Raw genomic sequence first — 55739 nt, forward strand, 5'->3', positions numbered from 1 at the left:
GCCCGGATCAGCTCGATGAGCCAGCGGGCACGGCCGACACCCGGAACAGGCAGGGGTGTCGAGGGCAGCACTGACACCCGCCAGCGGGTCATCGCTGCGGTAGGCTGGCCGAAGTCATAGGCGTCCTGCTGGCGCCGCCAGCGGCGAAGTGCAATGCCCGTGGTGCCTGATCCCTTGGCCGCAAGGTGCAGCCGCCGCGAGGCCGTCATCGAGAGCCGCGCGACATCGGCCACCACCGCACCGAGCCCGCCATGGCGCAGCCCTTCCTCCATGCAGGCCAGCACCGAGACGTCGTCACCCGCCTCGACATAGATCACCCGATCCGGGCCAAGGCCCGCCTGCTCAAGGCCGGGAGCGAAGAGGTCCGCCTGCGTCACGCACCAGAGCACTTGTCCTGGCAGGCGGGCCGCGATCCCGGCCACAAAGCAGGAGGCCGCCGCACCGTCCACTGCGCCATTGCCTCCTCCTGCGACTTCGTGCAGGCAGCCCAACGCCAACCCACCCCCGGGCAGGCGGCGGTCCAGCTCATCGACACCGAAGGGCAGCGCACCACGCGACGGCCCGCCATCACCCTCCATCTGCGCGATCTGCTCGCGCAGGGCGGCAATGGCGGGGTTGAAGGACCGGGCAGGCATGACGAGAATGGCTCCAGGGCAGCGCGGAAGAAACAGCATTGTTCCTGTTTTGTTCCATTCTGCCCGAAACTGTCAATCCGGGGTAGGCCTTTGATCTGGAGATATCTTGGTTGCTGCGTTGTCTTAAACTGACAACACGTGCGGAGCAGCGCGACATTCCATATCTCTGGACCGCTCTCCCTGTGCTAACGTTTCCCAGCGGCATTCGCCCAACATTGACGTGTTGATGACCGAGCTTTGAAACGAGGCTTTCATGAAGACCGCATATGTCGGCACAGCCGTCTGGCTCCTGTGCAGCACAATCGTCCACGCAGGCGGGGTTGAGCGGAGCAACCAGTTTCTCGGTCCGCTTTTTGAGCCAGGCAACTATCTCGAACTGAGCTATGGCCATGTCTCGCCCAGCATCACAGGAGCAGATCTTCCGCTGGGCCCCTACCCCGGCGGTGAACGCACGGGCGATATTGCGTCCTCCTACAACAGCTTCGGCTTTGCCTATAAGCACCAGTTCAATGATGCCTGGTCAGCAGCCATCATCCTGGACCAGCCATTCGGAGCCGATCTCGCTTATCCTACCAGCGGCTCCATCAATCTTGGTGGAACCGGAGTGGTCATCAACAACACCGACCTGACCGGCATCATTCGCTTTGCGGTTCCAGAGAGCGGCTTCGGTGTTCACGCGGGTCTCCGCGGTGCACGCACCGACGGAAGCGTGACGTTGGGCGGCGCGTCTTTCGGTCCCGTAAACGGGTACCGTGTCGATGTGGACAGGGATACCGCTTACGGGTGGCTCGCCGGGGTGTCTTGGGAAAGACCTGACATCGCCGCGCGTGTGTCCTTGACCTATAATGCGGTGATCGAGCATGACTTCGACATCACCGAGAGCGGTCCCCTTGTGGATCCCGATGGACCAGGCCCCGCACCAGCCTTGCCGCTTCTGGACCTGCTCCGGTTTCGTTCCGGTCTTCTGAGAGCAATGGTCGCCAAGAAGGAGACTGGATATGGCAGCGACACACAGCGACGAGTTCAAGCGAGATGCGGTTCGCATCGCGCTCACCAGCGGTCTGACACGGCGCCAAGTTGCGTCGGATCTTGGAGTGGGACTTTCGACGATCGGAAAATGGATCCGGGCGATTTCCGAAGAGGCCCGAGTTCCCGAACGGGATGCTGATCTTCTTCGCGAGAATGAACGGCTGCGCACAGAAAACCGGATACTTCGGGAGGAGAGGGAGGTGCTAAAAAAGGCAGCTCAATTCTTCGCGGCTCAAAAGCCGTGAGGTTCCAGTTCATTGCCAGCTATCGCGGCAGCCTTTCGCGCAGTCGGCTGTGCCGCTTGATGGGCGTAACGGATCGTGGGCTGCGAGCCTGGCGGCACCGGCCGCCATCGCAGCGACAGCGGCGCGACATGGTGATCCTGGCCCATATCCGCGACCAGCACCGCCTAAGCCTGGGCAGCTATGGCAGGCCCCGCATGACCGTGGAACTGAACGAGCTGGGCTTGCGGGTCGGCCAGCGTCGCGTCGGCCGTTTGATGCGTCAGAACGGTATCCGGGTCGTCCGCAGCCGCAAGTTCAAGCGCACCACGGACAGCGATCACGTCTTCAACATCGCACCGAACCTCCTGCAGCAGGACTTTTCGGCGAGCGGGCCGAACCAGAAGTGGGCCGGCGACATCACCTATGTCTGGACGAGGGAAGGCTGGGTCTATCTGGCGGTCATCATCGACCTGTTCTCAAGGCGCGTCATTGGCTGGGCCATCAGCAATCGCCTGAAACAGGAGCTGGCGATCAGGGCGCTGAACATGGCGATCGCGTTGCGCCGTCCGCCACCGAGCTGCATTCACCACACAGACCGCGGCTCGCAATACTGCGCTCACGACTACCAGAAGATCCTGCACAGTCATGGGTTCAAAGTATCGATGAGTGGCAAGGGCAACTGCTACGATAATTCGGCCGTTGAGAGCTTCTTCAAATCGCTGAAGGCCGAACTGGTATGGCGCCGCGACTGGGTCACTCGACGAGAGGTCGAGATCGCCCTCTTCGAATACATCAACGGCTTCTACAACCCGCGCCGCAAACACTCAGCCTTGGGCTGGAAATCACCCGTAGCCTTCGAACAGAGGGCCGCCTAACATGAGCACCTGACCGGAACAGAACTGGTGCAGGTCCATTCTGGATGGGCGCTCGACGCTGACGGTCAAGACGCCGAAATCCTGGAACCTCGAGTTTCAGACCGGCATCGATCCAAATACCCTTGTCTTTGGTTCGATCCGCTGGGTGGATTGGTCAGGCTTTCGGGTGGACCCAGAAAAGCTCCTTCAGGTGACCGGGAGCGGCCTGGTGGACCTCAACGACACCACCACGTTCACCATCGGCGTTGGCCGCAAGTTCACCGACAATTGGTCTGGCGCGGCAAGCTTTACCTATGAGAAATCCGGCAATGACCTTGTCTCACCGCTGGCACCGGTCAACGGTCAAAAGGGCGTCAGCCTCGCGGCAATCTACACCCGAGACAGGATCAAGATCACCACAGGGGTCAGTTACATCAAGCTGGGGAATGCTCGGCCCGAGACCGGCACGCCCGACACAGCCCGCGCCGAGATAAAAGGCAGCCACGCCTGGGGCGTCGGAATAAGGGTTGGCTACAGCTTCTGAGAGCAAGGTGCTGGCTTTGGGCGCCCCGTTCGGCCACCGAAGCGGTCAGCCTCGCCTCTGGGCCAGCTCGGCCCGATCTGCACCAGGAACTTGTCGGGTGATGCCTTCCGGAAGGGGATGTACCGAGCGCCAAGAAAGTTGGAGCCCCGGCGTCTTACAGAACCGCTGTCGCTCAAGCTGCAGACCTTGAGGACGTAGTTCGGCCTCCTCGGTCAACGAGGCGCTCTTAGTTAAGCCCCACCTTGGCTTTCAGCGCATCGATGCGCTTCGAGGCCTCTGCCTTGCTGATGGTTTCGTCAAAGGCGTCGGGATCGTCGGCCTGCTCGCTCAGCGTCTTGAGATAGGACGCCTGCGCACCGGTCATGGGATCTTCGCCGCTGACCCAGGTATCGGGATCTTTCTCGGCATTGTCGGTGGGATGGGATTTCGGGTTTTCATCGGCCATAGGGAATTGCCTTCTACAGGATGCCGCAATGTAACACGCATCAGATGTTCCGGTTCCGTTCGCATTCATCCAGAAGCCGGGGAGAGAAGAGCAGCAAGGCTATCCCACTGTGTGGGCTCGCAGTGAAGCTGTCCTAAGGGGTAGCCGGACAAGACCGATCCCTTGCTGAGGATAAGACCATCCCGCTCAGCGGACTACCGGCGTCTCGACCGCTTCGGAGGCGATGCTCCATTTCCATTGTTCGACATGAAAAAGCGGCGACGCCCAGGGAGGAGGAGGGGCGCCGCCGCGGAACGCTGGCCCCGGGAGGAGGGAGGGGCCGCGTATGGGTGCGGCAAGGCCTAGGAGGAGGAGAGGCCATTGCCGCCAACGAACGGACCATGGGAGGAGGAGGGGTCCGTCGCATTGGGTGCCGCGGAACAGAGCGGCTATATGGCGGCGGCATCCTCTGGCAGAAGAATGCCACCAGTCCCGGCCCCATGGGGAGGAGGAGGGGCGGGAAAACGTGTTCTTACTTTGCGCCCCAGGCCGCTTCATGGGCCAGGCGGGTGATCATCGAACGGCTGATGCCCAGATCAGCCAGATCGCGGTTGGTTAGTGCATTCAGTTCGCGCACCGTCTGGCGATAGATCACACGGCGGGCGCGGTTTTCCTGCATGCGCTGGATCGCAGCCATCAAACGGCCTGCGAAGCCATCGGTGGCAGCGGCGTTATGGGCGTGGGCGACAGCAGCCATGGTGTATTCCTTATCAGTATCTTTGTTCTTGCGTTTGCGCCCTGCCCGGATTGGCCTTGCGCTCTCTCGATGGACCAAAGATGGCGCTAACAATGCGACTGCACAACGGATCCTTTGGGATTGCTGCTATGCAGCATATGCAAGCTTAATGCGCCAACCGCGTGCGTTTCCCGCGCAAGCGATGGCGGGAGGCCTGCCGAATACATTCCCTGGCAGTCTTCCAGCGCTTCATGAGCAGGCACTACTTGCCCAGTCCCTTGGCGGGATGACGACGATTGCAGCACTCCAGCCGCGGGCAGCTTCAATGGTATGGCCTGTGGCCGTTCAACAGGAACACGCCTGACAACGTTGTCAGTCGGGAAGCTACCCTATGGGAAACGTCTGAGCTCCAAATCTGGACCGGATTTTGGAGGGGTGATCGTGGTTGTGATGCCTCCCTTCAGTGCTGGCAGGATGGTCAAGGTTGGTGTGCAGATCGCGGAAGCCTGATCATCGCTGCGGTTTCGCCAGGACCTTTATGCAGCCTCGGCCGGGCGCGGCATAGGATAGGCGGGCATTGAGCGCAGCTGGAGGTCAGGAGCTCCCGGTCGAGCGCGTGGTGTTCACCCTCGCCGAGCCGCGTCGATTGCCGCCACATCGATCTTGCGCATGGTCATCATGGCCGCAAAGGCGCGCCGCGCCTCGTCCCCGCCGGCCATCATCGCCTCCGTCAGCGTGCGGGGCGTGATCTGCCAGGACAGGCCCCAGCGGTCCTTGCACCAGCCGCATGCGCTTTCGCTGCCGCCGTTGCCGACGATGGCGTTCCAGTAGCGGTCGGTCTCTTCCTGATCATCAGTGGCGATCTGAAACGAGAAAGCCTCGTCCGGCTTGAAGACTGGCCCGCCGTTCAGGCCGATGCACGGGATCCCCGCCACCGTGAACTGGACAGTCAGCACATCTCCCTTCTTGCCAGACGGATAGTCGTCGGGCGCGCGGTTGATTGCCTCCACGCGGCTGTCTGGAAAGACGGAGGCGTAGAAGTTCGCGGCCTCCTCGGCCTCCTTGTCGTACCACAGGCAGACGGTGTTCTTGGCGATGGTCATAACGGTTTCCTCCCTGATCATCCCTTGGAGTATGAGGCAGCATTCCAGGCAGCGGGGCTACCCTGCCGCAGGTGGTGATTTAAGCACAGGTGACGCCCGAAGGGTGGCACTTTGCTTTCTCGGCCGTTCGACAGCTACACTTCAGAACTTGGTTCATGATCTGGCTGGCATATATCTGCTTGCACATGGCCGACGCCGCTGGAGAGTTTCGAATGAGCGGGGCTACCCTGCCGCAGGTGGTGATTTAAGCACAGGTGACGCCCGAAGGGTGGCACTTTGCTTTCTCGGCCGTTCGACAGCTACACTTCAGAACTTGGTTCATGATCTGGCTGGCATATATCTGCTTGCACATGGCCGACGCCGCTGGAGAGTTTCGAATGGACCGCGCCAGCACTTCTGCGACAAAGCCAACACGATGCGGGTGGCACTATGCTCGGGAAGGGTAACGTCGCACTGTTGTTTGGCAAGGAGTGTGGTTGGTGCCTGTGATGCCTCAAGAGACTAAGAGTCCAACAGAGGTGCTGGCAGGCCTGGTCGAACGAGTGACGTTCCACAGCCCTGAGAGCGGCTTTTGCGTCTGTCCGTCGTCGAATGATTTGGAACAGGCGGCCTGATGTTGGTCTGGAGGGCTTTGGCTCTGTGGGTTGAGGTTATGCTGCGTGGCGCTGATGGTTCAAGCGCCGGTTCTGGATGGTCAGTTGGGCCAATGCGCCATGGCACGCGCCAGCTCTATGGTAAGCGCGCGCGCCATGGCGCAGGCCACCGCCACCTGGCCTGGTTTTACGCCGCCGCGTGGCCGGGTTTTGCACCGACGTTGACACCCAGGCCCGGCTGAACCGCCTCAGGACCAGGGCAAAGGCGTCTGAGACCCGCCGCAAGATCATTGTCGGTTCTGTGCTCACGACGGAAGCCTTGAAGGATCCGAAGATCGCCCGCTGGATGGCCGCCACCCTGCGCAAGACCGTCATCCGCGAGGTTGATCAGAAGGAACTCGTGGGATTGCTGGCCGAACTCGATGCCAAGGCGCAAAGCGCTGGGGCGGGTGAGCCGTGAGCGTCAAGGACCCTTTCGAGATCCTGGCCGACGAGATCACCCTGATCCGCCGCCAGATCGACCAGCTGCAGCGCACCAGCCTAGACCGCAAGGAGGCGGAAAAGCTCAATGCCGTGGTGGCCCAGGGCCTCGACCGCATGGCCAAGGTCGGCCCCGCCGTCCAGAGCCGCATCGAACAGAGCTTGGCCACCGCTGCCCTCGATCTGCGCCAGCATACCGTCTATGCGGCCTCGGAAGGCGCCAAGGAGGCCATCCGCGAGGCGCATCTCGAAAGCGTCAAGGCGGCAGGAGACCTTCGTAAGGCCGCCGGAGAAGCCCGCAGAGAGGCCTGGAGGTGGTTTGGCGGGTTCTGGGTGTGGTTGACCTCTGCGGTCCTCACAGGCTTTGCTCTGGGCCTCCTAGCCATGTTCCTGCTGCAAGGCCGCGCCGATGCCCGCAAGTTCGGTCAAAGCCCAAGCACTTTCTGCAAATGGGCAGGCGGGGAAACCATGTTCCACAACACCGGAGACAAGGCCTGCGTGTTCTGGCTGGAGCGGTCAGCTGCAGAGTAAAAGAACCCTCTCCGCATATCCTTGTGCCTCAGACTGCCCCGCTTGCTAGCGGGGCATACTGGAGAAACTGTCACTCGGGACCATGAAACCAATAAACAGGGACTTTGTAACAGGCCTACAACCAATTTTCATACATGAAGTTCCATGTAAGTAACTGAATTTCTTAAAGTTGTTATATGTAAAAGTGAAACAACCGAAGGGTGATAAGAGTCTTTTTGTGGCTGCTTTCCCCGGAAGTCACCACTTGGGGTGTGCCGACTTTCTCAGCCAGCTCGGCTTGCGTCAGCTTCGCCTCCATTAGGGCAAACTCTGCATCGACCTTGGCACCGGCCACAAGCCGACAGCTTTGACGCATCTGATCTGATCGGAACTTGGGCGCGCTAGGGTCTGTTTGGCATCCAACCCTGGAGAAACCCCCATATGCAAAGCTCGTCACCTCCCATCACCCTGCCCGATGATGTTCGCCGTGGTTTGGACATCGCAGCCGGGGAGGCAGGAAAGACCCCATCCGAGATTGTCATGGAAGCACTGGAACAGTTCGGGATTGAACGCCTCAGCGAGGACCAGTTTCAAAAACGCATGACAGGCTCGCAGTAGAGGTTAAGCTTTACAGGCAACTCAACTCATGGTTGTACATTTGGACAAGTTGTTGGATGCGTCAGCTTCCGGCATAACCACCCCATCAGCCGAGCGGCCTTTGTGTTGTGGTTTACGAGTTCTCGTCGCTCGGCTGGAAAATCCCCCCTGAACGAACCCGATCTGGAGCTGATGCCCTTGTGGGGATCATGCCGACCTTCTGGGCAAGCGCTGTCATGTTCCGGGCACGGGCAAACTGTTCTGCCGTCATAGCTAGACGAACCCAACCTGGAGTTGGTGACCTGTGGCTTCGGCATAGCGCCGCAAGGTGGAAATCGACGGGGAGACTCGACCGCCCTCCAGTCTGTCTATGGCCGATTGGGTTGTACCGATTTTCTCAGCCAGTTCGGCTTGCGTCAATTTTGCCTCCCGCCGTGCAGTAATCATCGCTTCGATTAGGGCAAACTCTGCATCGACCTTGGCATATTCTTTGCGGACTTCTGGATTATCCATCAGCCGCTGTTTCAGCTCAGCAAGCTTTGTCATGGCGTGACCTCCTTCATCCTTCCCCTCCTTGCCTGATCCACCCCATCCGGTGCAGCTTGGTGTAACACCCTTGCGTGTCCGATCGACCGCTCGTCCTCCTTCCAGGGGGCCTCCCGGCCGATGCCAAAAACTCCACAGCCCGTCCTTTCGGCGGGGGCTCGCCAGCTTCCTGGCGGGCGCTCCCCCCCGGCGCGCAAGCGCGCCCGGACTGTGGATTTTTTCGCCTTCCTAAGATCATAAGAAGGCGAAAAAATAAGTATCTGAAAAATAATTGTTTTTTATGGGGGGGTGCGCCATAGCTCATGTCGTAGGGGTGCGTCATAGCTCATGTCGTAGGGGTGCGTCATTTATGGCAATCTTCTTGCCATCCTTGTCCAATTTTTTGACTTGATAGGGTCTCATTGAATTGTCATCTTTGTCAAAAAATTGGACAAGGATGGCGCACCCCTGCGCCATAATTAGCGATTTTGGACATGAGATGATGACTGAGCTTCCAAAGAAGAAGGCTCCTGGTAATTGGGTTCAGACAGAACGGGCCGCGCATGAGGCTTGGGCAGGGTTAATTCAAAAAGCCCCTAAAGCAGCTCAGCTTATGCATATCTTAACCGCTCGCGTTGGTGAGCATAACGCAGTTGTAGTCAGCCAGAAGACTTTGTCAGACTTAATGAAATGCAGCCGACGCACCGTTCAGCGCGCAGTAGATGTTCTAGTTGCAGATCGGTGGATCGAGATCCGGCAGATTGGCGAGAATGGCACTGTCAATGCTCACATCATCAATGACCGTGTCGCCTGGAGCGGAAAGCGGGACGGTATCCGCTATAGTCTCTTCAGTGCAGCAGTTGTCATTTCGGATGCTGAACAACCAGATGCGGCTGAACTGGGAAATCAGGAGCCTCTGCGTCGTCTACCCAGCTTGTTCCATGATGAGGGACAGCTGCCTTCTGGTGACGGCCTTCCTCCACCATCGCAGCCATTCTTGAGTGGCATGGAGCCTGATCTGCCAGCCACAAACCAAGAAGAGGACTTGGATTAAACCCCTTACAGCGCAACACTTGCAGCAAGAGGCAAAGCAAAGGGACGCAAGGGGTAATGCAATACACTGCTGGAGAGGCTGCAAAGGCCACAGGCAAGAACATTGCCACCATCACGAGGGCAATAAAATCAGGAAAAATCTCTGCCTCAAAGGATGCTTCAGGGGCTTGGAGGATTGAGCCCTCCGAACTGCACCGCGTTTTTCCTGCCTTTGCGCAAGTGTTGCAAAGTTCCGAAATGCAACAAGACGCAATACCTGTGGAAGAGCAAGAATCCGGTACTACTAAGGCCTTGCAGGAAGAACTTGCAGTCTTGCGTGAGCGGGTCCGGAGCCAAGACCAGCTTTTAGCTGATCGTGCCGATCAGATCGTTGACTTACGGACCAGGTTAGACCGGGAAGGAGAGGAGAGGCGCAAACTAGCAGCTATCCTGACTGATCAGCGCTCTCGCCCTATAGAAGCTAATCCTGCAGACCCCGTGCCACCTTCTCCTCCCCGTTCCTGGTGGCCTTGGCGCCGATGACCTGAATATCCTGGCTAGGCCTGACAACCGGACCGCGATCCTCTGCCCTGGCCTGTGACTGGTCAGCGATCGAGGCCGGCGGCCTTGCGCAGCGTCTCGTCGATGCGGATTTGCCAGCCAGGGCCACCGGTGTCCGGGGTCTGTCACATATCGTGACAGATATTTCCGCACCCTCGGACATTGGACGCCCGCCGTTACGTGGGACATTTACCCAGACTGACCGTGCTACGCATGAGGCATGGGCGAAATTTTCAATCAAGCGCCCTGCCGCATCTGCTGTTTTGCACTATCTGACCGCGAATGTAGGATACCACAACGCGGTGGTTATCCCGCAGAAGACTATTGCAAAAGCGCTTGGGGTGTCAGACCGAACCGTTCGTCGGGCGGTTGAAGACCTTTCAGAAGGAAATTGGGTTCAGGTAGTTAAGATAGGCGCGGGTCGGGAGTGTGCCTATGTCCTGAATGATCGGGTTGCATGGGCAGACAAGCGAGACAACCTGCGCTTATCCAGATTTTCTGCCGAGATTATCGCAGATGCTGATGACCAATCAGAGCATACGCTCTCTGGTCCCGAACTACATCGCTTGCCCGATCAATTCCCTAGTGAAGTGCAGCTCCCATCTGGTGACGGCCTGCCGCCTGTGTCGCAGCCTTTCTTTGACGGATGGAGCCGGATCTCCCCGCCACTCGCCGCGAAGACTAATGACCCAGAAAACGTGACCAGAAGCCTCGCTTTTCAGGCTCTCCCAACTGCTCTGTGGGACGCGGCAGAGCCTTCATCATTTCGTCGATAATTCGCCCTCGTTCATCTCGGACGGCTTCTGCACGCACCCTCCCCTCCCGTTCCTGATCTAGATCCTCCTTCATCTGGGCCAAAGCCGCTTTCAGGGTTTCCACCTCTTTGACAAGCTCCCCTGGCAAGTCGCCAGAATGGCTTTGTTTTTCCACGTCAAGCCACTGTCCGAGCCCGTCAATTCCGTTGCTAGGTTTTCCATCCCTAAGCTGGTAAAGGCGGGCAAGCTCTGCAGTGTCAATTTGCCAGCTTTCCGACCCTCCTGCCTTTACTTTTTGCCCAGATATTGTGCCATCTTTAAGAGCTTTTTGCAGAGTGGGACGTGATACATCATAAAGCTTGGCAGCCTTGGAAACGCTTATCATCGGCATGGCACCACCCCCTGTAAAGCCATTGTCCGATCGCTTGCCATGGGTGGCAAGTCATTTCCACTCTCCGCTTTGTGAATTCCCCTAAGAGTGCGCTCGATGAGCTGAAGACCCTGACCAAGGTTGCTGTTTATCAGGAAGAGCGCCGCCTAGGCCGTCTCCCCCTGCCAAGGGCAAGCTCAGCACCCATCCGACTTGGTGAGACAGAAGAGGCCTGCACAATGCAGGCCTTTTATATAGTAAAAGCCAGCCGGACACTTCCACTGCGGCAAGGCTCCAAACCTGTTCAACGTGTTGGCAGCGCTGCTGGAGAACTGATCTGGCAGTCAGCGATGCGATGCCTTGGCCTGAGCTTGACGCTGTTCCAGCATCTCACGTCGCAGGATGGCATTTAACCGGCTCTGGTAGCCCTTGCCCTGCGACTTCAGCCAGGCCAGCACGTCCGCGTCTACCCGGGCAGTGATCTGCTTCTTGACCGGGCGGTAGTGCGCGGCGGGCTGCATCTCGGCCAACTGCGCCTCGGTCAGTTCGGGCAGGTCGCTGAGATTGATGGTGTCGTCCGGCTGGGAGGTCAAGGCCTCCAAGTGCCGGCGCTGTTTTTCGGTCAGAGGCGGCAGCGTGTCAAAGGTGTGGCTAACGGGTTTCCTGCTCATAGCGCTTCCTTTCCCTCGGCGTGGCGCGCCGGGCCGAGATGATGCGGATGACCTCGACAGCGTCGCCCTCGACGTCATCCTCGGTGATGGTATGGGCGACCAGAAGCACGGTGACGCCATGCACCACGCCAAGGGTCTGCCAGCGTTCTTCGCCGTTCTCAATCCGGTCTTGCCGGGTGAGGCGGAAGGGGTCGCGGAACACCTGCACGGCCATCTCGAAGGCAATCCCGTCATGCTTTCGCTGGTTGGAGCGGTTCTTGATCTCGTCCCAGGCAAAGCGCAGTGTCATGGTATAAATGTAGTTGCAATTTTGCCAATTCTCAAGGCTCTGTCTGACCCGTCTGCGCCCCTTGTCTCCCACAACCCGGCTGCCCCTCCTCCCCGCCGCCGTGTCATAAAACCTGATCAGCCGATCAGCAGCCGGAGGTTGAGTTTATCCGATGCATCAGCCAGGCTCTAATCTGGGGCTTGGATGCCCCAGAGAGGATAAATGTGTCCACTTTCTTGAGGCAGGTGGCCATGTCCCTCACACGTCGCGGCCGCTCTCCTGGCTCGGTGAGCCAGAGCCATCCAATCTCGCCATTAGGATAAAGGTCCGCTGTCAGTATCGGCTGTTTGCCCAACACCATATTTCGCATCCTGAATATTCAGGTTTATTAAGGTGGAAAAGATAGACCTTATCAATCCGGTTTTCCGGCCGGACCTGCGCACCTTCCCTGCCCCCCTCGGTTGGCCTGCTCAGTGGGTCGATCCTTTGGGCTGACGATGCCTCTTTCTTCTTATCAGCTGCTTAGCAGCCGGAGGTTGAACGGCAGGGGGTGAAGAGGACAGACCTTGCTGCCGCTCTACCGTCAGGCGCGGCTCCGAACCGGTTGGGGGTTATGGGCCGAGATGAGGAGGAAGGGGGTTCATCTAGAGGTTGTTGAATAGCAGAGTGAACTGAGATGTTATAAGTGCATGCATTTCAGAAAAGCCCTTGTCAAATCTCATTTGATTCTCTGAAATTTACCTTGGGATTATTGCACTTAATGCAATTAAGTATTTTTGCAGGATATCCTATATCTATTTACTATCGCTCAGATTGCAAAATGCGGGTGATTGTTCAAAAAAGCCCTTGTCAAATCTCATTTGATTCTCTGAAATTTACCTTGGGATTATTGCACTTAATGCAATTAAGTATTTTTGCAGGATATCCTATATCTATTTACTATCGCTCAGATTGCAAAATGCGGGTGATTGTTCAATATGCTTTGCCGCACTGCGGCAGCGGGTACATAAGGAAGAAGCGCGTCTACTAATTAGGAGGCTTCTGTGCCTAGTATCAAAACTGCTCTTGCAGCTTCAGTTGTATCGGCCTTCGCGTTGTTCAGCGCACCCGAAACCCAAGCTGCCACTGTCACCCTTGACTTCAACAGTCCAGTTTCCGCGCCGTTGACGCTGGATCCGGACAGCCCAGGGATCGTCAATGGCCGGTGCGCCGGCAGCATGTCAGGCGCTCCCTGCCTTGGAGTGAACTCCCAAGGTCCTGCGACCCTAGCGATCGAAGCCGGGGAGACTTTCTCGGTATCATCGTTCTGGTTCCAGCTCCTGGGCAACATGGACGATCTGATCGTAACCACCAGCAACGGTACGTTGACCCTTCTGGAGTCGGTCTATGGTTTCAACGATGGCGGCCAGGTCATCGATGTTTCTGGAAATGCGCTCTTCCAGAACATCACCTCGCTGTCCTTCCTGACCAACACCGGAAACGCCCGGGTTGACGATATCGTTGTTGACGTTCCGGATGTCGCCCCCGTCCCGCTCCCTGCTTCGGCAGCCCTGCTGCTGGCAGGCATGGGTGGCTTGGCCGCTCTTCGCCGCCGGAAAAAACTGGCCTGAACAACTGACCATCCAGAACCGGCGCTTGAACCATCAGCGCCACGCAGCATAACCTCAACCCACAGAGCCAAAGCCCTCCAGACCAACATCAGGCCGCCTGTTCCAAATCATTCGACGACGGACACTCCGGGAAAATGCAATATGAGTTGTTATGGAATATTATGCCTGTAGGACGCTTGCTCAGCGCCGGTGGCGCGAACCAAGCCCGAGCAGACCCATTGCTGCAACCAGAAAGCCGAAAGACGCTGGAACAGGAACTGGAGCAATGGAAATCCGGTCTTCCACAATGTCCGCAATCTGCCGATGCGCCGCCGTTGTTGGATGCACGAGATCGAAGAACAGTTTGCTGGCTGCCTCATCGGCCGAACAGACAGTTCCCAGCGGCAGTCCGGGGATGTAGCAAGGGTTGGTCGCATCGCTCAGGCCGAAGAGGCCTGGGTTGGCGACGGCCTGCGTGAATATGCTGTCCATGTCCAGCAGCGACACGTTCAGATCATCGTCCAGGCCGTCAAGGATCGCCTTCAGTGACGCGTTGAACGTGTCTGCCCCAAGTTCAGCAAGAGGTGCCGCGGCGGGAATGCCGACAGGGCTTGGAAGCGCGAAGCGCGGCGTCAGTTCGAGCGGCGGAAGGTTGAAGACCAGGAAATCCCTGACGCCTGCTTCTGCGATGTCCCGGATCCCCTCTCCCACAGCAATGGCCGCATTGACGGCTGTGCCGATCACGGCTGCCGGGTTCGGAGCGCCGCTGAGCAGTTGCTCTTCGATCGAGGCAAAGAGATCGTTGGCGCCAAACCAGAGGGCCGCGAGAGGGCGGTCGCCCAGCTGTCCATCTGACTGCGCCTCAAACATGTCGATCTGCTGCGGAAGATCCGGCACCTGCCAGGGAAACGGATCAACGTTGGGAATGGCCCGAGCAAATCCATAGGCAAAGTTCCCGACCGGCAGGTTGGCGTCCTGGAAGTCGTCAGCGACATACTCCGCCCAGACCGGGCCATCCGAAAAGCGCTGAGCATAAGGGGGTGCAGGTACGACACCGCTGCTCAGGCCGTAAAGATTTCCCGGATCGGTAAGGCTGTCGCCAAGGACCCAGAAGCTGGTATATCCGGTTGTGGCGGCGTGCGCTGGAAAGCCGATGCAAGATCCCGCCATGATCGTGGCCGCGACCACAAGAGATCGAACTGACACTTTCACCTCCGAAAACGCTTCAGTGCATATTGATCACGGTCAGCGATAAAGGGTCTTGGCGCAACTGTTTTGGATGGTCTGAAAGCCGTTCGCTGTGGCCAAATGAACTTGCAGCGTCATTGCTTGAGCATTCGAGATGCGGCGCAGCATGGGGCAAGCCAGAACGCTCTATTGGCCTTTGCTTCTTGCGGTTCTCCTGCAGATCACTGAAAATCCCGCCCCTTCACTCGGATTGCATCGAGGTGCAGATCTTTGATATAGATCTCCCGCGCTGGCGGCCCAGCAGGCCCCGCTTCCCGCGCATCACCGCCTGCAACCCCATGCCGCGCTTCATCCCCGCGCCCCTGCTGCAGCGGAAACGTCGCTCCTCGCGCCCCTACACTCGCCAGCTCCCGCGACAGATCCTCGATCCGATGCGCCACGAAATGCACCACCTCGCCCTCTCGCTGGATGCGGCCATGGACGCCGACCATGCCCGCCCCGAGCACGATCCGCGGGTGCGTCTCGAAGACCTTGGGCCAGACCACCAGGTTGGCGACGCCGGTTTCGTCCTCGAGCGTGATGAACATGACGCCCTTGGCGGATCCGGGCCGCTGCCGGACCAGCACCAGGCCCGCGGTCGCGCACCAGCGGCGGTCGCGGCTGGCCATGGCTTCTGCGCAGGTGATAACCTTCCGCTCCGTCAGCGTCTCGCGCAGGAACGAGACCGGGTGCCGGCGTAGGCTGAGGCCGGTATGGCCGTAGTCCTCGACGACCTCTCGGCCGAGGGTCATCGACCGGAGTGTAACCGCGGGTTCCTCGCTGGCCATGGCTTCTGCGCAGGTGATAACCTTCCGCTCCGTCAGCGTCTCGCGCAGGAACGAGACCGGGTGCCGGCGTAGGCTGAGGCCGGTATGGCCGTAGTCCTCGACGACCTCTCGGCCGAGGGTCATCGACCGGAGTGTAACCGCGGGTTCCTCCGCTTTCCCTTCCGCATCGTCATTCAACTGCCCTAAGGCTTCCTCTTCCAGGTTCGCATCTGCCTCAGCCTCCTCCTGCCTCAATTGCTCCGCCGCCTCCCGTGCCGCAGCAAAGAGGGGCAGCTCCTCTGGCCCGAGCCCCTTGATGGCCCAGAGCGCCTCCCTGCGGGCGAGCCCAAGCGATGGCCTGAACCCGTCCGCCTCGGCAATGCGGGTGAGGCTGGCGATCGGCACGCGCACCCGGCGCCAGAGATCCTCCACTGAGGCAAAGGGCTGATCGGCCCGGGCCGCGACAACCGCCGCAGCATGGGCGTTGGCCAGCCTCTTGATCATCCTCAGCCCGAGCCGGACAGCAAAGCGCTTGCCCTCGTCGCCGGGTCGTCCCGTCGGCTCCAGCATGCAATCCCAGCGGGAGGCGTTGACGCAGATGGGCCTGACCTCGACGCCGTGGTCCTGCGCGTCCCTCACGATCTGCGCGGTGGCATAGAAACCCATCGGCTGGCTGTTCAGGAGTGCGGCACAAAAGGCATCGGGGTGCCAGCACTTCAGCCAGGCCGAGGCATAGGCCACGAGCGCGAACGAAGCGGCATGGCTTTCGGGAAAGCCGTAGGAGCCAAAGCCCTCGAGCTGGCGGAAGGTGCGCTCGGCAAAGTCGAGGTCATAGTCGCGTGCCACCATGCCGGAGACAAGCTTGTCCTTGAACGCACTCACCCCGCCGGTGAACTTGAAGGTCGCCATGGACTTCCGCAACATGTCGGCCTCCCCGGGGGTGAAGCCTGCGCATTCGATGGCCACCCGCATGGCCTGCTCCTGGAAGAGGGGCACGCCCAGCGTCTTTCCGAGCACCTTCTCGAGTTCGGGGGTGGGATACTCCACCGGCTCCAGACCCTCGCGGCGGCGCAGATAGGGATGAACCATGTCGCCCTGGATGGGACCAGGCCGCACGATCGCCACCTGCACCACGAGATCATAGTAGGTGCGCGGCTTCATACGGGGCAGCATGGCCATCTGCGCGCGTGACTCGATCTGGAAGGTGCCGAGTGTGTCGGCCTTCCTGATCATCGCATAGGTGCGCGGGTCCTCGGGCGGGATCGTGGCGAGATCGTAACGGATGTCCTTGTGCTCGGCGATCAGTGCCAGCCCCTTGGCCATGCAAGTGAGCATGCCCAAGGCCAGCACATCGACTTTCATGAAGCGCAGCGCGTCGATATCGTCCTTGTCCCATTCGATGATCTGCCGGTCCTCCATGGCGGCAGGCTCGATGGGCACAAGATCGTCCAGCCTGTCTTGGGTCAGCACAAACCCGCCTGGATGCTGCGACAGGTGGCGTGGAAAGCCCATGAGCTGCCGGGCCAGCTCCAGCGTCAGCCGCAGGCGGCGATCAGACGGGTCGAGGTTCAGCTCCCTGATCTGTGCGTCGCTCACCCCTTCTTCGGACCAAGCCCAGATCTGGCTGGAGATGGTCTGGATCAGGTCCTCGGGCAGGCCCATGGCCTTGCCGACGTCCCGAAGCGCGCCCTTGGCGCGGTAGCGGATCACCGTAGCGCAAAGCGCGGCCCGGTCGCGGCCGTAGGTCTGATAGACCCACTGGATCACCTCCTCGCGGCGCTCGTGCTCGAAGTCGACGTCGATGTCGGGCGGCTCATGGCGTTCTTCGGACACAAACCGCTCGAAGAGCAGGTCATTGCGGCCCGGATCGATGGCGGTGATGCCCAGCACATAGCAGACGGCGGAGTTCGCGGCCGAGCCCCGGCCCTGGCACAAGATGCTGCGCGAACGGGCAAAGCGGACGATGGAATGAACCGTCAGGAAGTAGGGGGCGTAATTCAACTTGCTAACGAGGCGCAGCTCATGGGCCAGTGACGCCTTCACCTCCTCCGGCACGCCTTCGGGATAGCAGGAGGCCGCACCCTCCCAGGTTAGTCGTTCCAGGGTCTCTTGCGGGGTGAGGTTCGGATTGTCCCGCTCCTCGGGATACTGGTAGCGCAGCTCATCCAGAGAGAAGCGGCACCGCTCCACGATCTCCCGCGTCCGGGCCAGGGCCTCCGGGTAGCGCGAGAACAGCCGCTGCATCTCGGCGGGCGGCTTCAGATACCGGTCAGCATGGCGCTCACGGCGAAAGCCCAGGGCTTCGACAGTCACATTGTGCCGGATAGCGGTGACCACGTCCTGCAGGATGCGCCGGGACGGCTCGTGATAGAGCACGTCATTCGTGACGACAGTCGGCACCCGCAGCTGCGCAGCCATCGTGGACAGCTCATGCAGCCGCAACTGATCATTGGGGCGGCGGCGCAGGGTCAGGGCCAAGTAGGCGCGGTCACCGAAGACATCGCGCAGCCGGCGCAGACGCAGAGCGCAGGTATCATCGGCGAGATCCGGCACCAGCACCGCGATGAGGCCCTCGGCATGGTCGACCACATCCATCCAGTCGAGGTGGCACCTGCCCTTGCCGGCGCGGGACTTGCCCAAGGTGAGCAAGCGGCAGAGGCGGCCATAGCCTGCCCGGTCCAGGGGATAGACCAGCAGCGCCATGCCGCAGGCGAGATCTAACCGGCAGCCCACCACCAGCCGCACCCCGGTGACCTTGGCGGCCTCCCAGGCCCGGACGATGCCCGAGAGCGTGTTGCGGTCGGTGACCGCCAAAGCTTCGATGCCCATGAGGGTGGCGGTGGCGAAGAATTCTTTTGCCAAGGAGGCACCACGCAGGAAGGAGAAGGGCGAGGTCACCTGCAACTCGGCATAGCGCGGCCCGGTCATCCGATGACACCGTTCATCCGAACACCCCGTGCAGGAACCATCGATGGCTGCCGGTCTCGCTGTTCTCGCCGTCACCGGCCCGAAACACCCAGTAGCGCTCGCCGGCCTCGTCCTCGATGCGGAAGTAGTCCCGCACGGCGATCATCTCGGCATCGCGCTTCCACCATTCGCCGAAGACCCGCTCCGGCCCATCGGCGCGGGCCACCTTGCGGCGGATGCCGCGCCAGGTGATGGAGACCGGGGGATGATCGGGCAGGAGTGCCAGGGTCTCGATCGGCTCAGGCCGGGGAAAGAGGCGCGTAGGCCGCGGCCAGTGATCGGGCCAGCCCGCGCCAATCGGCTCGCAGAGGGCCGCGATGCGGGTGGCTGAGCGCTCCGGCACATCGCTGGCAACCGGCGCCATACGGTACACGCCCCAAGCGCCGACGCGATTGGCCAGCACATCGACGAGAAGGGACAAGTCCGGGGCTGGGGCTTCCAGGAGCGAGCTGGCCATCTGCCGCGCTTCCAGCGGCTCCACCATCACGGCCGTGAGCGACAGGATCTCGATGCCATAGCCCGGTGCAATGGTCCCGATCTTCTCGCAAAGGAGGCGGGTCAGCCGCTGCGGATCGCGCTGCGGTTTGGCGAGACCCACACGCACGGTCTGGACATGGGCATCGACCCGCCAGCAGAGGAGATCAAGCCGCCGGGCACCGAGGCCGCGCTCCTCCAGCACCACGCACAACGCCCGCACCAGCTTGCCGATATAGCGGGCAATGGTCTCTGCGGCGGCGATGGGCTCGGCGAAGCTGCGGCGCACCTCGACGAGGTCGGACGGGCGCAGCGGCTCGATCGGCTCGGCCGCGTGCCCCAAGGCCTGGTCGAGCCTGCGGCACAGGTCGGGGCCAAAGCGCCGGATCAACGGTGCGCGGGGCTGATGCAGGAGATCGCCGATACAGGCAAAGCCCAGGCTGCGCAGGCTAGCGAGCATGGCTGACGGCAACCGCAAGGCTGCGAGCGGCAAGGGAGCGAGCAGTATCTCTGCCGTGCCCGGCTCGGACACATGCATCGGGTCAGGCCCATGCCGGGCTAAGGCATGGGCGGCGCCCCACGTGTCGGCAATCGCCGCGCGGGCCGTCACGCCCGACATGACAAGTCGGCCAATCAGGGTGTCCAGCATCTCGGCCTCACCCCCATGCAGGTGATCGGCTCCGGTCGAGTCGATGACAATGCCGTCCGGCGGATCGACCGCCACGATCGGCGAGACCCGCTGCAAGACCCAGAGCGCCAGCCGCTCCAGGGAGGCCGCGTCTTCATTCGGATCAGAGGGCATCACCTGCAGCCCAGGGACCAGGGCCTGCGCCTTGCTCACCGGCATGCCGACAGAAAGGCCCAGCTCCTGCGCTATCGCACAGGCCGCTGTCACCAGCCGCCGGTTGCCGACCCGACCCGCCAGGAGCAGCGGCGCCTCAGGCGAAGGCGCTGCCTCGCCCCCCTGCCGCCTGCGCCGGTCGATCGACCACAGCGGCAGGAAGACCGAGATGACCCGTGCCATCGCACCCCTCCAATTCCAGATCGAAGCTTTTTCCCGCCCGCGCCCGGATCAGCTCGACGAGCCAGCGGTAACGACCCACACCCGGCACCGGCAGCGGGCCCGAGGGCAGCACCGACACCCGCCAGCGGGTCATCGCCGCCGTGGGTTGGCCGAAGTCATAAGCGTCCTGCTGTCGGCGCCAGCGTCTGAGCGCGATGCCGGTGGTTCCGGTCTCCTTCGCCGCCAGGTGCAGCCGGCGCGAGGCGGTCATCGACAGGCACGCCACATCGGCCACCACTGCCCCGAGCCCGCCGTGGCGCAATCCTTCCTCCATGCAGGCCAGCACCGACAGATCATCCCCCGCCTCGACATAGATCACCCGGTCCGGGCCAAGGCCCGCCTGCTCGAGGCCAGGCGCAAACAAGTCCGCCTGCGTCACGCACCAAAGCACCTGTCCCGGCATCCGCGCGGCAATGCCGGCGGCAAAGCAAGAGGCGGCTGCCCCGTCCACCGCACCGTTGCCGCCGCCCGCCACCTCGTGCAGGCAGCCGAGCGCCAGACCGCCGCCGGGCAGGCGACGATCAAGATCAGGGATACCGAAGGGCAGCACGCCGCGTGCCGGTCCGCCGTCTCCTTCCATCCGCGCGATCTGCTCGCGTAAGGCGGCAATGGCAGGGTTGAAGGACCGGGCAGGCATGACGAGAATGGCTCCAAGGCAGTTGAGACGAAACAGAGTCGTTCTTGTTTTGTTCCATTCTACTTGAAACTGTCAATCCGGGGTAGACCATTGATCTGGGGATATCTTGGTTGCTGCGTTGTAGGGCCTGAACAATCTCCAGCCTATTCCGTCGGGCAGCTTCTGCCTCGCGTATTCTGGCACGAGATGCATCTTCAGGTAGAAAAGACATAACAACCTCCACCAATTTGTCACGAAGCACCACTTTTTGAAGTTCAGTTTAGTTTAATGAAATTTGACAGCTTTTTTTTTGGCTCCGCAGCGACAAAATGCCGGAGATTTTAGTATCCCTGAGGTTGTAAATGATTAGGTTTTGGGATTCCAATATAGTCTTTAGAAAAATTTGGCCTTAGCATAATTACAGGATAATGCTTTGAAAGAGGCTGTAGATCACCATTTTCAAAAATCCAAAAAATAAGGTTTCTTCTCTCTAAAGTTGAAATGAACGCATTTGCACGGAGGGAACTTTCATGCGAATGAAGTTCTTTGACTTAAAGGCAAGCCTTGGCAGCCCAAGTCCCCTGCGCCTAACGGCACAGGGAATTGCCTATAATTTGTGCAAGCGGAGACTTGCCGACGTCATGTGAATGTATGCCCACCATTGCTGGTAAATTTTGTACATTCATTCCTGCGAATCACCTGACAGATGCCTTCTTTTGTGCAGATGATTCGGCGCAGAAGGTTCAATGTGCGCCTGCAGTTGCTGGCTTGCTCTGCTAGCACCACCGCTGGAAGACGATGAATCATCAGAAATTCAAGAATTGTTGAAAATACGCTACTGTCTGCAGTTCGAATCAGTTCGTGCGTTTAGGTAACGGGAAAGCGAGAAAAGACCGGTCTATAGGCAAAAGTCCGCTCGGACCCATTGAATTTCTCAGTCCTAATGCTTTCAACACGCTTGGCGTGTTTTTACTGCGACGCGGCGAGAGACGAAACGGCGTTCCAATGCGACTTTGCTATTCTGCTATGGTGGCCTCGACCCTTGCCGTATGTCATACAAAGCAAACAGCGGCATCCATGCATAGGTCGGATTTTGAGCTAGCAAAGCAGTTGGCTTTGCCATGACAGGCAGTAACCATCACAAGCCGTGTCTTATCTGGAAAATTTAAGATGGTGGCGAAGGCGCGACAGGACTGGATTGTTTGGGTCGCCGCAACTGCGATGGTCGTGTCGCTGGGTCTTCATACCTGGCGGGTGGTTCCGCTTCTGCATGATCAGGATACAGCGCCCGTGGTCCTGCACGACAAGGCAGCAGAGGTGGAACCGCAGATCGACATGGACAGCGTTCTAGGCTTTATGCCCTTCGGACAGCCCATCGAGACTCCGCCATCGACGACTGCGCAGGTCTCGAACCCTCGTCTCACCCTGCTGGGCGTGGTGCGCGCCGATCCGGTATCCCGATCCAGTGCGATCCTGTCCGTCGAAAATGAGCCATCGCGAAGCTATTTCATCGGGGACGAGGTCGCGAACGGCCGGCGATTGATCGAGATCCATGGTGATCATGTCATACTGGAAGTTGGTGACGTGGAGGAGAGAGTGTCGCTTACCGACACTTCTCCGCCTGTAGTGTCACGATCGGACAGCGTGTCACGCGCTGCCGGCGCAACGGGCGATTTGGATGCCTTGCGTCAACTCATTTTCGATCAGGTCAATGAACAGAGCAATACCGCCCCAGTCCCATTTTCTCATGACGACGTTGTGAATTGATGCATCGTATTGTGCACGATCAATGGTCAGCGTAACGTCGTCCGGCATCGTGCATGGGTCGGGGCTGTGGTTGGCTGAATCATCGTCCAGACACTGCCCAAAGGCTGAAGAACGCCAAAGCCAGCCAGGGACCGAATGCCAGCGAACGATCGGCTGTATGGCTTGATCGGAAACGTCCGGCAACCGTCATTTGGGCCAGCCCGCCAAGCGCCGCGATCACGACTACGGAGGGCAGCATCTGCCATCCCAACCATGCGCCGGCCGCTGCCAAAAGTTTGGCATCCCCCAGTCCCAGCCCTTCTTTGCGGCGCATTCGAAAGAAGGCCGCGCCGATTGCGGCAAAAACCAGGTAGCCTGCGGTGGCTCCGATGATGCTGTCGGTCAGAAGAACCGCTGGTGCCCCTTGCTGCACCGCCAGGCCAGCCTGCACCAGCCCGGCGCAGATAAGCGGAATCGACAGGATATCGGGAATTCTCCGGGTTCGAATATCCACCACGGCAATCACGACCAATGTCGCCAAAAGGGCAATGCCCGTAATCAACAACCTCTTCCACCCCAACTCTGGGAAAGACCGTAATCTAAGGCCTTGCCAACGCTGTCTTAACGTAACGACATACTGCCAGTTGGCTATAAGGTACCACCTCTCACTGACCTCGCACATTTCCGGGGAAGGGCGTCTCGCGGGCAACGACCGCCACACGTCTTTTCCCGTCTGCACCTGAACTGCGCTGGATCAGCGAACTGACCTGCTGGGCCGTCGTGCCGACGCGCACCGTCGTGATGGCGCGGAACCAGGACGAGGTGAAGCCGATCCCCGGCGGCGGAAGCATCTGGGCCCTTTCGACATCCTGCGGGGCAAGGCTGCCATTGCGGTTACGGATAGCGATCAAAGAGGCCGCCTGCGTCAGATTGCCCGTAAGGACGCGGATGACTTCCTCGGATGCGGTATTCAGGTTCACGTCGGTGGACTTTGGCAGGACCGTCAGGAACGGCCGCAGCACCGCCACTTCATCGGGGGCAAGCCCGGCCTCGGAAACCAGGTCGCCCAGCCTGCCCAGCGGTTTCCGCTGCGCCAGGCGTGCCCTGATGCGATCCGTCACCTCGGCGGGCAGGTCAAGCGCCTCGCCGATCCGGCGCAGCGTCTGGGCGCCTTGCGCGCCCCGCATCGCTTCGCCGTTCAGGTTGATGCGCGACTGGGCATCCTCGATCACTAGGGCAAAGCTGCCTCCTGCGACGCGGACCGGTTGCTGCGCAATCTGCGCCCATTCCTCGGTCAGATCGTCCGAGTCAGGCCCCTCGGTCATGTCGCGGGACAAGGCGCTGATCAGGCTGGCTTCGGCGGCCACGATCAGCGCCTGCGCCTGCGCCGCCTCGCTGTATCGTTGGCTGCGCTTGATCGACAGGTCCGACAGGCTGATCATCGCGTAAAGCACCGTCGAGGCCAGCGCCAGCGTGACAAGCACGTTGATCAGCACGACGCCCGATTGTCTGTCGCGGCATTGCATCAGCGCGGTTCGGACGGAAGTGGGGCTACGCGGCGCAATTGCTGTACATCCTCCAGCAAGATGACGGCCGCCACCGCCACCGGATTGAAAAGGCGTTCCGCCTGAGCCGAGCCTTGGCTGGCAGGCGGCCATTGATCCACCCAGCCCAGATCCGCGTCATAGAACTGCCATGCGATATTGGTTACGCCATCCAGCAGCGGCTGGCGGGCTACCTGCCTGCCGGCGGCGTCGCTTACGTCACGCAGCAGGACGCTGTCCCGAAGCCGATAGGTCAGGGCGATCCACCCGGCGCCTGTCTCGGCGGCGCTGCGCTCCAGCGACAGGACCGGACCCTGTTCGCCTGCCTCGTAGAGCAGGGTGGACGGGCGGGCCTGGGAAAAATCCGTGGCCAGCAGATACATCCCGCGCTGGATCCGGGCCAGCCGTTCCAGCCGTCCCTCGGTCCCCGACTGCGTGCGCAGGATCTGGTCCAGAACCCCGAACCCTGCGCCGCCGATCAAGGCGAACAGGACCAAAGCCACCAGCATCTCGACCAGCGTGACGCCCGCCATGGCCGAGCGTCCCCGGCCTGATCGGCGGCTGGGCTCAGGCCCCGGCAATCTCGGCCAGGGACTCAATGCCGCCTCCCCGGATGCCCAGCACCGTCAGGTCGCGCTGGCAACGGCCGTCCTCGAGGAAGCGGAAATTGCCCAGCACCCCTGTGAAGCCCGCTTTTCGCAACAGGCCCTTGCGGTTCAGTTCGCCTGCATTCCCCATGCCGACAGCGATCAGGGCCGCATCGTGGCCAAGTGCCGCGATGATCCCGGGCGCCTCTCCGAAGGATGCCTGGAACTGGTCCGAAAAAGGTTGGAACAGGTCGGGAGGGGCTGCCGCGAACCATGCACCGGAAAGGTTGGGATCGGCTGCGGCATCGGCCACGCCCCATTGCACCGACCCAAGCACCTGCAACCCGCTGCCCTGCAGGCTTTGCGCGAATGCAGTCAGCGTACCACCGCCATCGGGCAGGTACACCGCCTGCGGCAGGGTGCCGCCGCTGGCGCTGCGAATGGCGCCCAGCAGGCCTTCGGCCGCAGGGTCGCGCAGCAGCGTTGCCGTCAGGGAGATCCCGCCCGCTTGCGCGATGCCTCGCGCCGCGGCAATCGAGGCTGCGCCCAGCGGGGACTCGCGCGCGACGACTGCGATCCGGGTCAGCCCTTGCGCACGGGCATAGCTGAACATCGTGGCCACAGACTGGGCAGGGGTCACCCCCATCACGAAGGCGCCTTGGGCGACAAGCTTGTCGTCGTTCGAGAAGGTGACCACCGGCACCCTCCCTGCGACGGCCAGAACGGCGGGCGTCTGGTCGCCGCGCAGCGGACCCATCAGCATCTGCGCGCCGCCTGCAATCGCTTCGCGCGCGGCGGCAGCGGCCCCTTCGGCGGTGTCGCCAGTATCGAGGACCGCCGGGGCGGCTGCGGGATCAAGACCCCGCGTGACAAGCGTGGCCGCGCGGGCCATATTCTGGCCTACGGCCGACTGCGACCCCGATAGCGGCAACAGCAGCGCCGCATTGCGCCCGCCTACGCCAGAGCCAGGACGCGACATCAGCGCCCCCCCTCCGCAGGCCGCCAGCGGCACCACCAAGGGAAGCGACCACGATGCCAGAAGCGATCGACACAATGTCCTCCGGCTCATCGCGCCTGCGAACCCTTGCGCTGTCGTCATTGGTGGTCCTCCTCGGAGTGGCCGCGCTGGCTATTGGTCTTCTTTGGTATATGCCAGCGCGGGTCTTGATGCATCAGGCAAATCCATCCTCCCAGGCGGCGATGGTGTCGGGCCGCGTCGTCCATGGCGCAGCGCAGGTGCCGCAGGGCTATCGAGTCGAATGGCGGTTCAATGGCTGGCGCAGTCTGCTGGCCCTGTCTCCGACCTTTGATGTGACCGCCACGGGACCGGGGGCGGACCTGACCGGCCGGCTTTCGGCGTTGCCAGACCGGTATGCCCTGCGCGACGCGGGGGGAACGCTCTCCTGGGCTGTCGTGCCGCTGCTGGCGCCTGACCTGGGGATCACCTGCGACCTGACGGCCAGCGTCGATGGCCTGTCAATCAGCCAGAACGGCCGGACACGACGCGCCTTGGGCGGATTGCGCACCAGTCCCGGGACGTGCGCGCGCGACAAGGGCGAGATCGCTGGCATACCCGTGCCTGCCCTAGTTGCCCGGCTGACGACGACCAGGAATGGGATCGAGGCTGTTCTGGCGGCACAAAACACCCCCGACATTGCGCTGGCGACGGCGACCCTGACCAATCGGGACCGGCTGATCCTGCGGCTTCATGCCGCAGGCGCAAGGCTGGTGCCGGGAATGCCCGCCAGTTCCGAATACAAGATCGAGTTGCCCTTGTCCGCGCTGAGGCGGTGACTGACCGTCACATCCCGGCCAGATTGTTCATGGAAACGATCGGCAACAGGATCGCCAGCACCATGATCATCACGCCCCCCCCCATGACCAGCAGGATCCCAGGCTCGACCAGGGCCACAAGCGCGCGCACCCAAGCGTCAAGGTCGCGCTGCTGATCCGTCGCGGCCCGGTCCAGCGCATCGCCCAGGTTGCCGCTTGCCTCTCCGCTGGCCACCATGGCGATCAGCATGGCGGGAAACACCCCCGCCTCGTCCATCGCGCGCTTGAGGCTGATCCCCCGGCGCACCTTTTCGGTCGCATTAACGACGCGTGCGCGGATGAACAGGTTTGGCGTGACTTCGGACGCGGCCTGCAAGGCGTCGATCAATGGCACGCCGCTTTGAACCAGGGTAGCCAGCGTTCCGGCAAACTGGGACGAGTTCATGCGCTGCACCAGCCGCGCGGTCGGCCGCGACGTCGCAAGCATCCGATGCCATCGCTGGCGGTTCTGTCCGGTGGTCAGCCAGCGGCGGAACCCCAGGATGGCTAGCATCGTCAAAACAATGGCAATCGCCCCAAAGTCCCGGATCAGACCCGAGATGGCAATAAGCGCCCGCGTCAGGAAAGGAAGGTCGGCGCCGCGCGCGCTGAACACCCGCATGATGTCGGGGATCACAAAGACCATCAACAGGACGATGATCGCCAGGCTGACAAGCGCCAGCAGCACCGGATAGAGCAACGCCAACTGGACAGTCTGGCGATTGCGGGCGCGGTTTTCGACGAAACCGGCGAGATGTGACATGACCTGGTCCAACCGCCCCGACTGTTCGCCCGCCCGGACCGAAGCCCGATAGAACTCGGAAAAGATCTGCGGGTAATCTGCCAATGCCGTTCCGAAGGACCGGCCCTCCAGAACCGAGCCGCGCACGGTCAGCAAGATGCCCGCAACCTTTGGCGGCTGGCCCACGGCAATGGCCGACAGCGCGTCCTCGACCCGCAGTCCCGCACCCAGCAGCGTGGCCATCTGCCGGGTGATCAGCGTCAGCGCCGCAAGAGGGATGCGCCCACTTCTGCTGCGAGGCAGAGCGCCGGCGGCCCGGGCCATTGGCCTGTGCAGAATTTTTTCGGGCGCCGCATCCGCCACCTCCAACGGCAGCAAACCCTGACTGCGCAGGGTCTGGCGGGCTGCGACAGAACTGGCGGCTTCCAGCGTACCACTCGTGACCTTGCCGCCCGCATTGATGGCCTTGAAATGGAACGCCCGCACGGTTCAGGTTTCCTGGAAGACGCGTGCGACGTCTTCGGTTGTTGTGTTTCCGTCTCGGATGTTGCGCAGCCCGTCGGCCATGAGGCCTGGGCCGTGGCGGCGGGCCGTGCGGGCCCTCCTTGAGGGCAAGCGACTCCGCGCGCAGGTCCTTGACCTCACCGCTGGTCGCCTGTCGGGCAGTGTCGCCGGCCAGCCGCTTCTTGCCAGCCTCGAGGAATTCCTTCGACCAGCTGTAATATAAGCTCTGGGCGATCCCTTCACGACGGCACAGCTCCGCAATGCTGTCCTCGCCCCGAAGACCGGTCAAGACAATCCTGATCTTCTCTTCGGCGTTGTGGATCTTGCGCGTCGTCCGACGGATGTCTTTGACCGCCTTCTCCGCCTCGGCTTTCGTCGTCACGGGTTTCGCTGACGCGGTCCTGCAGTTCTTGCTCATCTTCGCTCCATAAGGGCTACGATGAGCCAAAAACCCTCCGTCACGCAATCTGCCTAACTTGTCCCATGGGCGCTGACGTCAGACAGTAGTCCTCTTGAGCGTCAAGCGCGATGCTCGCACTAAGGACGTTACAAGCGGAACGCTCAGGAAACCAACGGCCACCGCGTTGTCCGCCGCCGCCGAAACGGGGCTTTGCACCGCCAGCCCCACCATCTGGCTGAGTGTGGTTTCGCCTTCGTAGTGTTGCCAATGGGTGTTGGTCATGAAGCGGACGGCCGTATTAAGCGCCTGCCGTCCATGGTGCCGAATCCAGGAAGGTTGAGCGGCAGGGAGCCCTGCAGGCGCAGGATCAGATAGATCAGGACGAACCTTGCTGCGTTGAAGACCAGGACTGAGACCGCCTGGGCCTTCCAACCTCTTCCTGCAGGCAAAATCCCTGCAAAGCGGTAAAGAGCCCGCTCGAGCGAATGAAGAAGCCAGTCACGACTGGGGAAGAAAGGCCCATCCAGGCTCCAAGCACTATCCCCATCAAGAACAGCGCGGAGAATATCAGATCGTCGGTTATGTCAGTACCGCTCCGGCGTTACCCAGCATGGACATGGACAAGCAGCGCGCCCGCAAGGCTGCCGACAAGGACATTGTCAATGGTCATCCTGGCCTCAGACCTGTTCGGCGCCATGCGGGCCAAGCTTGATCAGCAGGAAATCCGCCAGTTCGCGCCGAATAAAGATGATGTCGGACAGCACCGCATGCTCCCTTGCCTAAGATGACCCGAACATGGAGGCGTCAGGCGTAAAGCGTCGATATAAAATCCGGCGTGCGGCGTAACGCGGGCGTAAAATTCAGACCTAGTTATCCGCACACTCAAGACCGCAACTCATCAAGGTAATGAATGCAATCCACAGGGTGAAAGCGTCCGGCGTATCGATGTGTCAGCGTGGCCAGATGTAGGCCCATGCGGAGGTTAACCCATGCGCTAAAGGGGGCGATCCTTTCATCCTTGCCCTGGTTCTCCAGCACGACGAACAGGCCGTGCTGACGGCGGTGGAATTGGCCCTGGCCGAGGGCGTGGCGACCAAGACCCATGTGCTGAACCTCCTGCACCGGGCTGGTCGATGGAAAGGTCATCGGCGGGCCGCCCCTCGATACCCCGCAGGCCCTGGCCCTGTGTCGCGAGCCAAAGGCCAATGTCGAACGCTACGACGGCCTGCGGGCTCACATCACCGGAGGCCATCATGCGTCATGATCCTGCCAGCGGCGCCATCGTCATCATGCTTCGCAGCCTGAAGATGCACGGCATGGCGCAGGCTATGACGGACCTGATCGAACAGGCTGCGCCGGCTTTCGAAGCAGCCGTGCCGATCCTGTCCCAACTTCTGAAGGCCGAGATGGCCGAGCGCGAGGTGCGCTCCATCGCCTATCACATGAAGGCCGCACGCTTTCCGGCCTGCAAGGACCTCTCGGGCTTCGACTTCTCGGCCAGCGAGATCAACGAAGCCACAGTCCGGCAACTCCACCGCTGCGAGTTCATGGACGTGGCCCAGAACATCGTCCTGATCGGCGGCCCAGGCACCGGCAAGACCCATGTCGCGACCGCCCTCGGCGTCCAGGCTATCGAGCATCACCGACGCAAGGTCCGCTTCTTCTCCACCATCGAACTGGTCAACGCCCTGGAGCAGGAGAAGGCCAAGGGCAGGCCGGGCAGATTGCCGAAAGCCTGACCCGCCTCGATCTCGTGATCCTCGATGAGCTGGGATATCTGCCGTTCAGCGCATCAGGTGGTGCGCTGCTCTTCCATCTGCTGAGCAAGCTCTATGAGCGCACCAGCGTCGTGATCACCACCTATCTCAGCTTCAGCGAATGGGCGACGGTCTTCGGCGATGCCAAGATGACCACCGCTCTGCTCGACCGCCTCACACACCGCTGCCACATCCTGGAGACCGGAAACGACAGCTTCCGCTTCAAAGCCAGTTCAGCCGCCGCAGCGCGCCAGAAGAAGGAGAACAATCACGCCTTGACCACTGAATGACCCCAAAACCATAATCAAAGGTGGGTCAGTTCTCGATGGAAAACCGGGGTCACTTCTGGGTGGAAATTAACAGCAAACCTTCGACGTTCATGCGCGCCCCTGCGAATGCTGCATGGCAGCATCCCTCAACTGTTCATTATGCATGCGCAGTGTTAGCGCCGTCTTTGGTTCATTGAAGGCGCCAAGCCAATCCGGATAAGGCGCAGACGCAAGAACAAAGATGCGGGACAAGGACTACCATCATGGCTGCCATCGCCCACATCCAAACCGCCGCTGCCTCCTTTGGCCTTGCTAACCGGGTGTCGGCTGCGATCCAGCGCCTGCAGGAGCACCGCGCCCGTTGCGTGATCTACCGTCAGACGGTGCGCGAGTTGAATGCCCTGACCGAACGCGATCTGGCTGATCTGGGAATCAGCCGCGCGATGATCACCCTCTGGCCCGCGATGCGGCCTAGGGCGTGAAGTAAGTATAACGCTCCTGACTCGTCCCTTCGGGACAAGAGCTCGCGGCGTTCTCCTGCCAGAGAATGCCGCCCCATATAGCCGCTCCATCCTGCGTGATGCGACGGACCGTTCCTCCTCCTACGGGTCCGATCGTTTGCGGCAATGGCCCTCTCTTCCCTGGCCTTGCTGCACCCCAAACGCCGCCCTCTCTCCTCCCTGGGCCAGCGTTCCGCGGCGGCGCCCCTCCTCCTCCCTGGGCGCCGCCGCTTTTTCGTCGGGGAGTTGCGCCTGCGATGGGCCCCAGCCAGAGGGAAAAAGTCGCGCTCGGCCGACACAACCGGGTCTTTCGACCAAGAGATCAGCGTTCCTCTTCCGTGAGACTGTTCTGCCAAGGGACATAAGAACGGAACCAGAACATCCGGTATGTGTTTTCTCGGGACACCCTGCGAGAGGCAGCTTCCCATGGCCAATGACCGCCCAAAATTTCACCCGACCGACAACGCCGAAAAAGATCCGGACACCTGGGTCAGCGGCGAAGACCCCATGACCGGCGCGCAGGCGTCCTATCTCAAGACGCTGAGCGAGCAGGCCAATGAACCCGACGCCTTTGACGAGAGCATCAGCAAGGCAGAGGCCTCAAAGCGCATCGATGGGCTGAAGGCCAAGCTCGGGCTGGACTAACGACGCCCCTATAGCCCGAGGATATCGGCGAGAGCGATTTCTCTAACCGGCAATGAACAACATGGCAGTGGTAGTCGCTCAACAGCCGAGCGGTGCGCAAGGCGGCGCAGAAGCCTGCTCTGGGTAAGCGATAGGATCCGGGGACTGCGCTGACGATCAGTCGCCGGAACGGCATAAGCAGACATCGAGAGTACCAGCGAAAACGCGTCGTCCACGAGGCGCGACGTCAGCCATTCCATGCCGCGAATGCCGCGAATATGGCCAGGTATCTGCCCGCCTTGCCAAGCGACACCAGAATAAGAAACGGCAGCAGCCAGACACGCGCGGCGCCGGCCGCCAGGGTCAGCGGATGACCCACCACGGGCAACCAGGAAAACAGCAGCAGCCAGATGCCGTAACGGCGGAACCAGCCTGCTGCGCGCGTATAGTCAGCGGGTCGAACCGGAAACGACGGTTGCGCGCTCAGGTGAAGCAGGTAACGGCCCAGACCCCAAGTGAGAAGCGATCGGGCAACGTTTCCCGCCGTTGCCGCCGCCACCAGGAGCGTAGGATCGCCGTTCCCGGATGCCAGAAGAGCCAGAAGGGCGGCATCTGACGAGCCGGGCAGCAGCGTCGCCGAGGCAAGGGCGCTTAGAAACAGGGCGGCGTAAATCATCAGGCTCAAGACCAGGGGCAGCGCGTTGCGTCGACGGGCCGCTTCCACAGGGGCCCCTGCGAGACGTGAACCAGACCAAGAATCGGGATCGGCCTCACCCGGCCTTCACAAGCCGCAGGAGGGTCATCATACCCAATGGGGGCAAGGTGCTTTCATCCGCCAATCTCAGGCTGGCCTCACCCAAGACCCGGGATCGGTCAAAGTCGGAATGCCAGCCCAGCAGGTTCGCAAGGGGCGCGGCCAGCCGTTCGGCAACCGCCACGGCGCCTCTGTCGCGGGCAAAGTGATTGACGATGACCACGCTACCCCCGGGCCGCACCACCCGGGCGATTTCGCCCATGACCTTTTTCGGCTCCGGCACCACCAAGATCACGTGCATGGCGGCCACGTGATCGAAGCTCTCGTCCGGGAAGTCCGAGTCCCGGGCATCCATCCGGTGAAATGCAGCGACTGTCGCAAGCCTTTCGGCGGCCACCTTTGCCCGCGCCTTCTCCAGCATCTCGGCGCTATAATCGATCCCCGTGACCTTCACCTGCGGGCTGTAGTGGCGCAGCGCAAGGCCGGTGCCCACGCCGACCTCGAGAACAGAGCCCCCCAGCTCGCTGAGCAGCGCGGTGGCCCGGCGGCGTCCGACATGGGTCACGGCGCCAAAGGTTCGGTCATAGATCGGGGCCCAGCTGGCATAGGACTTCTCGACAGCCTGAAGCTCCATTCACGTGTCATTTCGCGCAGGCCGCCGCCGAAGCCGGATCCATCCCAGCAAGAGCAGCAGCAGATAGGCAAGGTCCATAAGGACCAGAGTCAGCCAGGGATAGGTGAGCAGCGCCGCCCCTAGGGCCACCGCCCCGAGCAAGAGAGGGCGCGCTTGGTCGGGCCGAACCCCGACCGGCCGGAACGCCGGCGTGGGCAGGCGGCTGATCATCAGGCACGCGACGGTCACCAGCCAGAATGCGCAGGCAGGACCGGGCAGGACTGCGCCGGGCAGGAGATTGGCCGCGAAGATCGGCAGCAGGGCCAGCATCGCGCCTGCGGGCGAGGGCATGCCGGTGAAAGACGTCTTTGGCATCGACGTCGCCAGCGCATCCCGGCTGCTGATGTTGAAGCGTGCCAGCTGGAGGGCGCAGACCGTCGTATAGACCAGGCCGGCGAACCAGCCCAAGCCTCCGGCGCTGCCATAGGCCCACAGATGAAGCACCAGAGCGGGCGCCACCCCGAAGTTGACCATATTGCACTGCGAGTCGAGTTCGGCCCCATGGCGCTCTCGCTGCGCAGCCTGCGCGCCAGCCGTCCATCAAGACCGTCGAGCACCGCTGCCAGAAGGATCAGGGTCGCCGCCCGGCCGAAGTCCTCCGCTACGGCAAAGCGGATAGCCGTAGGCCCTGCGCAGAGCGCTGCCAGCGTCAGGACATTCGGCAGCAACTGCATCACGGATAGACGAATGCGGCGATCCGGATGCCCGTTCATGGTCAGTCGGCCCGAGCAGGACGGGCGGGCCCGACGCGGCCCAGGTCCGCGATCACGGTTTCGCCCGCAACCATCGTTTGTCCGATGGCGACCAAGGAGGGCCACGCCCGGGGGCAGGTAGACATCGAGCCGCGAGCCGCGAGCCGAAACGGATTAGGCCGAAGTGCTCGCCCGTTCGCAGGCTCTGGCCGGTCGTGGTCCAGCACAGGATGCGCCGGGCCACGAGGCCGGCGATCTGGACCACGGCCAGTTGCCGGCCATCGGCCAGTTCCAGGCAGAGCCCGTTGCGTTCGTTATGCTCGCTGGTCTTGTCGAGCGAGGCATTGAAGAACCGACCGGGCCTGTAGGCCACGGACAGCACGCGTCCGGCCACGGCTGCGCGGTTCACGTGGCAATTGAAGACCGACATGAACACGATCACCCGCGTCAGCGGTACCGGAGCCATACCCAGCTCGGCAGGCGGCACTGCTGCCTCGATCAGCGAGACAACACCGTCCGCCGGGCTGACGATCAATCCCTCGGCTTGCAGGACGGCCCGGCGCGGATCGCGAAAAGAAGTAATAGTACCAGACCGTCAGACCCACGCCAAGCCGGCCCAGCGGCGCCCAGAGCAGGAACAGCCCGAGCGTGACGAGGGCGAAGACCGTCACGAACCGGTAACCTTCCGGATGCATTGGCTTGAGGAACGTGACCCACATGGTCATGCGCCGGTTGTCCTGCTGCTATAGACGGTCCGGCGCGCATAGCAGCCTCACCAAATGGCGTCAAACAAAGACGACGCTTTCTCGCTGATTTGCGACATCTCGGTGCGGACCGATATCGAGGAAGTGCAATTTCGCTGGAAAACCGCCGGAACTCCAAATGTGTCACAATAAACCTATCGAATTTTCCTGCAGTTAGAGGGTGGGTTCTATTTTGAGATGCGACAAGCCATGATTTGCTAGCTTTGCAGTTCGAGGAACCTCCCTTGGCATCGCACCTGACCCTTCCTGAGCGTCGCATTGTCGCGGCCATGCTGCAGCGCAAGATCAGCGTGGCGCAGATTGCCGTCAAACTCGGCCCACATCGCTCCACCATCCATCGCGAGAACCGGCGCAACTTCTGGCACAACGACGAAGTGCCGATGGCGACGGGTTACGATGGACGTTCATTCCGGAATGCATCGCCTGACAGCTTCCTGAAGCACTTCAGGAGGATGTGATGCGGCGCCCTTTCACCAACCTGACGCTGGACGAACGCCGCGTGATAGCGCGGCTGCTGCAGGCCAGCTGCCGGCATGGTCCATCCAGCCATGCAGCGCCAGCACGGGCGTTCCGTCCACCGGGCCCCAGGCAAGTCCAGACAGGGGAAGGTCGTCTACCACCCAGTGGCGCTCTCGGGGGTTGGTCAGGATCCCTCTTTTCATGGCTGCACTCTGAACAGGGCGATCAGTTCCGGCATCGAGAGCCCATCTCGGTGCTACTTTCCGCAAGCCGACAGCACTCCTTGTCTGCCTTCGTCGTAACGCCGCTGGGCCTCTTCTTCGAGAATGTCGATGACATGAGGCGGGCTGTTGCCGATCTGGCGCCCCTGCTCCTAAAGCACGCTCGCCAGCCACCATCCGGCCACGCCTGCAATTGCCGCCATCCCGGATCGCGGCGCAGGGCCATGGCCGCCGCGCAACCGCGACGCTGCCAAGGAAGGCAAGCACCTGTCCCGTTTTCAAAGCCACGATTCCCTCGGGCAGCAGCACGGCCACGCCCATGGCGGTCAGCAGACAGGGCCCAAGCGCGTCGAGACAGGCCGGAGAGCGTGCCTGGTCCGCAGCCTGTCCGCGCCATAAAAGTGGCAGCAATCGCGCGATCAGGGTTGCGGCACCGATCAGCGCTACGGCCAGCCACAGGACGGGCGTCATGTCCGCCACCCCGCAAGCAGTGCCGCCAGGGCGCCTTCGGGTATTGCCAGTTGCGGCACTCCCAGCAGAATGCAGGAAGCGGCCAGCCCCCAGCCAGCAGCATCAGCGCCAGCATTCGGCGGCTGATGGAAACCCAGACCAAGCCCAGAAACAGCGCGGGCAGCGCAAATTCCAGGGCATCCGCCAGCCCCGCATTCGCAGCTCGCAAGGCACCCCCGGCCAGTCCCCCCGCCAGCGTGCCGGTGATCCAGCTTGACCATGCAGCAAGACCCCAAGCCAGGCCCCCGATGGACGCGTCCCGTTCGCCGTCCGGCTCAGCGCGGTCGCAAAGACCTCGTCCGTCAGGCCATAGCCGAAGAAGGGCAGGGCGCTTGGCCCGCCACCGATGGGGCGGCGCAGGACAAGGCCGTAAAGGACATGCCTTAGGCTCAGGGCGACGCCGATCAGCACGATCAGCGCCATCAGCATCCCCATTGTGATCGCGCTCAGCAAAAAGGCCTGGTTCGCTCCCGAATACATGATGGCGGAGATGCCCGCCGCCTGCCCGGTGGAGATGCCGACGGCCGCGGCCGAGGCGCCAAAGGCGAAGGCCACGGGAAAATAGCCCAGCATCACGGGAAGACCGGCGCGAAGGCCGGTCAGGGCTGCGGAACCCGGTCGCTGATCTGCTCACAAGATGCTTCGGTCATGCACCACCCGTGTTCTTGATCGGTGCCGTGGATACCAATCCGGCAACGTGGTTGCCAGTTCATATAAGCCGGGCTTTGGTCCGCCCGTAACCGGGGCAGATTTCCGGGCAGCACTGTCGCAAAACACTTAGGCAGGTGCAGCGAACCCTGCCTCTCAGTCGCGATCGCAGCTCACGCCATTATATTCGTAGCAAATCGCCAAGATAATGGCGTTACGGAGTTGCGGACACCCTGTTAGAGTTCTCGTGCCTTTTTAGCGCGGCCTCCACACCATCGCTGACAATCCGGTCGAGCCCCGCATCCATCATGCTTTCCAACGCCGCAGTGGTCATGCCTTGGTAGGCCAGGAAGTCGCCGACGATATCCGAAGGACAGCGCCCCTGCGCCTCGACCAGGCGGCCTGTGCCGATCAGCATGGCGTTGACGGCATTCCTGGCGATTTCAGGGGCGATCCCGTTGGCGATGGCGTGCTTGCGCAGCGCATCGGCCAGAAGCGCAAGATAGGCGGGGCCGGTGCCGCTGACGCCTGCAGAATATTCGATCTGGCGCTCGTCAGGCAACTCGTCCTGTGAACCGCAAGTGGCGAAGACGGATAGGCGGGGCCGGTGCCGCTGACGCCTGCAGAATATTCGATCTGGGGCTCGTCAGGCAACTCGTCCTGTGAACCGCAAGTGGCGAAGACGGTGCTTCACGGGCGTTGCTACAGTCTCGGTCCTTCCTGCGCTCCCCCGATTGGCTCGCAAGGCTGAGACATTATGAAAAAAGGCCACGAAACATGCCTGAACTTGCATGCGGTGCATCCTCGACCCAAGCGGTGCGACGGCGATCAAGGACAGCACCCCCGCGTTATTCTGCCTGCAGATTGCAAGCCGGCATCTTGCCCGCCATTGTCCGGCTGAATGAAGCCGAAGCCTTTGGTCGAGTTGAATCACGTGACGGTGCCCGTGGCCATGATGGACCCTTTTGGAACGATCTTGATGAAGCTGCAGTGAGCACCGCAGATGGGAAGCGGCTGTGTTCAGTTTGTCGAAGGATTTTACCGGGGGCGAATGACGCATACCCTGGAAGGATTGCAGCGATCAGATCGCGAAATCCTAAAGCGACTTTCCGGTTTCCAGAGCCTCTGCAATACAGGCGGGTTTGCGACCCCGACAGTTCCAGGTCAGGTCGGGATTATCTGGATGGCGGTATTTCGGCTTGGTCTTTCGCTTGGCGGGCCGAGCGGCCAGCATGTCGTCGAGCGAGGAAAAGCCTGCCGCCTTGGCAATCTCGGTTGCCCTGGCGATGGCTTCAGTTCCTGCAGTGATACAATGTCGAGCTGCGTTTCATCCGGCCCGGGCAGCAGCGTCTACAGGCGGCCGTTGATGGTGTAGGTGACGACAAGATCGCGCGGCTGAAGTCGAAGATGGGAGAGATTGCCAGGGCCAACGAGCTTCTTTACGCGAATATCTGCAAGCTGGACGCGGGCCGCCCTATGGCTCGAGGGGGTCGAGGAGATGAGCCCTCGTCCTTCCGGTCTGCACAGGAAGCCAGACACGGCGCGACGTCGCTGCGCTCCTTTATTTCCTCAGGTGCGGAAATTGGGCGGATCGCTTACCGGAATGGAGCGCCCATGGATGTCTCCGGACTCGGTTCCCGTCGAACCGGTGCTGCGTGTCTTGAGATACGGCTGGTGATGATCGGCCGTGGGCGGATCGGCGGTCGGAACTTCACGTGCCTGTAAAGGCCAGACCTGATCCCCTATCAACTCCAGATTGCGCAACTGTCCGCATCGTCTGCCCGATCAGGGTTTCGCTAATGTCCATCTCCCCAGGACGCAGCCTTTCCAGCCCCTTGCGCGTTTGGTTCCAAACAGGTCCAAGTTGGGGCCGTCTCTTGGCCCCGGCGGGTCCGCGAAGCAACCCGAAGAGCAGGAACAGCCGATCATGATCCAAGATCCCGGTTGCGACGCGCGCCCGCGGCTTTTGTCGATCGCCACGGCAGTCCCACCGCATGTGCTGGACCAGGACGACATCCTGCGCGAATCCCGCGTGCTGCTGCAATCGCGCTTTGCGCAGTTCGATCGCTTGGCCCCCGCCTTCCGCAACGCGGGCATCGCGAGGCGCCATTCGGTCGTGCCGATCGACTGGTTCCGCCAGCCCCATGGCTGGGTGGACCGGACGGCGGCCTTTGCCGAGGGGGCTGCGGCGCTGTTCCGCCAGGCGGCGGGCGCGGCCCTGGAACAGGCGGGCCTGCGCGCGGACCAGGTGGACGTGATCGTCACCGTCTGCTCGACCGGCATCGTAACCCCGACCCTCGAGGCAATGGTCGCCCGCGACATGGGCTTTCGTCCCGACGTGATGCGGGTTCCCGTCTTCGGCCTGGGCTGCGCGGGGGGCGTGTCGGGCCTGTCGGTCGCGGCCGAGCTGGCGGCGGCGCGTCCCCGCGCCGTCGTGCTGCTGGTCGCGGTCGAGACCTGCACGCTCCTGTTCCGGCTTGACCGGCTGGCCAAGGCCGACATCATCGCCACCGCCCTGTTCGGCGATGGGGCGGCCGCGGTCGTCTTGCGCTCAGGGGTGGCCTCCGATGGCGGGCGGCCCCGCATCGGACGGGGCTTGCAGCACATGTGGCCCGACACGCTGGGCATCATGGGCTGGACGGTCGAGGAAACCGGCCTCGGCGTGATCTTCGACCGCTCGATCCCCGAGTTTGCCGAGGCGGAACTGCGCGCGGCCCTGGACAACATGGCCCCTGACCTCGACGTGGACCGTTATGTCTGCCATCCGGGCGGCGCGAAGGTCATCACCGCGTTGGAGGCCACACTGGATCTGGCGCCGGGGACGCTGGACGTCGAACGCCGGGTGCTGGCCGATCACGGCAACATGTCCGCGCCGACCGTGCTGTTCGTCCTGGCCGCCGTGCTGCGCACCGACCCGCCGCCAAAGCTGATGGCGATGGCGCTTGGACCGGGCTTCACGCTCTCGGTCTTGCCGATCGCGGTGGCCTGAGCATGGACCCCCACCTGCCCGCCCTGGCCCTCATCGCCTTTCTGCTGCTGCAGCGCGGGGCGGAGCTGGTCCTTGCCCGGCGCAACACCCGCCGCCTTCTGGCGCGGGGCGCGGTCGAGCACGGCGCCGCGCATTACCCGCTGATCGTGGCGATGCACGCGGCCTGGCTTCTGGCCATCGCGGCCTTCGGCTGGTCGAACCCGGTTCACCTGGGTTGGCTTGCCGCCTTTGCGGTCCTGCAAGTCCTGCGAGCCTGGGTGCTGATGAGCCTTGGGCCTCGTTGGACCACGCGCATCATCGTCCTGGATGAGCCGCTGGTCGCGCGCGGCCCGTATCGCTGGTTCTCGCACCCCAACTACCTCGTGGTCATCGCCGAGATCGCCGTGGCGCCGATGGTCCTGGGCCTCTGGCCCGTGGCCCTGGTCTTCACGATCCTGAACGCCCTGGTCCTGCGCATTCGGATCCGCGAGGAAACCCGCGCATTGGGCTTGCATCCGGAAGGCTGACAGGTCGCGCGGCACAATGATGGCGTGCGGGAATCACCCGGATCCGCTATGCTGGCGGTTCGAGGACGGATCGGCCCAAGGACAGGGCGGATGCCGGGCTCTCCGGCGGATGCATCGGTCAGGCCGACCCCCTGCACAGGAGGATGCAGTCATGCCCGACAAGACGATTGGGAACCCGCTGAGTTGGAGCGCGCAAAGGCTGGCCGGAATGGGCCGGGGCCTGGGCCATGCCATCGACGGGATCGGCAGCCACCAGACGACCCAACCGCAGGTCAACCGGATCGGCCTTGCCGATCTTCGCGCGGCCCTTCGGGACGGCGCGCGCGACTTTGCCGCACTGCGCTCCGACGTGATCTTCCTGGTGGTCCTCTATCCGGTGATCGGCTTCATCTTGGGGATCTGGGTGCTGAACGCCGGACAGGTCCACCTGCTGTTCCCGCTGGTCGCGGGCTTTCCGCTGATCGGCCCAGTCGCGGCCGTTGGCCTTTACGAGATGAGCCGCCGCCGCGAGGCGGGCCTGCCCGCCGACTGGGGCGCGGCCCTTTCGGCGCTGAGCGGGCGGGTCCTGGGACCGGTGCTGATGCTGGGTCTTCTGCTGCTGGTGGTCTTCGTGCTGTGGCTGGGTGCGGCCCATGCCATCTGGGCCGCGACGCTGGGGCCGCAGACCTATGACAGCCTGCCGGCCCTGCTGCGCGATTGCCTGACCACCGGTCCGGGGCGACAGATGCTGGTCCTGGGGACCGCGACGGGCTTCTCGTTCGCGGCCCTGGTCCTGTGCATCGGCATGGTGTCCTTTCCGATGCTGATCGACCGGCCGGTGGGTGTCCCGCTGGCGCTTGCGACTTCATGGGCCGTGGCCAGGGCAAATCCCGACGCCACCGCCGCCTGGGGGCTTGTCGTGGCCGGTTTGCTGGTGCTGGGGATGATCCCGCTCTTTGCCGGGCTGATCGTGGTGCTGCCGATCCTGGGTCACGCGACCTGGCACCTGTACCGCCGGGCCGTGACCTTCCCCGACCCCGCTGCTCGCTAACTGACATTGGTGTGACACGGCGGCCGCGTCCGGCATTAGGACAAAGGCGACAAATCAACTTTGCCAGGTCGCAATGATTGTAAACGGGTTCTACAAGCCACCCTACTTCTATCGGGTATTATGGAATGCGGGGCACAGGCCATGAACCTCATGGGCAGCCTGATCGGGCTGAGCGAGCGCCCCCGGCATGACCAAGCGTCGGGATGATCCACCTTGCTCTTGTCGACCAGTGGCCTTGGCCCTGTAATCTGGTACCGCCGTGGTGCAAGCACTGCTCTATGTGCCTTCCGGAGAGTCTTGGGTGCAGGTCAGCGATGCGGACGCTTGGGAGTATGCCGGCTGAGTGCAACGGATTTCGCGCGGTACTCCTCTGCCCTCACCCGGCACTTCCAGTGTCTGGACACAGCCTGGCAGAACGGAAATAACCATGGCCGGAAGGCTGCCGCTGAGCATGAGGTTTTCGTTGCTGGGTAAAAGCGCTTGAGATCGAGGACAGGATCGGTGTCGCTCCTCTGAAGTGGCTGGAGTGAAGGTCATTTCTACCTGTCACAATTTCCGACTGAACGTTCCAAGGATTCTGGCGCGATACTCTGCCAGGTTGAACCCAGCACTGTAAGTTAGCCCGGATTATTCGTGAGGGGTTGGTGAGGCTGGCTTAACCAGTTGAAGAACTGTAGTTTTATGGTTCCTACGCCAAAAACCGCAGTTTATCAGGATGCCGCGCCTCACCATGGATGTCCCTTCGGCTTCGGCCGCTCCCTTGGCAGAAGCGGCGCAATGGCCTCCCACAAATCATTAGGTACAAGGGGCTTGCTCATGGTCCTTCAACGCATGAACAAGGGTTTTGTTAGACGCTCTAAGTCCCGCCAGCGTTAACCCTTCGTTAACCAACTAAAAGCATAAAAGTCAGAATGTAGCTTATGAGATATATTCAAGGGCTACTTTGCTGCGAAGTGGCGGAAATCCACCCTCTCCGGCTAGATGTAGTTTCTGGCAACGGCGATCGCGACAGCCTGGGTTCTCGACTTGGCACCGAGCTTTGAGCATGCCTTCTGGGCGCGTTGGGTGACGGTAGCCTCGGCGATGCCAAGCCTTTCGGCAACGGCGCGTTGACCCAGACCATCCCTGAGGCCTGCCAGAACATCGAGTTCTCCGGCAGTCAATGATGCTCGGTTCAGCACAAGGTCGGTCCAAGTATTAAACTTGGTCACAACCTTAATGATCTGTTCGTCTGTGAACTCTTTAGATGGATGGGCCAACGTCAGGAAAGATCGCTTGAGGTCGGTCTTTCGAGAAATCGCAACGCCGTAGTTCAGACCAAATTGCTGGGCCGCATGCATGAACGGCATGTCGAGTGCCGACTTCTTCACCGCTGACCATCGAATCCAGCCTTCTTGCTCAATTGTCCACCGGGCAATCGGGTCCGAGAAGAAGTAGTTGCGCTCCTGGTAGATATCCCGCCACGCCTCTGGATAGGCGTTGTAGAGGTGCTCTGGTCCTTGGTAGGTGAGGTTGAACCCCATAATGAACCCGCTCGGCGCCATGTCGTGCAGAGCTGCAATCTCCTTGTCAAAGCTGGGGATCAGATCATGCAGCATGCGGTTCCTCCTGGATGGCCTCAGTAGATGTGTCTTTTAAGATATACTGAAAAGGCACTTTTGCAATTTTGTGCAAGACATACCCTGTTGTGATGCGTTTAGTGAGGCGTCTATAGCTGGGGAACAACAATGATCACAGCACTCAAGAACAAGAAGCTTGCTGATGCCGAGTTCAGCAAGGACATGGTTGAAACCATCCTTCAATATTTCGAAACCTACTCTGACGATGATGGCGTTTTGACGGTGGAGGTTCGCGAACATGGGTTGTGGGTGCCAAATCCGGTCCCCGGCCTGCCGCCGCAGTTCATTGGCTTAGCCCGGATGCCGGCTGGCCTGTTGAAACAGTAGGAGCGCCTAGCTGTGTCAGAGGAACACCCCATCACCATCGAGGTCGTGGAACTTCCCTCCCAGATCACCCGGTACCATCTGGTGCGTGACTACTTACGGCTGCGCAAGGAAATCTTCATTGACCGCATGTCCTGGACGCTTGGCCAGACAGAAGGCATTGAGTTCGATCAGTATGACACGTTCGACACGACCTATGTCGTTGCTCACAGGAACGGCGAGGTAGTTGGCGGTGCACGCGTGAAGCGAACGGACAAGCGTCAGGCCTGCGGTCACAGTATGTATGAATACATGATCCGCGACGCCCATTTGGGCCTTTTGCCGGGAATGCCACAACAGCTCTGCACTGAGACGCCCCCGCTGTCGCCGGATGATTGGGAACTGACACGTCTAGTCGCCCTGCCTATCAAAGGATTGGCCGAGAAGATCCTCGAGGCGGCGAACGACTACCTATTCGAGATGGGAGCGAGAGGCTGCTTGTTCCTGGGGCCGCCTGCCTTCCTGCGGATGGCTGAGCGGCTAGGCTGGACCCCAGAGAAGTTAGGCAATGTGGTTGAGAACAAGGATGGCAAGTTCCTGGCCTTCGCCTGTCCCGTACGTGCGCCCCTAGCAATGGAGATGTCCCCCACCTGACGCGCTGTGACAATCTAGCAATCTCAGCACGCATTCGGACGACATGCCAAGGAACAGAGTTCCTTGGCATTTTTCTCATGCGCGTTTAACTTTGCGCCGCAGTTCTTAAGGCTGCTGCAGTCAATATTACAGCTTGATCGTAAGATTGCAATATCGTATCTGCCTTGCAGTATCGCTGCTAGGCTATTCTTGTGAGAGGCCAGCTGCGGTGACGGACCCGATTAACTACGAAGAAGCACCGAATGTGGTCAGCGAAGAAGGTTGCAGGAAGCTCGTCGCTTCAGGATGGCAGTTACAGGTGTTCTGCGTGGGCTCTGCCGAGAAAAAGCACGCAAATTACTTCGGCCAGTGGGGCATCCGGATCGTTTCTCCGGATGGTCACTACGAACGGACGCTTGTTACGGCGCGCAGGGATATGCAGATGCGAACCTTCAAGACGCTCAATGGCCTTGTTGGCTTTCTGTACGACCTGGGCGTCAAGGTGCCCAGCGTTCCTATGGAACAGGGCATGCGCGCAACACAGCCCCTCAGCACATAGCAGGCGTGTCGCAAGGAGTTTTGGCCTTCCTCAGATTTTAGCATCAAACCTGATGTGCCTCGCCTCCCTTATCCTGGGGGGAACGCTGCCCCTTGCCTTGAGTGCTCAACCTGCGCCGGTTCAGCAGGTGCCTGGTCAGTGTATTTATCCCCCTCGCCCTCTGCTCGATGAGGCGAGCCTGCACGCCCTCGGTCTGACGATGGGGGAAGAGCTTAGCCGCTACATGAACGATGCACAGGCATACACCCAATGCCTCGATGCCACAAAGCAGCAGCTCAACGAAGAGATCAGCCGGTATCTCGAGCACTACCAGCAGACAAATAGCGACCGGTCAAACGAAGCGTTGGTTAACAATGCAGAATAAAGGCAGCAAAAAGCTGCCCTGCCCAGTCTCGGGTCTTGGTGCACGCCATCTTTTTCCGGGGTATGTCAGGACCCTGATCTCGAGACAGGTACGCCCGGCTATCTGCGCCATGATCATAGCGTGGCCGGCAACCGAAGCGACGGCGGAAAACGGGCTTGTTCTTGTTCTGAACCACTCGTCCGGCAGCTTCGAGGCGCAGCGGTCAAACTCTTCCTTCGCGCGCCACTTCGGACCTAGGGGTGTTCCCCTCCTGTCCGAAGAACCGGACATTCCGGCCGAACAAGTGATGCACCTGACCCCCGTCAGAACGCCGCGCATCAGAGGCGCAGCGGTCAAACTCTTCCTTCGCGCGCCACTTCGGACCTAGGGGTGTTCCCCTCCTGTCCGAAGAACCGGACATTCCGGCCGAACAAGTGATGCACCTGACCCCCGTCAGAACGCCGCGCATCATTCCAAAACCGGAAGTTCTGGCCGCGATTGATGAGATCGGGATGCGCTATGCCGGTCATCCCTCCCTTCGCGCGGCGGGCCTGACCGTCACGGAATGGCTGTCTTTCTTTCGGGCGAACATCGAGATTGAAAGCGCCTATCGTCCGAGCGCCGTCAGTTCGGTGGGCGCGATTGGCCTGGGCCAGCTCATGCCCGCCACAGCGGCCAAGCTTGGCGTCAATCCCCATGACATCCACCAGAACCTCGATGGCTCGGCACGCTACATGCTGATGCTGCTTGGTCGCTTCGGATCCAAGGAACTCGCGCTTGCGGGCTACAATGCAGGCCCCGGCGCTGTCGAACAATACGGGGGCATCCCCCCGTACCCGGAAACACAAGGTCACGTCCGCAAGGTGATGTCCGTGTTTCAAAAGCTGACTTTAGCAACCGCAGAATAGGAGTCCCACATCATGACCTTTGCAATGCAGGCCGTTTGGCCGGCACGATCTTCTATTGCCTGCGCCCAAGGGGTTCATGCCGCACCGCGCGTGCTGGACACCTGGGCAAAGGTCTTGCTGGTGATGCTGATTGCTCTCGCTTTCATCCTCGCGTGGAGCGAACCGGCTGCGGCGCAGGCAATCAATCTCAATCCGATCCAGACCTTCCTGAACAGCATCGTCACGGCGCTGACAGGCACCCTGGGCAAGACCATCGCCACGCTGGCGCTCGTCTGCGTCTTTATCGGCTGGTTCATGGGCTACATCGAAATGCGCACGGCGATCTATGTGCTTGTCGCCATCGTGTTCGTCGGTTCGGCCGCCACCATCGTGAACTCCCTCTGGGGCGCATGAAGAGGTCATGACGGTGGAAAAAGATACGGTCTATCGAGGCCTTCTTCGCCCGGCCAAGCTGTTCGGCCTGCCTCTGACCTCCGCCGTCATCCTTCTTGTGACGGTGCTGCTGGGCTTCATGTGGGCGGAAAGCTTTTGGGCCTTGGCATCAATCACCGTCTTTTATCCAGCCCTCTACGGGCTGGCTAAATGGGACCCGAACTTCTTCGACGTCATCACCAGGACGCTCAGGAACTTCGGGCCTTCCAAAAACCGCAAAGTGTGGGGCGGAGACTCTTATGAGCCGTAACGACAAAAAGCCGATGGCGGCAGGCTTCAAGCGGCTGTTCAACTCCCGGCATGGCAAGGCGGTGTTCCCGCGCGCCCTGAAGGACGAGACGCAATTCGAGGCGTTCCTGCCCTTCGTGTCCTTGCAGGCCGATGACAAGACGATCCTGACGCGCGGGGCTGAACTGATCCAGTGCGTTCGCGTCGATGGCCTCAACTCGATGACAGCAAGCGACCGCGACATTGCCTTGTTGAAAGAAACCGTGGCCGAACTCCTGGCACAGCATGGCGAGCGGTATTCGGTCTATGTCCACAAGATCAGCCGCCCCTTCAAGGCGACCCTCGCCCCTGTCGAAGCTGGCGGGTTTGCCCAAGAGGTCGATGCGGCCTGGACGCAGGTTGTGGCAGACCGCACGCTGCGTGACAAGACCCTGACCATCAGCATCATCAACCGCCCCACTGGCCTCTTTGGCAGTCTCTCGGCGGGCGACAAGCTCGAGGAAATCTTCTCGCACAAGCGCAAGACCGATGTGCTGCAAGCCTTTATCGCCAACAAGGCCGAACGGCAGACTGACCTCGATGAAACGGTGGGCGTGGTTCTCGCCACCCTCGCGCACCTCAAGGCGCGCGTCCTGACCGGGGCCTCCGGCGAGCTGGTGGGCTTTCTCGAAGGCATCGGCACCGGCATCGAGCTTCCAGCCTTTCCAAGCAATGACCTGGGCGTCCTTGCCCGCAGCGTCTGCAACTATCGCGCCACCTTCCGGGGAACGCGGGTGCATGTGACTGGCGGCGTGGTCCCCAACCGCGTGGGCCATGTGTTCACGATCAAGAACTATCCGACCGGCACCTTCCCCGGCATGTTCGATGAACTGAACCTGCCTATCGACATGGTGATTACCAATTCCTTCGTGCCGATCAGCGATGACCGGGCCAGCGAATTGATCCGCCGCAATCTCGAACAGCGGCGCGGCTCGGGCGATGCGGCGGAAACCGATCAGCAGATGCTGCGCGAAGGTCGCAACAAGGTGGCCTCGGGTCTGGAAACCCTTGGCTCCCATCACATGACGGTTGCCATCTATGCCAAGAGCGAGGCGACCCTCGCGCGGGCTGCGGCTGATGTGCGCCAGATCGCGCAGGAAACCGGCACCAGGATCATCACCGAAGCCTTTGCCGGTCAGGGCCATTATTTCGCCCAATGGCCGGGCAATGCGACCTATCGGGCGCGCACCGGCCTTATCAGCAACCACGTCTTTGCAGGCATGGCGGCGCTGCACCGCACTCCGACCGGCCTGACAGGCGACGTTCTGCCCTGGGGCACGCCCCTGACGGTGTTCCCCACCCCGGAAAAGAGCGGCTATCTGTTCTCCTTCCATCCGGCAGGCGAGGCGGACAAGGAACCGCTGGCCGGTCATACCGTGATCTTCGGGCCGTCCAGCGGCGGCAAGTCGGTGCTGATCTCGTTTCTGATGACGCAGGCGCAGCGGGTGGGTGCGAGGGTTTTCGCCTTCGACTACCTGCGCGGCCTTGAGGTTCAGATCGAAGCCCTGGGCGGCAGCTACACCACGATCTCGCCGCACCGGCTCACAGGGCTGAACCCGCTTTATGCGGAAACCGACATGGCCGGTCAGGCGTGGCTCAGCGAATGGCTGACCGCACTTCTCAACCGCACCGACCGCCCCCTGTCGCCGGTCCAGACCCAGCAGCTTCATGATGCGGTCGTGCAAACCGCGACGGCCCCGGATCATCTGCGCAACTTCGACGGCTTTCCGTCGCTCTTCCGTCACCTCGATGACAATGGGGATCTGGAACAGCGGGTCAGAGAATGGGCGCCGGGGGGCCGCTACGGGTGGGTATTCGGCGGCAATGATGCCGACAACTTCGCGCTCGACCAGAATGTCATGGGCTTTGACATGACGGCGGTTCTCGACTCCGACAACGAGAAGGAGCGCACCGCGATCCTGGGCTACATCTTCCAGCGTCTTGAGCGAAAGCTGCAAGACCGCCACCCCACGATCATCGTCATTGACGAAGCCTGGAACGCGCTTGGCACGGAATACTTTGCCGACAAGCTGGAAAAGTGGCTGGTCACGGCGCGCAAGCTCAATGCCCTAGAGCCTGTTGCACTCAATCGGCCTCATAACCTGCGGCTTTGAAGTAGTTGTAGCATTCCTCGTCGGAGAACAGATCGCAGACCTGGCCGACCGCAGCCCATAGTTGATCGTAGGTTCGTGTGGAGCGATAAGTGCCCACTGTGTGTCGGTCAAGGTCGTGCGGATCAAGGTTGCCTCCCATTTGGCAGCCTTGAATCAGCCAGCGATCAGTTTGGAAATCCTCAAACGTCAACACGCCCTAGTAAAGCGGCGCAAAGCCGAAGCGCAACACGCCGGGGGCGCGCGAAAATCGCCGATCATGCTCGCCGCGATCAGCGCCTGCATCACCGCACGACCGCCGATTTTACAAACCTCCTGTCCTGTGATCTTGTCCATGCCGGAGGGTTTTGAACGGAGGCCGCGGCGGCAGGTTCTTCAGCCGGGCAATCTCATCGCGCAAGTCCTGGTTCTCGGCCTGCAGGGTAGCACGAGCCATTTCGGTCTTTTAGAGCTCGTCCCGCAGCTCGGCCACCTGCGCCTCAAGTGCTCCAAGCCGCTGCGACAGATCGACAACGAGCCGGCGCAAGGCGTCGGGCGGCAGCGTCTCAGATCCATTGTCCGAAAGCGGGCTCATGCCGTGTTGAATCAGACATCTGCCACAGGCGCAACGAGCATGCCCGGAAATCTGCCCCGCTTAGTAACTGGGGCAGATTTCAGGGCAACCGATCTACATACGACTGGCCAGTCGTAGCCCCTGCTACGTGAAACAGTTGCCAAGCAACGTGTCTGGGCCACACTGCCCGGGAATTTGCCCCACTTACCCCCCTGCCCTGCCCTCCTCACGATCAAAGATGCAGGTCCTCCGTTCAATACATCCGCTGCGTACCAATATGATGCGGTTTACCCAGGCAGCGCTGAACGCAGCGCTGCCATCCGAAGAACGTCCCGGCTGGCGCGTGTAATGTGCGATAAGGCTACAAAGGCTTGGAGCCCTGCAAACAGCAGCAGTGCGAGGAAGCGCTGCATCCTTGGCTGTCTCGACCGGGAACAGACCTACTTCGAAATGATCTTCAAACGACCGTTTCATTATATCATACGAATATGTATGCCTCTTTTGAGGCAGGGAAGAGCGACGCTGTCCCTGGAAGTTGGTCCATGGACCAACAACGCGCAGCGCACTCTCTAACGATTGCCGCTCCCTGGTGATGTGCCTGAATCCGCCCTGTCAAAATTTCACAGCACTGCACCTTAAGACAGGTCTATGAACTCAAGCAGGTACGTACTTTGAAGAGGACCTGATGTCTCGAAGGGCATGCTACAGGTCGTTGCAGCAAGTGAATGATCAAGCCAGCACGTTGGGTGGCTACTATGCGGGAGAAGTTCGCCGGCCGAACAGTGGAGTTGTTCCACGACCGACAGTGTGGCTGTGAGGAGTTCCACAGTAGAACAACCTAACTGTTCGGCCTAGTTTGTTGGTAACGCAACCATGGGACCCCTGCTTCGCGGCAGGGACTGCGAGGAACTCCGGAATCCGTATCACTCAGGGGTCCTTTTGTACAAGTCAGTGTCACGTGCATCAGGCTTTCACCAGTATGGTGAAGATCTGAATGCTACTGCTAGAAGTTGGTCCATGGACCAACAGCAGAGAAGCCAGCCTGGGCCGTCGCATTTAGTGACTGACTCGACGGGTCTCCTGCCACAGCTAAGTACATGGACACCTTCGTATCTCTGAGCACGGACGCGGGTCCAAGATGATGACGTGATGCCCGATTACTCGGTGTTCCAAAAGCACCGGAGAGAGGATCCGAAAAAGTTGGTCCGTGGACCAACTGCCTGCGCGCCATCCTTGCTTCCAGCCACCACTTGGTCCTGCAATGATCCTGGTTGCGCTAATGAGTACAAGCTGCAGCGACGTCGATCTGTTACCATTTGCCAGGGTTGTGCCGTTCCCGCGTTTAGGAGCAGGCCCGTAGGTTTGCCGGGCCGTTCATCCCGACGTGTAGCTGTTGCTAGCGCGGTCCGACGCGCTCTAGGTCCCCTCCTCGTCATCGCACCCGATGCGCGGATGATCGGATGTGTTCGTCTGGGGTTTCAACATTCCCACTGTTCACTGCATCACACACACTGGTCTTGGTTCGCCAGCAGTTCTGCACGTACCCCAATGGGTGCCCGCGTTATCATACCGATGAATTCGCCGCCGCTGCGCTCGTATAAGGGTAGAGGTCCAGGACATGCTCGAGCCACTGGTAATGTTTGATGCCAGATGCCGGTCATATTATACCGCGCTCATACACGCGGAGCGACGAGAACGCCAGATTATGGTCCTGCCGACGTTCCAGGTAATTGGCGTTGGGCCGCGAGCCAAGTGTTGATCACTGGTTTCATGTGAGAAGTGTGGCTGGCTCAAATCCAGATGCCCGTCTGCCAAGGAAGAGGCTGTGGAAGTAAGCTGGCAGGTTCCTGATGCTGCTCCTCCTTCCGAAGAGGCCTAAGACGGCCACAGCGACCTTAGTTCGTCCGGCTTTGGCTATGGCGGTGCTCAGGAGTTCACTGCTGATCCCACACCAGGTTGCTAGGGTGAGCGCATGCTCTTCGACTTCCCACATGCTCGATGGTCGTCGGACCGCAAAGGAAAGCGCTTCGGGGCATCCAGCCTGTATCTTCTCCAGCAGCTCCGCCTCCGTAAGCGTCGCGGATGCGAGGTTGTTGGCAGCTTCAGAATCTCTTTGTTTATATTCTGTATTGATCTTGTGGCGGACAGGATGACCGTCAATGGCGGCCGGAATCTGCTCCGATGCATCGGGTCGGACATCTTCAGCACAGGCGCGCTCCTTATCCAGAACAGCCTGCAGCATGTCACAGATTGAACTTAGGGCATCCGAGGACAGGCGCCGCCTCCGTGCGGGGCGATACTCGTCGACGAGGTCAACATGACCAGCCTGCTCTGCATGGTAGAGGAGGGACGACAGTCGCTTGCGCATGAACTTCACCAGCTCGGACTCGCGGTTGACCTCGGCCGCAGCCTGACCCAGTTCCTCGGATCGCTGCATAAGGGGTGAGAGATCTAGGCCGAAGGCTTCCACCGGTCCATCCGGATGCTGGATTGCGTATCGCTTGCCGTTTGGACTGTCCCGTCTCGTGATCAGCCCCACCTCGACCAGATGGGCAAGGTGCCTCCGGAGGTTCCGCTCAGACTGGTTTTCGGCGCGTTTGCAGATGGTGGTATTGGCAGCATACACGATCGTCTCGCCGCCGTCTCGAAGGAAGCTGATCAGGGCACGGAGCGTTGAGATGGCGCCATTGCCGAGGCCATAGCGCTTTTTGGCGTCCGAGACACAGCGGTGCGCCATCCACAGCCGGCTCATGTCCGCCGGCAGGGTGAGCGCAGTTGGCCCCCGGCCCAACGTCCGGGAAACTTGCAATTCTTGCTTCATGTCCAATTCACGCGAAGGCCGGAAGCCACACGAGGTCATCCCGTTGCCTCGTCACAGACTGGCAACAAGCAACAGAGTATTGGTCAGCCGAGTGGGCCGCTGTTGACGCGATGTTTGGGAGCTGTTAGATAAGTGGTGCAACACACTAATCAGGGCTCTCCGGGGATGACTTCGGGGGGCTCTTTTTTATCCGTTCTTCAGATGTGCTCCTTGCTCTTGATGTTAACGGGATGAGGGTAGGAGGTCAGTCCCCCTTGCCCTCGCGCATCCAGCGCTCGTGGAGGTCGGATACGACTTTGTCGATATTCCGTTCCAACCAGCTGCCGAATTCGGGATTGGCCTTGGTCCTGAAGCTTAAGGACAGTGCTCGGCTACCAGCCTTGAACTCCAGGGCAGGGCCGGGCCCTCTTTCGCCCACCATCCTCCGAGTTGGTCCATGGACCAATTGCTGCAGCGCAGCATTTCTACTCTGCGAGGGAGCAGAAAGTTCTTTTCGCAGTGCATCATGAATGAAGCGGAAGCGCTCGGAACTGGAATTCTCCTTGCCACCGTCCTCCAGGGCACGTCGAGCTGTGGTAACCGCGTCAATTTTCCCAGAGGCTACAAGGTCCCCAAATTCCCGCCAGGGCCGGCGACCTATGTCATGGGCCGGACCGATGAGCTCAATGAGTTCCTCGGGGATGTCTTCGATAAGCTTGACCATCTTCGAGACCGCGAAGCGATCGACGTTGAGTGCTTCCATGATGACGTCGTTCGAGAACTTCTTCTGTCGCAACTCGGCGGCAAACAAAGCCTTCTCAATATGGGAAGGGTCGAGGCGCAGGTTGTTCTCGTGTCCCTGCGCAACAACTGCCTCTTCGTCGCCCATCTTGCGGACAATGGCTTTGACGGTCATGCCCCCTCCAATAAGGCGGATGGCAGCAAGACGGCGGCGCCCGTAGACGATCTCGTAACGATCAATCTGGCCGGGGAGGGGCCTCACTAGCACCGGAACATGTTGCCCGTGTTCCACGATCGATTTGGCCAGTTCCTTGATTCCGTCAGCCTTGATGTCGATGCGGTCGCGCGTGCCAGACTGGATAATGGCAGACGGGTCGAGATCGCGGATCGAGTTTGCCTGAAGGCTCATCAAGCCGTCGGAGAGCCGGGTTGTTGAGAGCATCCGGTTGGGAGCGGGGCTCTCGTTTGGCGCGGGCCGCTCCTCCGCGACTTCCTCTTCATCGACCAGGCCCCGAGCGCCGGCCTCGATCATTCCGAAGAGTTTACGTGCCATTCTCGTCCCCATCCTTCCTGGATGACCGCCTCGATTTCGGCGGCGGCCGCGTTCATGCTGTTCAGGGCCCGGTCAAGGGTTCCTTTTACGAGCTGCTTTGGATCCACTTCGTAAATCGTCTGCTGGGTCATGCCCGCATCACTGATCGCCGTGGACTTGAGCATCGGGTTGATGAGCACCTGCTTGCCTAAGATGTGGCGCAGAAAGCTTGCCATCTGGGTCTGAGGGCCATCAGACGGCTCGTATCGGGTAATTAGGAACTTGACGAAGTCCCACTGCTGTTCCTGGCGCGTCGCCTTGCCAATCACGTCCATCGTCTCGGAAGCGAGCTTCAGGAACTGACTCATTGACGCCACATCGAGCATGCCAGGGACGACTGTCACGATGAGACCCGTAGAGGCCGTAAGGGATGTCAGGGTCGTGAAGCCCAGTTGCGGCGGGCAATCGATGAGAACGAGGTCATAGTCGTCCTTGACGCCCTGGAGCGCTTCCGCGAGCCGAACGGCGAAGATTGAGTCACTGCCCTTACCGCTGGCAGCACGGCTCAGGGCGTTGGCCGTTTCCGTCTCGTATTCCGACAGCATGAGGCTGGCGGGGCACATGTCGAGGTTCTTGAAGTAGGTCTTGCGGATGACATCCTTCAAAGGCGCGCGCCGCAATCCCCCTGGCTCTTCGTAACGCAATGCGTCGTAGATCGTGAGGGCGCCCTCGTCCTCGAAGTCCAGTTCCGGACGATAGCCGAAGAATGTCGAAAGCGATCCCTGGGGATCCATGTCGAGCGCCAGGACCCGGTAGCCGCGCAGGGCGTATCGCTGGGCGAGATGGATCGTCGTCGTGGTCTTCGAACTGCCGCCCTTAAAGTTGACGATGCTGACGATCTGCATCTCGTCCCCTTCCTTGCGGCCGGGGCGATAAAGGTCCGGGTTCTTTCCCGTCCGGAACATGATGTCCCGGATCTGGTCGATATCCTCCGCCGAGTAGGTACGGTGGCCTCGCTTGTCGAGTTCCACTTCCGGAAAGGATCCATCCTTGTGACGAACCCGGAAGTTCGACGGGCTGATGCCCGTGAGTTCGGCCACCTCGCTCACGTTGAAGCGCCTCAGGGACTTCCGCTCTGTCGGCTGATAGGCCTTGCGCATCTCTTCGTCGAGAGACCTTGCGAGGGCGTCCGCATACCTGCTTATACTGCCGATACCGACAGGGGTGCGTTTCGCCTTAACAGGTGCCTGTTTATTCACTGTGGCCTCTCTTGCAGTCTCTGAGGGCTATTAACGGTCAATGTCTCAGTTACACCCTACAGAGCGTTAATACAGTGAGTGCCACGCGACCGCGATTCCGGCAATCCTTTTTTGCCTCCTTTCACGAACTTGCATACATGGACGCACACAAAGCCGATGCGAGACGTCCCTTAATGCTCTGAAATAATTATAAAAAATCAGATGTCTATCCGAAGCGATGGCGGAAACATTCAACTGACACGGCCGACATGGTTCCTCCACCCATCAGGAGTCCTGACGGTTGCAAGCGCGCTGACATTCTGGAACGGCGCGATAGGGGGGAGCCGTGCCGGAAACCGCCTGGGCACTGGCCGAGAAGGGCAGGGCACCAAACAGGATGCCTGCGGCAAGAGTGGGAATGGACCGAAACATGTGAACAGCTCTTTATGACGGCCCGGATTCGCCGGGCCTTGATCTGCTGGCGGAGGTTGGCGCAATCTGGAGCAGGAGGAGCTTCTTATGACCGCCACGACCCGGCTTGTGGACCTGCTTGAAGTCCAGCTTCCGATCCTTCAGGCGCCGATGGCAGGGGTGGCTACGCCCGCGATGGCGGCGGCTGTTTCGAATGCTGGCGCCTTGGGCGCCCTGGGCCTGTGTTCCTCGACCCCGGAGGCCGCAAGGCAGGCCATCGAGGAGGTGCAGCAGCAGACATCGGCATCCTTCAACGTGAACTTCGGAACGTCCGCATAGCTCCACTTGGCGGTTCTGTAACGGATACCCTTGGGGAGCGGACGAAGTGTCCAAAATGGGACCAATATCTCTCTAAGTATGAATTGCTGCGCAAAGGCGCACGAGACGACTAGCAGAACAAACGGACCGATTGTCCTAAAACCTCTCTGAGTTTCTACACAGTCTGCATCCTCTAGCGTACCGGCTTTGCGTGTTGGTTGATCAAATCAATGGGTTTCTACATGCGTTATGGCATCTGAGCGGGCTGGAACTCAACCGGCGGTTCACGGTTGGGTGGCGAACGCAACAAGGAGCTTTCCGATGTTCTTTCGCACCAATCATCTCCAGTTCGACGCCAAGCCCGAAAGGCCGGACCCCGTCTTTGCCAAGATGCTCCAGGAGCCTCTGGGCGGGCAGTGGGGCGAGATCAGCGTCATGATGACCTACCTGTTCCAGGGCTGGAACTGCCGGGGTCCCGCGAAATACAAGGACATGATCATGGACATCGGGACCGAGGAGATCGCCCATGTCGAGATGCTCGCCACTATGATCGCACGGCTTCTGGAAAACTCGCCCGTCGAGGCGCAGGAGGACGCGGCCAAGAACTCTCTGGTGGGCGCCGTCTTGGGCGGCGCGAACCTTCAGGACGCCATCATTGCCGGCATGAACCCGCAGCACGCCATCGTCTCGGGTTCAGGCGCCATGCCTGCGGACAGTGTCGGCTATCCCTGGAACGCCAAGTACACGATCGCTTCTGGCAACCTTCTTGCCGACTTCCGCTTCAACGTGACCGCCGAAAGCCAAGGCCGGCTCCAGGTCAGCCGCCTTTACAACTTGACCGAGGACCAGGGCGTGAAGCGGATGCTGGCCTATATGATCGCGCGGGACACGATGCACCAGAACCAGTGGCTTGCCGCCATTGAGGAGCTGGAAGCAGACGGATTGGAAGAAACCCCGTGCCCCTCGAACTTCCCGCAGTCGCTGGAGGACCAGCGGGTGAGCTATCAGTTCTGGAACTGCTCGGAGGGTACCGAGAGTGCCGAGGGCCGCTGGGCCAAGGGACCGACGCCGGATGGCAAGGGCGAATTCGAGTATCTGGCCGATCCCCAGCCCATGAGCACCGACCAGGGACACCTCGATCCGGTGGACCCGCGCCTGTACGGCACGCCGCCGGTGCCCGTTCCAAAGTCGGCGCACGAGTAGGCCAACTGGAGCAAGGGAACGCAGGCTGCGGCAATGAACCATAGGCTGCCCATTGCCGTGGCGTCCTGAAAGCCAAGGCGTCGGGTCGCTACCGTTACAATCTGAACAAAGGGAGCAAAAGGAATGCTCGGTCTTGCTTCCCTTGCCTGCCTGGCGCTGTTGGTTCTGGTCCACGTTGTCACGCCAGGGCTCAGGTTCCTGGAAGGCACCCCGCGCAGCATCTGGCTATCGCTCGCAGGAGGCGTGTCGGTGGCCTATGTCTTTGTCCACTTCATGCCCGAACTCGCAGCAAGCCAGGAGAAAGTCGCCGAGGCGGTTGGCGGGGAAGGCACCCTAATCCCGGCCGAGCGGCACGTCTTTCTGATCGCACTGGCAGGGCTTCTCACCTTTTACGGGCTTCACCGCCTTGCCCAGACTTCGCGC

At 61.0% G+C, this 55739-nt stretch carries 56 protein-coding genes and 7 pseudogenes (2 of these 63 only partly in view); 30 read left to right on the forward strand and 33 right to left on the reverse strand.

Translation table 11 applies throughout. The annotated features are described in order from the left end of the window. Window positions 1–674 carry the 5' portion of an ImuA family protein gene (locus tag Q5701_RS21445; protein WP_306752964.1) on the reverse strand. Its footprint begins 109 nt before the window's first position, so 674 of the gene's 783 nt are visible here — the first part of the coding sequence; the start codon lies at window positions 672–674; its stop codon lies off the left edge, out of view. 959 nt (window positions 675–1633) lie between these two features. Here Q5701_RS21445 and Q5701_RS21450 point away from each other — a divergent pair. Then, a protein-coding gene (locus tag Q5701_RS21450) for an IS3 family transposase (protein ID WP_306752965.1) occupies window positions 1634–2763 on the forward strand; the annotation gives its coding sequence in 2 pieces (ribosomal slippage) (window positions 1634–1868 and window positions 1868–2763; 1131 coding nt in all). Between the two features lie 166 nt (window positions 2764–2929). Next, window positions 2930–3286, forward strand: a complete 357-nt coding sequence (locus Q5701_RS21455; protein ID WP_306752966.1) for a hypothetical protein — start codon at window positions 2930–2932, stop codon at window positions 3284–3286. Window positions 3287–3512: 226 nt separating this feature from the next. Here Q5701_RS21455 and Q5701_RS21460 read toward each other — a convergent pair whose 3' ends face one another. From Q5701_RS21460 to Q5701_RS21470, 3 genes are all read right to left on the reverse strand, one after another. After that, window positions 3513–3731 carry a DUF3072 domain-containing protein gene (locus Q5701_RS21460; protein ID WP_306752671.1) on the reverse strand — a complete coding sequence of 73 codons (219 nt, stop codon included), beginning with the start codon at window positions 3729–3731 and terminating at the stop codon, window positions 3513–3515. A 511-nt stretch (window positions 3732–4242) separates the two neighbouring features. Beyond that, on the reverse strand, window positions 4243–4467 hold the full coding sequence (locus tag Q5701_RS21465; RefSeq protein ID WP_306752967.1) for a DUF1127 domain-containing protein: 225 nt from the start codon (window positions 4465–4467) through the stop codon (window positions 4243–4245). Between the two features lie 602 nt (window positions 4468–5069). Then, complete coding sequence (locus Q5701_RS21470; protein WP_306752968.1) at window positions 5070–5549, reverse strand: VOC family protein; 480 nt, start codon at window positions 5547–5549, stop codon at window positions 5070–5072. Between the two features lie 1049 nt (window positions 5550–6598). Here Q5701_RS21470 and Q5701_RS21475 point away from each other — a divergent pair. Both Q5701_RS21475 and Q5701_RS21480 read left to right on the forward strand, forming a co-directional pair. Beyond that, window positions 6599–7153: a hypothetical protein gene (locus Q5701_RS21475; protein WP_306752969.1), complete on the forward strand. Its 555-nt coding sequence runs from the start codon at window positions 6599–6601 to the stop codon at window positions 7151–7153. Window positions 7154–7573: 420 nt separating this feature from the next. Continuing rightward, a complete protein-coding gene (locus Q5701_RS21480) occupies window positions 7574–7750 on the forward strand; it encodes a ribbon-helix-helix domain-containing protein (RefSeq protein ID WP_306752970.1) in 177 nt (58 codons plus the stop codon). Between the two features lie 252 nt (window positions 7751–8002). Here Q5701_RS21480 and Q5701_RS21485 read toward each other — a convergent pair whose 3' ends face one another. Next, the gene (locus tag Q5701_RS21485; protein ID WP_306752971.1) at window positions 8003–8275 is read right to left on the reverse strand and encodes a helix-turn-helix domain-containing protein; all 273 of its coding nucleotides are present in this window, start codon (window positions 8273–8275) and stop codon (window positions 8003–8005) included. Between the two features lie 478 nt (window positions 8276–8753). Here Q5701_RS21485 and Q5701_RS21490 point away from each other — a divergent pair, with 478 nt between their 5' ends. Both Q5701_RS21490 and Q5701_RS23015 read left to right on the forward strand, forming a co-directional pair. Beyond that, the gene (locus tag Q5701_RS21490) at window positions 8754–9308 is read left to right on the forward strand and encodes a helix-turn-helix domain-containing protein (protein WP_306752972.1); all 555 of its coding nucleotides are present in this window, start codon (window positions 8754–8756) and stop codon (window positions 9306–9308) included. Window positions 9309–9981: 673 nt separating this feature from the next. Further along, a complete protein-coding gene (locus Q5701_RS23015; protein WP_373568585.1) occupies window positions 9982–10623 on the forward strand; it encodes a helix-turn-helix transcriptional regulator in 642 nt (213 codons plus the stop codon). Here the strand turns inward: Q5701_RS23015 and Q5701_RS21495 are convergent. The 3 genes from Q5701_RS21495 to Q5701_RS21505 form a co-directional block, all read right to left on the reverse strand. Beyond that, window positions 10529–10993 (reverse strand): helix-turn-helix domain-containing protein, encoded by a 465-nt coding sequence (locus tag Q5701_RS21495; protein WP_306752973.1) that lies wholly within the window; start codon window positions 10991–10993, stop codon window positions 10529–10531. The two genes, Q5701_RS23015 and Q5701_RS21495, sit on opposite strands and share 95 nt — an antisense overlap. Window positions 10994–11316: 323 nt before the next feature. After that, window positions 11317–11643 (reverse strand): BrnA antitoxin family protein, encoded by a 327-nt coding sequence (locus Q5701_RS21500; protein ID WP_306752974.1) that lies wholly within the window; start codon window positions 11641–11643, stop codon window positions 11317–11319. Beyond that, on the reverse strand, window positions 11624–11932 hold the full coding sequence (locus Q5701_RS21505) for a BrnT family toxin (protein ID WP_306752975.1): 309 nt from the start codon (window positions 11930–11932) through the stop codon (window positions 11624–11626). Before Q5701_RS21505 ends, Q5701_RS21500 begins: the two co-directional genes overlap by 20 nt. A 1073-nt stretch (window positions 11933–13005) precedes the next feature. On the opposite strand from Q5701_RS21505, the gene Q5701_RS21510 reads away from it, so the two are divergent. After that, on the forward strand, window positions 13006–13521 hold the full coding sequence (locus tag Q5701_RS21510; RefSeq protein WP_306752976.1) for a VPLPA-CTERM sorting domain-containing protein: 516 nt from the start codon (window positions 13006–13008) through the stop codon (window positions 13519–13521). 180 nt (window positions 13522–13701) lie between these two features. On the opposite strand, the gene Q5701_RS21515 is transcribed toward Q5701_RS21510, so the two are convergent. From Q5701_RS21515 to Q5701_RS21530, 4 genes are all read right to left on the reverse strand, one after another. Next, window positions 13702–14706, reverse strand: coding sequence for an SGNH/GDSL hydrolase family protein (locus tag Q5701_RS21515; protein ID WP_306752977.1), 1005 nt, complete (start codon window positions 14704–14706; stop codon window positions 13702–13704). A 203-nt stretch (window positions 14707–14909) separates the two neighbouring features. Continuing rightward, window positions 14910–18422 (reverse strand): error-prone DNA polymerase, encoded by a 3513-nt coding sequence (locus tag Q5701_RS21520; protein ID WP_306752978.1) that lies wholly within the window; start codon window positions 18420–18422, stop codon window positions 14910–14912. Window positions 18423–18435: 13 nt separating this feature from the next. Then, the gene (locus tag Q5701_RS21525) at window positions 18436–19959 is read right to left on the reverse strand and encodes a Y-family DNA polymerase (protein WP_306752979.1); all 1524 of its coding nucleotides are present in this window, start codon (window positions 19957–19959) and stop codon (window positions 18436–18438) included. Then, window positions 19874–20635 carry an ImuA family protein gene (locus Q5701_RS21530; RefSeq protein WP_306752980.1) on the reverse strand — a complete coding sequence of 254 codons (762 nt, stop codon included), beginning with the start codon at window positions 20633–20635 and terminating at the stop codon, window positions 19874–19876. Before Q5701_RS21530 ends, Q5701_RS21525 begins: the two co-directional genes overlap by 86 nt. A 1149-nt stretch (window positions 20636–21784) precedes the next feature. Between Q5701_RS21530 and Q5701_RS21535 the strand changes: the two genes are divergently transcribed. Continuing rightward, on the forward strand, window positions 21785–22381 hold the full coding sequence (locus Q5701_RS21535) for a type II secretion system protein N (protein WP_306752981.1): 597 nt from the start codon (window positions 21785–21787) through the stop codon (window positions 22379–22381). Window positions 22382–22460: 79 nt separating this feature from the next. On the opposite strand, the gene Q5701_RS21540 is transcribed toward Q5701_RS21535, so the two are convergent. The 4 genes from Q5701_RS21540 to Q5701_RS21555 all read right to left on the reverse strand — a co-directional run bounded on the left by Q5701_RS21540 (window position 22461) and on the right by Q5701_RS21555 (window position 25470). After that, complete coding sequence (locus Q5701_RS21540; RefSeq protein WP_306752982.1) at window positions 22461–22922, reverse strand: prepilin peptidase; 462 nt, start codon at window positions 22920–22922, stop codon at window positions 22461–22463. A gap of 103 nt (window positions 22923–23025) precedes the next feature. Then, the gene (locus Q5701_RS21545) at window positions 23026–23856 is read right to left on the reverse strand and encodes a type II secretion system minor pseudopilin (RefSeq protein ID WP_306752983.1); all 831 of its coding nucleotides are present in this window, start codon (window positions 23854–23856) and stop codon (window positions 23026–23028) included. A 29-nt stretch (window positions 23857–23885) separates the two neighbouring features. Beyond that, complete coding sequence (locus Q5701_RS21550; protein ID WP_306752984.1) at window positions 23886–24437, reverse strand: type II secretion system protein GspJ; 552 nt, start codon at window positions 24435–24437, stop codon at window positions 23886–23888. Between the two features lie 34 nt (window positions 24438–24471). After that, window positions 24472–25470, reverse strand: a complete 999-nt coding sequence (locus tag Q5701_RS21555) for a penicillin-binding protein activator (RefSeq protein WP_306752985.1) — start codon at window positions 25468–25470, stop codon at window positions 24472–24474. 185 nt (window positions 25471–25655) lie between these two features. On the opposite strand from Q5701_RS21555, the gene Q5701_RS21560 reads away from it, so the two are divergent. Continuing rightward, window positions 25656–26285, forward strand: a complete 630-nt coding sequence (locus Q5701_RS21560) for a hypothetical protein (protein ID WP_306752986.1) — start codon at window positions 25656–25658, stop codon at window positions 26283–26285. A 7-nt stretch (window positions 26286–26292) separates the two neighbouring features. Here the strand turns inward: Q5701_RS21560 and Q5701_RS21565 are convergent, their stop codons facing one another. From Q5701_RS21565 to Q5701_RS21575, 3 genes and pseudogenes are all read right to left on the reverse strand, one after another. After that, window positions 26293–27531: a type II secretion system F family protein gene (locus Q5701_RS21565; RefSeq protein WP_306752987.1), complete on the reverse strand. Its 1239-nt coding sequence runs from the start codon at window positions 27529–27531 to the stop codon at window positions 26293–26295. 115 nt (window positions 27532–27646) lie between these two features. Continuing rightward, window positions 27647–27967: pseudogene (locus tag Q5701_RS21570) on the reverse strand (transposase); the annotation flags it as partial. Window positions 27968–28045: 78 nt separating this feature from the next. Continuing rightward, a pseudogene (locus Q5701_RS21575) lies at window positions 28046–28398 on the reverse strand (potassium-transporting ATPase subunit KdpA). 213 nt (window positions 28399–28611) lie between these two features. On the opposite strand from Q5701_RS21575, the gene Q5701_RS21580 reads away from it, so the two are divergent. The 5 genes and pseudogenes from Q5701_RS21580 to Q5701_RS21600 all read left to right on the forward strand — a co-directional run bounded on the left by Q5701_RS21580 (window position 28612) and on the right by Q5701_RS21600 (window position 31120). Further along, window positions 28612–28737, forward strand: coding sequence for a hypothetical protein (locus Q5701_RS21580; protein ID WP_306752989.1), 126 nt, complete (start codon window positions 28612–28614; stop codon window positions 28735–28737). A gap of 226 nt (window positions 28738–28963) precedes the next feature. Then, a pseudogene (locus tag Q5701_RS21585) lies at window positions 28964–29213 on the forward strand (IS21 family transposase); the annotation flags it as partial. After that, window positions 29203–29996: pseudogene (gene istB / locus Q5701_RS21590) on the forward strand (IS21-like element helper ATPase IstB). The pseudogenes Q5701_RS21585 and istB, both read left to right, overlap by 11 nt. Before the next feature lie 242 nt (window positions 29997–30238). Further along, a complete protein-coding gene (locus tag Q5701_RS21595; protein ID WP_306752990.1) occupies window positions 30239–30457 on the forward strand; it encodes a DUF1127 domain-containing protein in 219 nt (72 codons plus the stop codon). Window positions 30458–30901: 444 nt separating this feature from the next. Continuing rightward, on the forward strand, window positions 30902–31120 hold the full coding sequence (locus tag Q5701_RS21600) for a DUF3072 domain-containing protein (protein WP_306752991.1): 219 nt from the start codon (window positions 30902–30904) through the stop codon (window positions 31118–31120). Between the two features lie 226 nt (window positions 31121–31346). Here Q5701_RS21600 and Q5701_RS21605 read toward each other — a convergent pair whose 3' ends face one another. The 5 genes and pseudogenes from Q5701_RS21605 to Q5701_RS21625 form a co-directional block, all read right to left on the reverse strand. Continuing rightward, window positions 31347–31775, reverse strand: a complete 429-nt coding sequence (locus Q5701_RS21605) for a YqaA family protein (RefSeq protein ID WP_306755467.1) — start codon at window positions 31773–31775, stop codon at window positions 31347–31349. Between the two features lie 94 nt (window positions 31776–31869). Next, a complete protein-coding gene (locus Q5701_RS21610) occupies window positions 31870–32487 on the reverse strand; it encodes a class I SAM-dependent methyltransferase (protein WP_306752992.1) in 618 nt (205 codons plus the stop codon). Then, window positions 32488–32970 (reverse strand): CDP-alcohol phosphatidyltransferase family protein, encoded by a 483-nt coding sequence (locus Q5701_RS21615; RefSeq protein ID WP_306752993.1) that lies wholly within the window; start codon window positions 32968–32970, stop codon window positions 32488–32490. A gap of 113 nt (window positions 32971–33083) precedes the next feature. After that, a pseudogene (locus Q5701_RS21620) lies at window positions 33084–33239 on the reverse strand (CDP-diacylglycerol--serine O-phosphatidyltransferase); the annotation flags it as partial. 2 nt (window positions 33240–33241) lie between these two features. Continuing rightward, window positions 33242–33943 (reverse strand): annotated as a pseudogene (locus Q5701_RS21625) (phosphatidylserine decarboxylase). A 263-nt stretch (window positions 33944–34206) separates the two neighbouring features. On the opposite strand from Q5701_RS21625, the gene Q5701_RS21630 reads away from it, so the two are divergent. Beyond that, window positions 34207–34440: a helix-turn-helix domain-containing protein gene (locus Q5701_RS21630; RefSeq protein ID WP_306752994.1), complete on the forward strand. Its 234-nt coding sequence runs from the start codon at window positions 34207–34209 to the stop codon at window positions 34438–34440. A gap of 12 nt (window positions 34441–34452) precedes the next feature. On the opposite strand, the gene Q5701_RS21635 is transcribed toward Q5701_RS21630, so the two are convergent. The 5 genes and pseudogenes from Q5701_RS21635 to Q5701_RS23020 all read right to left on the reverse strand — a co-directional run bounded on the left by Q5701_RS21635 (window position 34453) and on the right by Q5701_RS23020 (window position 37054). Next, a complete protein-coding gene (locus tag Q5701_RS21635; RefSeq protein ID WP_306752995.1) occupies window positions 34453–34644 on the reverse strand; it encodes an alpha/beta fold hydrolase family protein in 192 nt (63 codons plus the stop codon). A gap of 591 nt (window positions 34645–35235) precedes the next feature. Then, entirely contained in the window at window positions 35236–35745 is a 510-nt protein-coding gene (locus Q5701_RS21640) for an AzlC family ABC transporter permease (protein ID WP_306752996.1), read from the reverse strand. Window positions 35746–36034: 289 nt separating this feature from the next. Next, window positions 36035–36382, reverse strand: a complete 348-nt coding sequence (locus Q5701_RS21645) for a pyrroline-5-carboxylate reductase family protein (protein ID WP_306752997.1) — start codon at window positions 36380–36382, stop codon at window positions 36035–36037. Between the two features lie 314 nt (window positions 36383–36696). Beyond that, window positions 36697–36774, reverse strand: a pseudogene (locus tag Q5701_RS21650) (cold-shock protein); the annotation flags it as partial. Between the two features lie 142 nt (window positions 36775–36916). Continuing rightward, window positions 36917–37054: an H-NS family nucleoid-associated regulatory protein gene (locus Q5701_RS23020; RefSeq protein ID WP_373568586.1), complete on the reverse strand. Its 138-nt coding sequence runs from the start codon at window positions 37052–37054 to the stop codon at window positions 36917–36919. A 693-nt stretch (window positions 37055–37747) separates the two neighbouring features. Here Q5701_RS23020 and Q5701_RS21655 point away from each other — a divergent pair. From Q5701_RS21655 to Q5701_RS21665, 3 genes are all read left to right on the forward strand, one after another. Further along, window positions 37748–38809 (forward strand): type III polyketide synthase, encoded by a 1062-nt coding sequence (locus Q5701_RS21655; protein ID WP_306752998.1) that lies wholly within the window; start codon window positions 37748–37750, stop codon window positions 38807–38809. A 2-nt stretch (window positions 38810–38811) separates the two neighbouring features. After that, on the forward strand, window positions 38812–39315 hold the full coding sequence (locus Q5701_RS21660; protein WP_306752999.1) for an isoprenylcysteine carboxyl methyltransferase family protein: 504 nt from the start codon (window positions 38812–38814) through the stop codon (window positions 39313–39315). A 151-nt stretch (window positions 39316–39466) separates the two neighbouring features. Further along, window positions 39467–40345: a DUF2189 domain-containing protein gene (locus Q5701_RS21665; protein WP_306753000.1), complete on the forward strand. Its 879-nt coding sequence runs from the start codon at window positions 39467–39469 to the stop codon at window positions 40343–40345. Window positions 40346–41322: 977 nt separating this feature from the next. On the opposite strand, the gene Q5701_RS21670 is transcribed toward Q5701_RS21665, so the two are convergent. Then, window positions 41323–41943, reverse strand: coding sequence for a helix-turn-helix transcriptional regulator (locus Q5701_RS21670; RefSeq protein ID WP_306753001.1), 621 nt, complete (start codon window positions 41941–41943; stop codon window positions 41323–41325). Window positions 41944–42072: 129 nt separating this feature from the next. Here Q5701_RS21670 and Q5701_RS21675 point away from each other — a divergent pair, with 129 nt between their 5' ends. The 9 genes from Q5701_RS21675 to Q5701_RS23025 all read left to right on the forward strand — a co-directional run bounded on the left by Q5701_RS21675 (window position 42073) and on the right by Q5701_RS23025 (window position 48211). Next, complete coding sequence (locus Q5701_RS21675; RefSeq protein WP_306753002.1) at window positions 42073–42291, forward strand: frataxin family protein; 219 nt, start codon at window positions 42073–42075, stop codon at window positions 42289–42291. Window positions 42292–42303: 12 nt separating this feature from the next. Continuing rightward, entirely contained in the window at window positions 42304–42921 is a 618-nt protein-coding gene (locus Q5701_RS21680) for an acyl-homoserine-lactone synthase (RefSeq protein ID WP_306753003.1), read from the forward strand. A gap of 208 nt (window positions 42922–43129) precedes the next feature. After that, a complete protein-coding gene (locus Q5701_RS21685; protein WP_306753004.1) occupies window positions 43130–43459 on the forward strand; it encodes a hypothetical protein in 330 nt (109 codons plus the stop codon). Window positions 43460–43511: 52 nt separating this feature from the next. Continuing rightward, window positions 43512–43823, forward strand: a complete 312-nt coding sequence (locus Q5701_RS21690) for a hypothetical protein (protein WP_306753005.1) — start codon at window positions 43512–43514, stop codon at window positions 43821–43823. A gap of 416 nt (window positions 43824–44239) precedes the next feature. After that, window positions 44240–44710, forward strand: a complete 471-nt coding sequence (locus tag Q5701_RS21695; RefSeq protein ID WP_373568587.1) for a lytic transglycosylase domain-containing protein — start codon at window positions 44240–44242, stop codon at window positions 44708–44710. Between the two features lie 90 nt (window positions 44711–44800). Continuing rightward, the gene (locus Q5701_RS21700; protein ID WP_306753006.1) at window positions 44801–45103 is read left to right on the forward strand and encodes a TrbC/VirB2 family protein; all 303 of its coding nucleotides are present in this window, start codon (window positions 44801–44803) and stop codon (window positions 45101–45103) included. A 7-nt stretch (window positions 45104–45110) separates the two neighbouring features. Next, window positions 45111–45392, forward strand: a complete 282-nt coding sequence (locus Q5701_RS21705) for a VirB3 family type IV secretion system protein (protein WP_306753007.1) — start codon at window positions 45111–45113, stop codon at window positions 45390–45392. Continuing rightward, window positions 45382–47523, forward strand: coding sequence for a VirB4 family type IV secretion/conjugal transfer ATPase (locus Q5701_RS21710; RefSeq protein WP_306753008.1), 2142 nt, complete (start codon window positions 45382–45384; stop codon window positions 47521–47523). The genes Q5701_RS21705 and Q5701_RS21710 overlap by 11 nt, the downstream gene beginning before the upstream one ends. 100 nt (window positions 47524–47623) lie before the next feature. Continuing rightward, entirely contained in the window at window positions 47624–48211 is a 588-nt protein-coding gene (locus tag Q5701_RS23025; protein WP_373568588.1) for a hypothetical protein, read from the forward strand. A gap of 1630 nt (window positions 48212–49841) precedes the next feature. Here Q5701_RS23025 and repC read toward each other — a convergent pair. From repC to repA, 3 genes are all read right to left on the reverse strand, one after another. Then, on the reverse strand, window positions 49842–50825 hold the full coding sequence (gene repC / locus Q5701_RS21730; protein WP_306753011.1) for a plasmid replication protein RepC: 984 nt from the start codon (window positions 50823–50825) through the stop codon (window positions 49842–49844). Between the two features lie 313 nt (window positions 50826–51138). Beyond that, window positions 51139–52167, reverse strand: a complete 1029-nt coding sequence (repB, locus tag Q5701_RS21735) for a plasmid partitioning protein RepB (protein WP_306753012.1) — start codon at window positions 52165–52167, stop codon at window positions 51139–51141. After that, window positions 52143–53360 carry a plasmid partitioning protein RepA gene (gene repA, locus Q5701_RS21740; RefSeq protein WP_306755468.1) on the reverse strand — a complete coding sequence of 406 codons (1218 nt, stop codon included), beginning with the start codon at window positions 53358–53360 and terminating at the stop codon, window positions 52143–52145. Before repA ends, repB begins: the two co-directional genes overlap by 25 nt. Before the next feature lie 543 nt (window positions 53361–53903). Between repA and Q5701_RS21745 the strand changes: the two genes are divergently transcribed. From Q5701_RS21745 to Q5701_RS21755, 3 genes are all read left to right on the forward strand, one after another. Beyond that, a complete protein-coding gene (locus tag Q5701_RS21745; protein ID WP_306753013.1) occupies window positions 53904–54134 on the forward strand; it encodes a nitronate monooxygenase in 231 nt (76 codons plus the stop codon). Between the two features lie 300 nt (window positions 54135–54434). Further along, window positions 54435–55316 (forward strand): manganese catalase, encoded by an 882-nt coding sequence (locus Q5701_RS21750; RefSeq protein ID WP_306753014.1) that lies wholly within the window; start codon window positions 54435–54437, stop codon window positions 55314–55316. A 123-nt stretch (window positions 55317–55439) separates the two neighbouring features. Continuing rightward, on the forward strand, window positions 55440–55739 hold the start of the coding sequence (locus Q5701_RS21755) for a hypothetical protein (RefSeq protein WP_306753015.1). Its footprint extends 465 nt past the window's final position; 300 of the gene's 765 nt are visible here — the first part of the coding sequence; its start codon is at window positions 55440–55442; its stop codon lies beyond the right edge, outside the window.

Source organism: Paracoccus actinidiae (assembly GCF_030863885.1).
GTDB lineage: Bacteria > Pseudomonadota > Alphaproteobacteria > Rhodobacterales > Rhodobacteraceae > Paracoccus > Paracoccus everestensis.

Excerpts from the sequence above, each read along its gene's own strand:
- Q5701_RS21660 (WP_306752999.1), top strand. The coding sequence starts at position 38,812 with ATGGACCCCCACCTGCCCGCCCTGGCCCTCATCGCCTTTCTGCTGCTG.
- Q5701_RS21460 (WP_306752671.1), bottom strand. The coding sequence starts at position 3,731 with ATGGCCGATGAAAACCCGAAATCCCATCCCACCGACAATGCCGAGAAA.
- Q5701_RS21485 (WP_306752971.1), bottom strand. The coding sequence starts at position 8,275 with ATGACAAAGCTTGCTGAGCTGAAACAGCGGCTGATGGATAATCCAGAA.
- Q5701_RS21675 (WP_306753002.1), top strand. The coding sequence starts at position 42,073 with ATGATCACAGCACTCAAGAACAAGAAGCTTGCTGATGCCGAGTTCAGC.
- repC (WP_306753011.1), bottom strand. The coding sequence starts at position 50,825 with ATGAGCCGGCTGTGGATGGCGCACCGCTGTGTCTCGGACGCCAAAAAG.
- Q5701_RS21480 (WP_306752970.1), top strand. The coding sequence starts at position 7,574 with ATGCAAAGCTCGTCACCTCCCATCACCCTGCCCGATGATGTTCGCCGT.
- Q5701_RS21505 (WP_306752975.1), bottom strand. The coding sequence starts at position 11,932 with ATGACACTGCGCTTTGCCTGGGACGAGATCAAGAACCGCTCCAACCAG.
- Q5701_RS21465 (WP_306752967.1), bottom strand. The coding sequence starts at position 4,467 with ATGGCTGCTGTCGCCCACGCCCATAACGCCGCTGCCACCGATGGCTTC.
- Q5701_RS21535 (WP_306752981.1), top strand. The coding sequence starts at position 21,785 with ATGGTGGCGAAGGCGCGACAGGACTGGATTGTTTGGGTCGCCGCAACT.
- Q5701_RS21470 (WP_306752968.1), bottom strand. The coding sequence starts at position 5,549 with ATGACCATCGCCAAGAACACCGTCTGCCTGTGGTACGACAAGGAGGCC.
- Q5701_RS21530 (WP_306752980.1), bottom strand. The coding sequence starts at position 20,635 with ATGCCTGCCCGGTCCTTCAACCCTGCCATTGCCGCCTTACGCGAGCAG.
- Q5701_RS21705 (WP_306753007.1), top strand. The coding sequence starts at position 45,111 with ATGACGGTGGAAAAAGATACGGTCTATCGAGGCCTTCTTCGCCCGGCC.
- Q5701_RS21490 (WP_306752972.1), top strand. The coding sequence starts at position 8,754 with ATGATGACTGAGCTTCCAAAGAAGAAGGCTCCTGGTAATTGGGTTCAG.
- Q5701_RS21690 (WP_306753005.1), top strand. The coding sequence starts at position 43,512 with ATGTGCCTCGCCTCCCTTATCCTGGGGGGAACGCTGCCCCTTGCCTTG.
- Q5701_RS21655 (WP_306752998.1), top strand. The coding sequence starts at position 37,748 with ATGATCCAAGATCCCGGTTGCGACGCGCGCCCGCGGCTTTTGTCGATC.
- Q5701_RS21495 (WP_306752973.1), bottom strand. The coding sequence starts at position 10,993 with ATGCCGATGATAAGCGTTTCCAAGGCTGCCAAGCTTTATGATGTATCA.
- Q5701_RS21525 (WP_306752979.1), bottom strand. The coding sequence starts at position 19,959 with ATGGCACGGGTCATCTCGGTCTTCCTGCCGCTGTGGTCGATCGACCGG.
- Q5701_RS23020 (WP_373568586.1), bottom strand. The coding sequence starts at position 37,054 with ATGCTGGCCGCTCGGCCCGCCAAGCGAAAGACCAAGCCGAAATACCGC.
- Q5701_RS21595 (WP_306752990.1), top strand. The coding sequence starts at position 30,239 with ATGGCTGCCATCGCCCACATCCAAACCGCCGCTGCCTCCTTTGGCCTT.
- Q5701_RS21640 (WP_306752996.1), bottom strand. The coding sequence starts at position 35,745 with ATGCTGGGCTATTTTCCCGTGGCCTTCGCCTTTGGCGCCTCGGCCGCG.
- Q5701_RS21550 (WP_306752984.1), bottom strand. The coding sequence starts at position 24,437 with ATGGCGGGCGTCACGCTGGTCGAGATGCTGGTGGCTTTGGTCCTGTTC.
- Q5701_RS21745 (WP_306753013.1), top strand. The coding sequence starts at position 53,904 with ATGACCGCCACGACCCGGCTTGTGGACCTGCTTGAAGTCCAGCTTCCG.
- repB (WP_306753012.1), bottom strand. The coding sequence starts at position 52,167 with ATGGCACGTAAACTCTTCGGAATGATCGAGGCCGGCGCTCGGGGCCTG.
- Q5701_RS21520 (WP_306752978.1), bottom strand. The coding sequence starts at position 18,422 with ATGACCGGGCCGCGCTATGCCGAGTTGCAGGTGACCTCGCCCTTCTCC.
- Q5701_RS21750 (WP_306753014.1), top strand. The coding sequence starts at position 54,435 with ATGTTCTTTCGCACCAATCATCTCCAGTTCGACGCCAAGCCCGAAAGG.
- Q5701_RS21600 (WP_306752991.1), top strand. The coding sequence starts at position 30,902 with ATGGCCAATGACCGCCCAAAATTTCACCCGACCGACAACGCCGAAAAA.
- Q5701_RS21710 (WP_306753008.1), top strand. The coding sequence starts at position 45,382 with ATGAGCCGTAACGACAAAAAGCCGATGGCGGCAGGCTTCAAGCGGCTG.
- Q5701_RS21555 (WP_306752985.1), bottom strand. The coding sequence starts at position 25,470 with ATGTCGCGTCCTGGCTCTGGCGTAGGCGGGCGCAATGCGGCGCTGCTG.
- Q5701_RS21605 (WP_306755467.1), bottom strand. The coding sequence starts at position 31,775 with ATGATTTACGCCGCCCTGTTTCTAAGCGCCCTTGCCTCGGCGACGCTG.
- Q5701_RS21695 (WP_373568587.1), top strand. The coding sequence starts at position 44,240 with ATGCACCTGACCCCCGTCAGAACGCCGCGCATCATTCCAAAACCGGAA.
- Q5701_RS21580 (WP_306752989.1), top strand. The coding sequence starts at position 28,612 with ATGGTCATCCTGGCCTCAGACCTGTTCGGCGCCATGCGGGCCAAGCTT.
- Q5701_RS21670 (WP_306753001.1), bottom strand. The coding sequence starts at position 41,943 with ATGCTGCATGATCTGATCCCCAGCTTTGACAAGGAGATTGCAGCTCTG.
- Q5701_RS21665 (WP_306753000.1), top strand. The coding sequence starts at position 39,467 with ATGCCCGACAAGACGATTGGGAACCCGCTGAGTTGGAGCGCGCAAAGG.
- Q5701_RS21500 (WP_306752974.1), bottom strand. The coding sequence starts at position 11,643 with ATGAGCAGGAAACCCGTTAGCCACACCTTTGACACGCTGCCGCCTCTG.
- Q5701_RS21635 (WP_306752995.1), bottom strand. The coding sequence starts at position 34,644 with ATGAAAAGAGGGATCCTGACCAACCCCCGAGAGCGCCACTGGGTGGTA.
- Q5701_RS21610 (WP_306752992.1), bottom strand. The coding sequence starts at position 32,487 with ATGGAGCTTCAGGCTGTCGAGAAGTCCTATGCCAGCTGGGCCCCGATC.